General features: G+C 63.5%; 53 protein-coding genes, 1 tRNA gene and 2 pseudogenes. 31 read left to right on the forward strand and 25 right to left on the reverse strand.

What is annotated here, in order from left to right:
- Together J7573_RS21080 and J7573_RS21085 are read left to right on the forward strand one after the other, a co-directional pair.
- Positions 1 to 190: pseudogene (locus J7573_RS21080) on the forward strand (hypothetical protein); the annotation flags it as partial.
- A 31-nt stretch (positions 191 to 221) separates the two neighbouring features.
- A complete protein-coding gene (locus J7573_RS21085) occupies positions 222 to 2576 on the forward strand; it encodes a response regulator (protein WP_294340025.1) in 2355 nt (784 codons plus the stop codon).
- Here the strand turns inward: J7573_RS21085 and J7573_RS21090 are convergent.
- Both J7573_RS21090 and msrB read right to left on the reverse strand, forming a co-directional pair.
- Positions 2566 to 3054: a glutathione peroxidase gene (locus tag J7573_RS21090; RefSeq protein WP_294340027.1), complete on the reverse strand. Its 489-nt coding sequence runs from the start codon at positions 3052 to 3054 to the stop codon at positions 2566 to 2568. The two genes, J7573_RS21085 and J7573_RS21090, sit on opposite strands and share 11 nt — an antisense overlap.
- A 2-nt stretch (positions 3055 to 3056) precedes the next feature.
- Positions 3057 to 3458, reverse strand: a complete 402-nt coding sequence (gene msrB / locus J7573_RS21095; RefSeq protein WP_294340029.1) for a peptide-methionine (R)-S-oxide reductase MsrB — start codon at positions 3456 to 3458, stop codon at positions 3057 to 3059.
- 178 nt (positions 3459 to 3636) lie between these two features.
- On the opposite strand from msrB, the gene J7573_RS21100 reads away from it, so the two are divergent.
- Together J7573_RS21100 and htpX are read left to right on the forward strand one after the other, a co-directional pair.
- On the forward strand, positions 3637 to 4848 hold the full coding sequence (locus J7573_RS21100; protein ID WP_012313392.1) for a pyridoxal phosphate-dependent aminotransferase: 1212 nt from the start codon (positions 3637 to 3639) through the stop codon (positions 4846 to 4848).
- Positions 4849 to 5145: 297 nt separating this feature from the next.
- The gene (gene htpX / locus J7573_RS21105; protein WP_003259721.1) at positions 5146 to 6033 is read left to right on the forward strand and encodes a protease HtpX; all 888 of its coding nucleotides are present in this window, start codon (positions 5146 to 5148) and stop codon (positions 6031 to 6033) included.
- A gap of 50 nt (positions 6034 to 6083) precedes the next feature.
- Here the strand turns inward: htpX and J7573_RS21110 are convergent, their stop codons facing one another.
- Complete coding sequence (locus J7573_RS21110) at positions 6084 to 6731, reverse strand: thiopurine S-methyltransferase (protein WP_294340042.1); 648 nt, start codon at positions 6729 to 6731, stop codon at positions 6084 to 6086.
- Positions 6732 to 6832: 101 nt separating this feature from the next.
- Between J7573_RS21110 and J7573_RS21115 the strand changes: the two genes are divergently transcribed.
- Complete coding sequence (locus J7573_RS21115; RefSeq protein WP_294340044.1) at positions 6833 to 7600, forward strand: class III extradiol ring-cleavage dioxygenase; 768 nt, start codon at positions 6833 to 6835, stop codon at positions 7598 to 7600.
- Positions 7601 to 7841: 241 nt separating this feature from the next.
- Entirely contained in the window at positions 7842 to 9035 is a 1194-nt protein-coding gene (locus tag J7573_RS21120) for a hypothetical protein (protein ID WP_294340046.1), read from the forward strand.
- 621 nt (positions 9036 to 9656) lie between these two features.
- Here J7573_RS21120 and J7573_RS21125 read toward each other — a convergent pair.
- Together J7573_RS21125 and J7573_RS21130 are read right to left on the reverse strand one after the other, a co-directional pair.
- Positions 9657 to 11382: pseudogene (locus tag J7573_RS21125) on the reverse strand (DEAD/DEAH box helicase).
- Positions 11383 to 11780: 398 nt separating this feature from the next.
- Positions 11781 to 12536 carry a spermidine synthase gene (locus J7573_RS21130; protein WP_294340049.1) on the reverse strand — a complete coding sequence of 252 codons (756 nt, stop codon included), beginning with the start codon at positions 12534 to 12536 and terminating at the stop codon, positions 11781 to 11783.
- A 117-nt stretch (positions 12537 to 12653) separates the two neighbouring features.
- Here J7573_RS21130 and J7573_RS21135 point away from each other — a divergent pair, with 117 nt between their 5' ends.
- On the forward strand, positions 12654 to 14000 hold the full coding sequence (locus J7573_RS21135; RefSeq protein ID WP_079227016.1) for a class II 3-deoxy-7-phosphoheptulonate synthase: 1347 nt from the start codon (positions 12654 to 12656) through the stop codon (positions 13998 to 14000).
- On the opposite strand, the gene J7573_RS21140 is transcribed toward J7573_RS21135, so the two are convergent.
- Positions 13981 to 15201 carry a crosslink repair DNA glycosylase YcaQ family protein gene (locus J7573_RS21140; protein ID WP_294340052.1) on the reverse strand — a complete coding sequence of 407 codons (1221 nt, stop codon included), beginning with the start codon at positions 15199 to 15201 and terminating at the stop codon, positions 13981 to 13983. The two genes, J7573_RS21135 and J7573_RS21140, sit on opposite strands and share 20 nt — an antisense overlap.
- Positions 15202 to 15318: 117 nt before the next feature.
- Positions 15319 to 15537: a DUF1127 domain-containing protein gene (locus tag J7573_RS21145; protein WP_027919490.1), complete on the reverse strand. Its 219-nt coding sequence runs from the start codon at positions 15535 to 15537 to the stop codon at positions 15319 to 15321.
- Positions 15538 to 15633: 96 nt separating this feature from the next.
- Here J7573_RS21145 and J7573_RS21150 point away from each other — a divergent pair, with 96 nt between their 5' ends.
- Complete coding sequence (locus tag J7573_RS21150) at positions 15634 to 16485, forward strand: LysR substrate-binding domain-containing protein (protein ID WP_294340054.1); 852 nt, start codon at positions 15634 to 15636, stop codon at positions 16483 to 16485.
- Between the two features lie 3 nt (positions 16486 to 16488).
- On the opposite strand, the gene J7573_RS21155 is transcribed toward J7573_RS21150, so the two are convergent.
- Positions 16489 to 17238: a sulfite exporter TauE/SafE family protein gene (locus J7573_RS21155; RefSeq protein ID WP_294340174.1), complete on the reverse strand. Its 750-nt coding sequence runs from the start codon at positions 17236 to 17238 to the stop codon at positions 16489 to 16491.
- Between the two features lie 113 nt (positions 17239 to 17351).
- On the opposite strand from J7573_RS21155, the gene J7573_RS21160 reads away from it, so the two are divergent.
- The 3 genes from J7573_RS21160 to J7573_RS21170 all read left to right on the forward strand — a co-directional run bounded on the left by J7573_RS21160 (position 17352) and on the right by J7573_RS21170 (position 19389).
- Positions 17352 to 18308: a LysR family transcriptional regulator gene (locus J7573_RS21160; RefSeq protein ID WP_294340056.1), complete on the forward strand. Its 957-nt coding sequence runs from the start codon at positions 17352 to 17354 to the stop codon at positions 18306 to 18308.
- Between the two features lie 55 nt (positions 18309 to 18363).
- Complete coding sequence (locus J7573_RS21165) at positions 18364 to 18819, forward strand: MarR family transcriptional regulator (protein WP_027919493.1); 456 nt, start codon at positions 18364 to 18366, stop codon at positions 18817 to 18819.
- Positions 18820 to 18960: 141 nt separating this feature from the next.
- On the forward strand, positions 18961 to 19389 hold the full coding sequence (locus J7573_RS21170) for an organic hydroperoxide resistance protein (protein WP_027596038.1): 429 nt from the start codon (positions 18961 to 18963) through the stop codon (positions 19387 to 19389).
- Positions 19390 to 19445: 56 nt separating this feature from the next.
- On the opposite strand, the gene efp is transcribed toward J7573_RS21170, so the two are convergent.
- Positions 19446 to 20015 carry an elongation factor P gene (gene efp / locus J7573_RS21175; RefSeq protein ID WP_013971530.1) on the reverse strand — a complete coding sequence of 190 codons (570 nt, stop codon included), beginning with the start codon at positions 20013 to 20015 and terminating at the stop codon, positions 19446 to 19448.
- 48 nt (positions 20016 to 20063) lie between these two features.
- On the reverse strand, positions 20064 to 21197 hold the full coding sequence (gene earP / locus J7573_RS21180) for an elongation factor P maturation arginine rhamnosyltransferase EarP (RefSeq protein ID WP_294340061.1): 1134 nt from the start codon (positions 21195 to 21197) through the stop codon (positions 20064 to 20066).
- 126 nt (positions 21198 to 21323) lie between these two features.
- Here earP and J7573_RS21185 point away from each other — a divergent pair, with 126 nt between their 5' ends.
- Both J7573_RS21185 and J7573_RS21190 read left to right on the forward strand, forming a co-directional pair.
- Entirely contained in the window at positions 21324 to 21722 is a 399-nt protein-coding gene (locus J7573_RS21185; RefSeq protein WP_294340063.1) for a hypothetical protein, read from the forward strand.
- 2 nt (positions 21723 to 21724) lie between these two features.
- Complete coding sequence (locus J7573_RS21190; RefSeq protein ID WP_294340064.1) at positions 21725 to 22195, forward strand: transcription elongation factor GreAB; 471 nt, start codon at positions 21725 to 21727, stop codon at positions 22193 to 22195.
- Between the two features lie 115 nt (positions 22196 to 22310).
- Here the strand turns inward: J7573_RS21190 and J7573_RS21195 are convergent, their stop codons facing one another.
- Positions 22311 to 23249: a LysR family transcriptional regulator gene (locus J7573_RS21195; RefSeq protein WP_294340066.1), complete on the reverse strand. Its 939-nt coding sequence runs from the start codon at positions 23247 to 23249 to the stop codon at positions 22311 to 22313.
- Between the two features lie 118 nt (positions 23250 to 23367).
- Here J7573_RS21195 and J7573_RS21200 point away from each other — a divergent pair, with 118 nt between their 5' ends.
- On the forward strand, positions 23368 to 24117 hold the full coding sequence (locus tag J7573_RS21200; RefSeq protein ID WP_159409360.1) for a 3-oxoacyl-ACP reductase family protein: 750 nt from the start codon (positions 23368 to 23370) through the stop codon (positions 24115 to 24117).
- A gap of 55 nt (positions 24118 to 24172) precedes the next feature.
- Here J7573_RS21200 and J7573_RS21205 read toward each other — a convergent pair whose 3' ends face one another.
- Positions 24173 to 25054, reverse strand: coding sequence for a LysR family transcriptional regulator (locus J7573_RS21205; protein WP_294340068.1), 882 nt, complete (start codon positions 25052 to 25054; stop codon positions 24173 to 24175).
- A gap of 105 nt (positions 25055 to 25159) precedes the next feature.
- Here J7573_RS21205 and J7573_RS21210 point away from each other — a divergent pair, with 105 nt between their 5' ends.
- The 3 genes from J7573_RS21210 to J7573_RS21220 all read left to right on the forward strand — a co-directional run bounded on the left by J7573_RS21210 (position 25160) and on the right by J7573_RS21220 (position 29159).
- Complete coding sequence (locus J7573_RS21210) at positions 25160 to 26341, forward strand: MFS transporter (RefSeq protein WP_294340069.1); 1182 nt, start codon at positions 25160 to 25162, stop codon at positions 26339 to 26341.
- A gap of 119 nt (positions 26342 to 26460) precedes the next feature.
- A complete protein-coding gene (locus J7573_RS21215) occupies positions 26461 to 26841 on the forward strand; it encodes a hypothetical protein (RefSeq protein WP_060483775.1) in 381 nt (126 codons plus the stop codon).
- Between the two features lie 179 nt (positions 26842 to 27020).
- The gene (locus J7573_RS21220) at positions 27021 to 29159 is read left to right on the forward strand and encodes a TonB-dependent siderophore receptor (RefSeq protein ID WP_294340072.1); all 2139 of its coding nucleotides are present in this window, start codon (positions 27021 to 27023) and stop codon (positions 29157 to 29159) included.
- A gap of 197 nt (positions 29160 to 29356) precedes the next feature.
- Here the strand turns inward: J7573_RS21220 and J7573_RS21225 are convergent.
- Positions 29357 to 29446, reverse strand: a tRNA-Ser gene (locus tag J7573_RS21225).
- 290 nt (positions 29447 to 29736) lie between these two features.
- Here J7573_RS21225 and J7573_RS21230 point away from each other — a divergent pair.
- The 3 genes from J7573_RS21230 (at position 29737) to J7573_RS21240 (ending at position 32261) form a co-directional block, all read left to right on the forward strand.
- Positions 29737 to 30426 (forward strand): crotonase/enoyl-CoA hydratase family protein, encoded by a 690-nt coding sequence (locus J7573_RS21230; protein WP_294340074.1) that lies wholly within the window; start codon positions 29737 to 29739, stop codon positions 30424 to 30426.
- Between the two features lie 80 nt (positions 30427 to 30506).
- Positions 30507 to 31226, forward strand: a complete 720-nt coding sequence (locus tag J7573_RS21235) for a lysophospholipid acyltransferase family protein (protein WP_294340075.1) — start codon at positions 30507 to 30509, stop codon at positions 31224 to 31226.
- Between the two features lie 63 nt (positions 31227 to 31289).
- Positions 31290 to 32261: a magnesium and cobalt transport protein CorA gene (locus tag J7573_RS21240; protein WP_294340077.1), complete on the forward strand. Its 972-nt coding sequence runs from the start codon at positions 31290 to 31292 to the stop codon at positions 32259 to 32261.
- 133 nt (positions 32262 to 32394) lie between these two features.
- On the opposite strand, the gene J7573_RS21245 is transcribed toward J7573_RS21240, so the two are convergent.
- Positions 32395 to 33129: an amidotransferase gene (locus tag J7573_RS21245; protein ID WP_110638271.1), complete on the reverse strand. Its 735-nt coding sequence runs from the start codon at positions 33127 to 33129 to the stop codon at positions 32395 to 32397.
- Between the two features lie 479 nt (positions 33130 to 33608).
- Between J7573_RS21245 and J7573_RS21250 the strand changes: the two genes are divergently transcribed.
- A complete protein-coding gene (locus tag J7573_RS21250; protein WP_294340079.1) occupies positions 33609 to 34409 on the forward strand; it encodes a cytochrome c in 801 nt (266 codons plus the stop codon).
- Positions 34410 to 34525: 116 nt separating this feature from the next.
- Here the strand turns inward: J7573_RS21250 and J7573_RS21255 are convergent, their stop codons facing one another.
- From J7573_RS21255 to J7573_RS21270, 4 genes are all read right to left on the reverse strand, one after another.
- Entirely contained in the window at positions 34526 to 34858 is a 333-nt protein-coding gene (locus tag J7573_RS21255) for a ribonuclease E inhibitor RraB (protein WP_167058406.1), read from the reverse strand.
- A gap of 174 nt (positions 34859 to 35032) precedes the next feature.
- Positions 35033 to 35269 (reverse strand): hypothetical protein, encoded by a 237-nt coding sequence (locus J7573_RS21260; RefSeq protein ID WP_294340084.1) that lies wholly within the window; start codon positions 35267 to 35269, stop codon positions 35033 to 35035.
- Positions 35270 to 35396: 127 nt separating this feature from the next.
- Positions 35397 to 37454, reverse strand: coding sequence for an LTA synthase family protein (locus J7573_RS21265; RefSeq protein ID WP_294340086.1), 2058 nt, complete (start codon positions 37452 to 37454; stop codon positions 35397 to 35399).
- Positions 37455 to 37598: 144 nt separating this feature from the next.
- Positions 37599 to 37790, reverse strand: a complete 192-nt coding sequence (locus tag J7573_RS21270) for a PLD nuclease N-terminal domain-containing protein (protein WP_110639697.1) — start codon at positions 37788 to 37790, stop codon at positions 37599 to 37601.
- Between the two features lie 124 nt (positions 37791 to 37914).
- Here J7573_RS21270 and J7573_RS21275 point away from each other — a divergent pair, with 124 nt between their 5' ends.
- Positions 37915 to 38853, forward strand: coding sequence for a ZIP family metal transporter (locus J7573_RS21275; protein WP_294340088.1), 939 nt, complete (start codon positions 37915 to 37917; stop codon positions 38851 to 38853).
- Between the two features lie 62 nt (positions 38854 to 38915).
- On the opposite strand, the gene J7573_RS21280 is transcribed toward J7573_RS21275, so the two are convergent.
- Together J7573_RS21280 and J7573_RS21285 are read right to left on the reverse strand one after the other, a co-directional pair.
- Positions 38916 to 39446, reverse strand: coding sequence for a hypothetical protein (locus J7573_RS21280; protein ID WP_103449657.1), 531 nt, complete (start codon positions 39444 to 39446; stop codon positions 38916 to 38918).
- Positions 39447 to 39505: 59 nt separating this feature from the next.
- Positions 39506 to 40030, reverse strand: a complete 525-nt coding sequence (locus J7573_RS21285) for an ankyrin repeat domain-containing protein (protein WP_294340091.1) — start codon at positions 40028 to 40030, stop codon at positions 39506 to 39508.
- Positions 40031 to 40297: 267 nt separating this feature from the next.
- On the opposite strand from J7573_RS21285, the gene J7573_RS21290 reads away from it, so the two are divergent.
- Positions 40298 to 40570: a DUF3509 domain-containing protein gene (locus tag J7573_RS21290; protein WP_294340093.1), complete on the forward strand. Its 273-nt coding sequence runs from the start codon at positions 40298 to 40300 to the stop codon at positions 40568 to 40570.
- Positions 40571 to 40689: 119 nt separating this feature from the next.
- Here J7573_RS21290 and J7573_RS21295 read toward each other — a convergent pair whose 3' ends face one another.
- From J7573_RS21295 to aroC, 3 genes are all read right to left on the reverse strand, one after another.
- Positions 40690 to 41226 carry an oxidase gene (locus J7573_RS21295; protein WP_294340094.1) on the reverse strand — a complete coding sequence of 179 codons (537 nt, stop codon included), beginning with the start codon at positions 41224 to 41226 and terminating at the stop codon, positions 40690 to 40692.
- Positions 41223 to 42380, reverse strand: a complete 1158-nt coding sequence (locus tag J7573_RS21300) for an MFS transporter (RefSeq protein ID WP_294340095.1) — start codon at positions 42378 to 42380, stop codon at positions 41223 to 41225. Before J7573_RS21300 ends, J7573_RS21295 begins: the two co-directional genes overlap by 4 nt.
- 133 nt (positions 42381 to 42513) lie before the next feature.
- Positions 42514 to 43605, reverse strand: a complete 1092-nt coding sequence (gene aroC, locus J7573_RS21305) for a chorismate synthase (RefSeq protein ID WP_294340097.1) — start codon at positions 43603 to 43605, stop codon at positions 42514 to 42516.
- A 222-nt stretch (positions 43606 to 43827) separates the two neighbouring features.
- Here aroC and J7573_RS21310 point away from each other — a divergent pair, with 222 nt between their 5' ends.
- Positions 43828 to 44790, forward strand: coding sequence for an alpha/beta fold hydrolase (locus J7573_RS21310; protein WP_294340099.1), 963 nt, complete (start codon positions 43828 to 43830; stop codon positions 44788 to 44790).
- A gap of 103 nt (positions 44791 to 44893) precedes the next feature.
- Complete coding sequence (locus J7573_RS21315; RefSeq protein WP_294340100.1) at positions 44894 to 45682, forward strand: hypothetical protein; 789 nt, start codon at positions 44894 to 44896, stop codon at positions 45680 to 45682.
- Between the two features lie 37 nt (positions 45683 to 45719).
- Here J7573_RS21315 and prmB read toward each other — a convergent pair whose 3' ends face one another.
- On the reverse strand, positions 45720 to 46628 hold the full coding sequence (prmB, locus tag J7573_RS21320) for a 50S ribosomal protein L3 N(5)-glutamine methyltransferase (RefSeq protein ID WP_294340101.1): 909 nt from the start codon (positions 46626 to 46628) through the stop codon (positions 45720 to 45722).
- 180 nt (positions 46629 to 46808) lie between these two features.
- Between prmB and J7573_RS21325 the strand changes: the two genes are divergently transcribed.
- From J7573_RS21325 to J7573_RS21345, 5 genes are all read left to right on the forward strand, one after another.
- The gene (locus J7573_RS21325; RefSeq protein ID WP_103449650.1) at positions 46809 to 47399 is read left to right on the forward strand and encodes a cysteine hydrolase family protein; all 591 of its coding nucleotides are present in this window, start codon (positions 46809 to 46811) and stop codon (positions 47397 to 47399) included.
- An 88-nt stretch (positions 47400 to 47487) separates the two neighbouring features.
- On the forward strand, positions 47488 to 47808 hold the full coding sequence (locus J7573_RS21330) for a hypothetical protein (RefSeq protein ID WP_294340102.1): 321 nt from the start codon (positions 47488 to 47490) through the stop codon (positions 47806 to 47808).
- Positions 47809 to 47912: 104 nt separating this feature from the next.
- The gene (locus J7573_RS21335; protein WP_085675472.1) at positions 47913 to 48473 is read left to right on the forward strand and encodes a Smr/MutS family protein; all 561 of its coding nucleotides are present in this window, start codon (positions 47913 to 47915) and stop codon (positions 48471 to 48473) included.
- A 70-nt stretch (positions 48474 to 48543) separates the two neighbouring features.
- Entirely contained in the window at positions 48544 to 49089 is a 546-nt protein-coding gene (gene folE, locus J7573_RS21340; RefSeq protein ID WP_103449647.1) for a GTP cyclohydrolase I FolE, read from the forward strand.
- Positions 49090 to 49147: 58 nt separating this feature from the next.
- A complete protein-coding gene (locus J7573_RS21345; protein WP_060508883.1) occupies positions 49148 to 49513 on the forward strand; it encodes a glutaredoxin in 366 nt (121 codons plus the stop codon).
- A gap of 121 nt (positions 49514 to 49634) precedes the next feature.
- On the opposite strand, the gene J7573_RS21350 is transcribed toward J7573_RS21345, so the two are convergent.
- On the reverse strand, positions 49635 to 50237 hold the full coding sequence (locus J7573_RS21350; RefSeq protein ID WP_294340106.1) for a glutathione S-transferase family protein: 603 nt from the start codon (positions 50235 to 50237) through the stop codon (positions 49635 to 49637).
- Positions 50238 to 50383: 146 nt separating this feature from the next.
- Between J7573_RS21350 and J7573_RS21355 the strand changes: the two genes are divergently transcribed.
- Positions 50384 to 51574, forward strand: a complete 1191-nt coding sequence (locus J7573_RS21355; RefSeq protein ID WP_110639710.1) for a benzoate/H(+) symporter BenE family transporter — start codon at positions 50384 to 50386, stop codon at positions 51572 to 51574.
- Positions 51575 to 51711: the final 137 nt, after the last annotated feature.

Here is a 51711-nt window from a genome sequence, read left to right on the forward strand (position 1 = left end):
CAACCTTGGCTGCTGGCGGGTCTGTCACACATTCAGCCTTGATTGCTCAATTGCCTGTGCCGGCCTCTTCGCGGCTAAAGCCGCTCCCACAGGTTTTGCATCGCCTGCAAACCTGGTGATCCCTGTGGGAGCGGCTTTAGCCGCGAAGAGGCCGGCACAGGCAATTGAGCAATCAAGGCTGAATGTGTGACAGACCCGCCAGCAGCCAAGGTTGATCGGCTATGCTTGCGCAGCGCAAGGGACGTGAAACCGGCTCGGGACTCATGGATATCAAGTTCACCAATCGCCTGTCATACAAGCAAGCCCGGTTGACAGTCCTGGTCGGCTTCATCCTGGGAACATTGCTCAGTCTCATCCAGATCGGCATCGATTATGCCAGCGAAGACGCATCCATCAACCGCGAAGTGCGGGCGTTGCTGCAAATCAGCCACAATCCGGCCTCGCGCATCGCCTACAACATCGATTCGGAGCTGGCACTGGAGCTGACCCGCGGCCTGCTGCAATCGCCAGCGGTCATCCGTGCGCGGCTGATCGACAACAACGAAACGGTGCTGGCCGATGTCGAGCGCCCGCGCCTGCAGGACCGCTACCGGCCGCTGAGCGACTTCCTGTTCGGTGAGAAGCGCCAGTTCAAGGAACGCCTGTACCTGACCCACATGCCCGAGGAATACCTCGGCACGCTGTACCTGGACGTCGACACCTACACCTTCGGCAGCCGCTTCCTCGACCGCGCCGGGGTCACCCTGCTCAACGGCTTCGCCCGCAGCCTGGTGCTCACCGGCATCCTCCTGGCGCTGTTCTACATGATGCTGACCAAGCCGCTGGTGACGGTGATCGGCGCCCTCACCGGTCGCGACCCGCGCCAGCCCGGGCAAACCCGGGTGGACTGCCCACCCGGCCACGAACTCGACGAGATCGGCGTGCTAGTCAAGGTCGCCAACCAGCAGTTCGTCAGCATGGCCACCGAGATCCAGCAACGGCGCACCGCGGAAAACCGCCTGACGCAATACCTCAACGAGCTGGAAGACATCGTCTCGGCCCGCACCGAAGAGCTCAAGGCCAGCAACAGCCGCCTCAGCCAGTCCAACCAGGAGCTGGAAGAGGCCCGCCAGCGTGCCCTCGACATGGCCCAGGCGCGGGCGGCCTTCCTGGCCAACATGAGCCACGAGATCCGCACCCCGCTCAATGGCATGCTCGGCATGATCGCCCTGGCCCTGGACAGCCCGCTGGCCGGTGAACAGCGCCAACAGCTGTCGATCGCCCATGACTCGGGCAAGGTGCTGGTGGAATTGCTCAACGATATCCTCGACCTGTCCAAGTTCGATGCCGGGCAGCTGGAGCTGGAACGCATTCCGTTCGACATGGGTGCGATGGTCGAAGACACCGCCAACTTGCTGTCGCAGAACGCTGCGCAGAGCGTCGAGCTGACCTGCCTGATCGCCGACAACTTCCCCAGTTCAGTACTCGGCGACCCTACGCGGGTGCGCCAGGTGGTCAGCAACCTGCTGTCCAACGCCCTCAAGTTCACCCGCTTCGGCCGCGTCGACGTGCGCCTGACAACAATCGTCGGCGGCGTGCGCCTGGAAGTGCGCGACACCGGCATCGGCATCCCCGAAGCGGCCCAGGCGCGGATCTTCCAGCCGTTCACCCAGGCCGGCGCCGGCATCACCCGCCAATACGGCGGCACCGGGCTGGGCCTGGCCCTGACCCGCAACCTGTGCAAGGCCATGCAGGGCCACCTGCACATCCAGTCCGAGCCTGGCTTTGGCAGCCGCTTCAGCGCCGAGCTGCCGCTGACCACCCACACCGGGGCCATTGCGCCAACCGCCCTGCAGGGCAAGGTGGTCGCCCTCAGCGACGCTGGCAGTGGCCTCAGCGAACTGCTGCAAGGCCTGCTGCCGGGCTGGGGGCTGGATTATCAGCGGCATGACAGCAGCAGCGCACTCGACAACAGCATCGACCTGCTGATCACCGACGACCTGGAGCAGCTGTTCCAGCTGCGCCCGGCACTGAAGGCCCCGATCCTGCTGGTGACCGCCTACGGCAACTTCCTGCCCAGCGAGCAATCGACGCAACTGGCGCCACTGCACCAGCTGGCCCGGCCGCTGGCACGCAACGCGCTGTATCAGACTCTGCGCCGCACCTTGCAGGGGCATGCCCCGGAGCACCCGCTGGCCACCCCGCCGCTCACCGCCGCCGACGGCCGCGCGCGCATCCTGCTGGTGGAAGACAATCCGGTCAACCAGCTGGTGGCCAAGGGCATGCTGGCCAAGCTCGGCTGCCAGGTGCAGGTCGCCACCCAAGGCGTCGAGGCCCTGGAATGGCTGGAGCGGGAAGACTTCGACCTGGTGCTGATGGACTGCAACATGCCGGTGATGGATGGCTACGAGGCCAGCCGACGCATTCGCCAGAGCGGGCGCTGGCCGGAGCTGCCGATCGTCGCCCTGACCGCCAACGCCATGCCTGAAGAGCGCGAGCGCTGCCGCGCAGCGGGCATGAGCGACTACCTGGCCAAGCCGTTCCGCCGCGAAGAGCTACTGGCGCTGATCGACCACTGGGTGCCACTCAGCGGCTGAGCAGGCGCTCGATGTCGGCTTCCAGCGCCTGCGGCTTGGTGCTCGGCGCGTAGCGGGTGACCTTGCCGCTGGCCGGGTCGAGCAGGAACTTGGTGAAGTTCCATTTGATCTTCTGCGTGCCCAGCAGGCCAGGGGCGCGCTGCTTGAGCTCGACGAACAGCGGGTGAGCGCCAGGGCCATTGACCTCGATCTTGCGGAACAGCGGGAAACTCACGCCGAAATTGGCTTCGCAGAACTGCGCGATGTCCCGCGCATCGCCCGGTTCCTGCTTGCCGAACTGGTTACAAGGGAAACCCAGCACCACCAGGCCGCGCTCGCGATAGTCCCGCCACAGCTGCTCCAGCCCCTTGTACTGCGGGGTGAAGCCGCACTGGCTGGCGGTGTTGACCACCAGCAGCGCTTTGCCGGCGAAGTCACCGAGCTTTTTCTGCTCGCCGCCCAGGGTCACGCAGGGGATATCCAGCATCGATCCGGCCATATTCAGGCTCCGTGGCGGGGTTTGAAGTCCAGGCACACCGAGTTGATGCAATAACGCAGGCCAGTTGGTGGCGGGCCGTCGGGGAATACATGGCCCAGGTGCGCATCGCACTGGGCGCAGGTGACCTCGGTGCGGATCATGCCGTGGGAAGTGTCGCGGATCTCGACCATCGCGCTTTCCTCGATCGGCGCGTAGAAGCTCGGCCAGCCGCAGCCGGAGTCGAACTTGGTCTGCGAGTCGAACAGCGCCAGGTCACAGCAGATGCAGTGGTACACGCCCGCACGGCGCTCGCTGTTGTACTTGCCGCTGAACGGCCGTTCGGTGCCCTTGAGGCGGCACACCTGATACTGGGCGGGGTCGAGCATTGCGCGCCATTCTTCAAGTGTCTTGTCGATCTTTTGCATGAGTGGACCTCGGCAGGCTGAATTTCACCTCGCGCCGTCTTTTCCGTAACGCGGGTGGCACGTATATTAGTTGGCTTCGTGTGCAAGGCCTCAAGTCTGGCACCCGCGCCTCGCCCTTTCAAACGTTTCGACCGTTTCGAAGAGGGCCGCGGCGCGTATTCTCAATCGGGACCCCATCATGCAGTTCAGCAAATCGAACAAGCTCGCCAATGTCTGCTACGACATTCGCGGCCCGGTGCTCAAGCACGCCAAACGCCTGGAAGAGGAAGGTCACCGCATCCTCAAGCTGAACATCGGCAACCCGGCGCCGTTTGGCTTCGAGGCGCCGGACGAAATCCTCCAGGATGTGATCCGCAACCTGCCCACCGCCCAGGGCTACAGCGACTCCAAAGGCCTGTTCAGCGCGCGCAAGGCAGTGATGCAGTACTGCCAGCAGAAGGAGATCGAAGGCGTCACCATCGAGGACATCTACCTCGGCAACGGTGTCTCCGAGCTGATCGTGATGTCGATGCAGGCGCTGCTGAACAACGGCGACGAAGTGCTGATCCCGGCCCCCGACTACCCGCTGTGGACCGCCGCGGTGAGCCTGGCCGGTGGCAAGCCGGTGCACTACCTGTGCGACGAGCAGGCCGACTGGTTCCCGGACCTGGAAGACATCAAGGCCAAGATCACCCCGAACACCAAGGCCCTGGTGATCATCAACCCGAACAACCCGACCGGCGCGGTGTACTCCAAGGAACTGCTGCTGGGCATGCTGGAACTGGCCCGTCAGCACAACCTGGTGGTGTTCTCCGACGAGATCTACGACAAGATCCTCTACGACGAAGCCGTGCACATCAGCACCGCCTCGCTGGCCCCGGACCTGCTGTGCCTGACCTTCAACGGCCTGTCCAAGTCGTACCGGGTGGCCGGCTTCCGTTCCGGCTGGCTGATCATCTCCGGGCCCAAGCACCACGCCCAGAGCTACATCGAAGGCATCGACATGCTGGCCAACATGCGCCTGTGCGCCAACGTGCCAGCCCAGCATGCCATCCAGACCGCCCTGGGCGGCTACCAGAGCATCAACGACCTGGTGCTGCCGCCGGGCCGCCTGCTGGAGCAGCGCAACCGCACCTACGAGCTGCTCAACGACATCCCGGGCGTCAGCTGCGTGAAGCCGATGGGCGCGCTGTATGCATTCCCGCGGATCGACCCGAAGGTCTGCCCGATCCTCAACGACGAGAAGTTCGCCCTCGACCTGCTGTTGTCGGAAAAGCTGCTGATCGTTCAGGGCACGGCGTTCAACTGGCCGTGGCCGGACCACTTCCGCGTGGTGACCTTGCCGCGGGTGGACGACCTTGAAGCGGCGATTGGCCGGATTGGTAACTTCCTGCGGACTTATTCGCAGTAAGTGATGGCCTGAGGGGGCTGCCTTGCAGCCCTTTCGCGACACAAGGCCGCTCCTACAGGAAGTACGCGCTCTCCTGTAGGAGCGGCCTTGTGTCGCGAAAGGGGCGCAAAGCGCCCCCGACAATCTCGCAGGATGTTTCTTACATCCTGCAACGCTCTATCTCACAGCCCGCGCAAAATCCTCTGCCATACTCCGCCGTACACAGTTTGAAATAGTCGCCCGATTGAATCGCCGCCGCATGGGCCTTATATACCCCGCAGTAAGCGACAACTCATCCGTCAGGAGAACGTAACAACCATGATGCGCATTCTGTTGTTTGTAGCCACCAACCTTGCGGTGGTGCTGGTTGCAAGCATTACCCTGAGCCTGTTCGGCTTCAACGGGTTCATGGCCGCCAACGGGGTTGACCTCAACCTCAGCAGCCTGCTGGTCTTCTGCGCCGTGTTCGGCTTCGCTGGCTCCCTGGTCTCGCTGTTCATCTCCAAGTGGATGGCGAAGATGACCACCGGCACCCAGATCATCAGCCAGCCGCGCACCCGCCACGAGCAGTGGCTGCTGCAAACGGTCGAAGAGCTGTCCCGCGAAGCGGGCATCAAGATGCCGGAGGTGGGTATTTTCCCGGCCTACGAGGCCAATGCCTTCGCCACTGGCTGGAACCGCAACGACGCACTGGTAGCCGTATCCCAGGGCCTGCTGGAGCGCTTCTCGCCCGATGAAGTGCGCGCCGTGCTGGCCCACGAAATCGGCCACGTGGCCAACGGTGACATGGTCACCCTGGCACTGGTGCAGGGCGTGGTGAACACCTTCGTGATGTTCTTCGCCCGCATCATCGGCAACTTCGTCGACAAGGTGATCTTCAAGAACGAAGAAGGCCAAGGCATCGCCTACTACGTGGCGACCATCGTCGCCGAGCTGATCCTCGGCATCCTCGCCAGCATGATCGTCATGTGGTTCTCGCGCCGCCGCGAGTACCGCGCCGACGAAGCCGGCGCGCAACTGGCCGGTACCGCTGCGATGATCGGCGCCCTGCAGCGCCTGCGCGTGGAGCAAGGCCTGCCGGTGCACATGCCCGACACCATGAAGGCCTTCGGCATCAATGGCGGCCTCAAGCACGGCCTGGCCGGCCTGCTGATGAGCCACCCGCCGCTGGAAGACCGCATCGAGGCCCTGCGCCGCCGCGGTTGATCCAACCGGTAAAGAAAAGGGCGACTTCGGTCGCCCTTTTTCGTCATCGCTCAGAACTGCAAGCGATAGGCCCGCTCGATCAGGCTCTTCACCCCGGCTTGCAGGAACTTCGGGCTCTCCCCGATCACGTCCTGCTCCTCAAGCGTTTCCACCTGCCATCCGGCAAACCCACGCCGCACTTCATCATCTGCCACCGAAAACGGCGGCCCGGCCAGCAGTTCCTGCTGATAGTCCAAGGTCACCAGCAGTCCGGCACCTGCCGGCAACACCTGCGAAAGCAAACCCATGTATTGCCCGCGCATTTCAGGCGGCAGGGCAATCAGTGCGGCGCGATCATAGAGCGCCACACAATCCGCCACATCCTCCGCACGCAATGCGAAGAAGTCGCCACACCAAAGCTCCACATCACCATTGCGCCAGACTTCGAAGGCACCCTGCTGCGTCACTTGCGGCTCCAGCCCATGCTCTCGGAAGAACGCCTCCACCGCCCGCCGCGACAACTCGACCCCCAACACCCGGTACCCCTGCCCCGCCAGCCAGGCCAGGTCCAGGCTCTTGCCACACAGCGGCACCAGCACGCGGCTGCCCGGCGCCAGCTGCAACTGTGGCCAATACTGTTGCAGATAAGGGTTCACCTGCGCTTGATGAAAACCGATCTGGTTGTCGGCCCACCGCTGCTGCCAGAACGCTGGCTCCATGATCACTCCCGATTTTTAGATGGTTTGTCGGCAAAACTTGGTTTGGATTTCGATCGGTAGTTGATCGAAGATGATTGCATCTTAACCTTCAGGACCCCGCCATGCTGCCCAGCCTGTTCATTTCCCACGGTTCTCCCATGCTTGCCCTGCAACCCGGCGCCAGCGGGCCGGCATTGGCCGGGCTGGCCAACGCCCTGCCACGGCCGAAAGTGATCGTGGTGGTGTCGGCGCACTGGGAAAGCCGCGAGCTGCTGGTAACCAGCGGCGCGCAGCCAGAGACCTGGCACGACTTCTACGGTTTCCCGCCGGCACTGTACGCGGTGCAGTACCCCGCGCCGGGCGAGCCAGCACTGGCCAGCCAGGTCAACCAGCTGTTGAACGCCGCAGGCCTGCCAGCACGCCTGGATGCGCAGCGGCCATTCGACCATGGCGCCTGGGTGCCGCTGTCGTTGATGTACCCGGATGCGAGCATTCCGGTGATTCAGGTTTCGTTGCCCAGCCAGATGGGGCCAGGGTTACAGGTCAAGGTTGGCCAGGCGCTGGCTGGGTTGCGTGCTGAAGGCGTTTTGCTGGTGGGCTCCGGCAGCATCACGCACAACCTGGGTGAGCTGGACTGGCATGCCGGGCCGGGTGTGATCGAGCCCTGGGCCCTGGCGTTCCGGGACTGGGTGGTGGAGCGGCTGAAGGCAGATGACCAGGCGGCGCTGCTGGACTACCGGAAACAGGCGCCGTTTGCAGCGCGTAACCATCCCAGTGATGAGCATCTGCTGCCGCTGTTCTTTGCCCTTGGGGCGGGAGACAGGTTCGGGATCGTGCACCAGGGGTTCACCCTGGGGGCGCTGGGGATGGACATCTACCGATTCGACTGAAAGGCCCTATCGCCATGGCTGAGCTCACGCACATCCCGATGCGTGGGCAGATTCGGGTTTTGTTTACGTGCCTGGGGCGGAACCTTCATACGAACGCGGCGACCATGCTCGCCATGACGCTCGATTGGATCGAAAACCTGCCCTGACAGTGCGCTACACCAGGGTTTCCGGGCACGGGCGTTCTATGAGACAATTTCGTGATCTAGAAATTATACGGTTTCTCCCAAGGAGCAAGTGGGGAATGGATAATTCAGGCATTTTCAAACTATATCTTGTAGCATTATTCCCTGGCTTTTTTGCTTACCACCTGCTTCACAGCTTAGGGTATCTGCCTTACCTTGGATGGTTTGGGGCGCTACTTACAGCAGGCTCTATTTCCATGCTGCTGTCCTCCGCCTACCACACCATTCGGCAACCCAACATAAATAAAAACCATTTCCTCATCACTTCAACCGTATATTCATTTTTTGCTTACTGTTTGATTTTGATCGCTTGGAATCACCTGATCACATTTGAAACATACATATCAGCTGACGGGCTAGTATGGAACCTGACAAATATCATATTGATGCTTGGATTCTTCCTGATCGGCAACCGACTGAACCCCAAAATAACAAAACCGACCGGACTTTTAATAGGACTTTCTTACATCCTATTCGCAGCCGGGACCTACTATTTCTACAACACCTTCAATTATACAATTGTCCTTCCCGTGCCTGAAGGCGCTGACCCTGAAAGCGTCGCTTCGTATCAGAGCATGGCCATGTGCGTACTGTATATGACATTGACGCTATCCGTATTCATATCCTCGCGCGCAATCAAGACGGCATCAATGCTTGCATCCACCGTCATCCTTTACTACATCGGATCCAGAACAGAATTTTACCTAATTCTGTCGATAGCACCATTTTATATATACATCAATTATGGTAAGAAATGGCTTATCGGGTCCGCACTTGCCCTCCCGCTACCCATCATAATCGCCGCAAGCACCTTCGAACTTAACGACAGGTTTGCTGACACCATAAACCAATTCAATGAAGACAGCCCAAGATCCCTGCTGCTTTCGAGAGGCCTGCAGGGCATTTACGACTCCCCATTTTTTGGTGACTATCTAGGACAGGCAAGAGACGGAAGCTCAGTAGGAGAGTACATACACAACATCCTTTCCGTGTACCAGCAATTCGGAATAGTCGCACTGGTAATATACGCCCTTCTACTGGTCACCTCGCTCTACATAGGGCTAAAGCTTATTGCGTACGCCAAAACATACAGAAATGTCGAAGCCCTGATATACACATCCATCATCAGTATTATTGGCGTCATGGCTTCCAAGGCGCTTGCATGGCCACTCCCTGCAATGGCATGGGGGATGGCCACGAACATAGTTATCAACTACAGGCTCATGGCTAAAGACAATGTAAGCGCTCCATGAACCCCACATTCGCAGCGCCTACCTGACGCCCGACACTGCGCTCCGAATTGACACGGAGCCTGCTTACCATTGCGTGCCTGGGGCAACCCTCTCATATGAACGTGGCGATCATGCACGCCATACCGCCCGACCGCCTCCACGACCAGGTTCTTGCGAGCCGGCGTCAGCCAGTGACAAATGCCCCGCCATCAGCGACGCTCAGCCCAGGTGAATCAGGGTCTTGAAGCAATTCATCACCCACCGCGCACACCGCTTGAGACCCGTTCCAATGATCGCCCTCGTGTCAATCGCAGCCTTACCGAACAAGGATTTGAGGATCGGCTCCCGGTCGCTTGTGCACTTCAGTCACGCCGCTGCGCGCCCGCAACTGATCGACGGCCAGACCTTGAGCACAGATTTTTGCGCACTGGCGCCCCATTCAATAGAGATACTCTGAGTGAAGGCGCCTGAGCCTGGAGAGCGTCGAGGAAACTTGGGGCGATTCAAGCAATTGCAGCTGAATGGGCAAAAAAAATCCGATACCAGAGAGCTGGTATCGGATTTTCTGGAAAGCCCGCCTAGGTTCAAAGGCTTAAGTAAAACAGCATTACGACCTAGGCTGAGGTTTTTCTCATGCCAGGATCAATCCTCGCGGTAGCGACGCAGCTTCAGCTGCTTGCCAGCGACACGCGTGTCCTTGAGCTTGGTCAGCAGACGCTCCAGGCCATCTTCCGGCAGCTCGATCAGGCTGAAGCTGTCGCGCACCTGGATGCGGCCGATGGCGTCACGGGCCAGGCCACCTTCGTTGAGGATCGCGCCCAGCAGGTTCTTGGCAGCGATGCCATCACGGGCACCCAGGGCGGTACGGCAACGCACACGGCCTTCGGCCAGCGGCATTGGCGCACGACGTTCGCGGTCACCACCACGGTCGCCACGATCGCCACGCTCACTGCGCTCACCACGCTCGGTACGCTCACCACGTGGAGCGAAGCTCGGCACCAGCGGCTGCTCGCGCTCTACCGCGGCCAGATCCAGCGCCTGGCCATTGGTCGCCTTGCGCAGCAGGGCCGAAGCCAGGGCACGTGCGCTGCAGCCGAGGTCGGCGGTCAGGCGGTCAAACAGCTCGCCATGGGTGGCCTCTGCTTCGGCAACCAGCGGCGCCAGGCTATTGGTCAGCTTCTTGATGCGGGCGTCCAGTACAGCCTGGGCGTTCGGCAGTCGGGCTTCGGCAACTTTCTGCCCGGTCACGCGCTCGATCACCTGCAGCATGCGGCGCTCACGCGGGGTGACCAGCAGCAGCGCACGGCCATCACGACCGGCACGGCCGGTACGGCCAATACGGTGCACGTAGGATTCCGGGTCGTACGGCATGTCGACGTTGAACACGTGAGTGATGCGCGGTACGTCCAGACCACGGGCAGCGACGTCGGTGGCGACGACGATGTCCAGGCGGCCATCCTTCAGCGAGTCGATCACGCGCTCACGCTGGTTCTGGGCGATGTCACCGTTCAGTGCAGCAGCCTTGTAGCCCTTGGCTTCCAGCGCGGCGGCCAGGTCCAGGGTGGCTTGCTTGGTACGCACGAAGGCGATCAGCGCGTCGAACTCTTCGACTTCCAGCAGACGCAGAACAGCCGGGATCTTCTGGTCGGCGTGGACCATCAGGTGGGCCTGCTCGATCGCGGTAACGGTCTGGGTCTTGCTCTGGATCTTGACGTGCTTGGGCTCGCGCAGGTGGCGTTCGGCGATCGAGCGGATCGACGACGGCAGGGTTGCGGAGAACAGTACGGTCTGGCGGCTGGCCGGGATGGCATCGAAGATCACTTCGAGGTCGTCCATGAAGCCCAGCTTGAGCATTTCGTCGGCTTCGTCCAGTACCAGGTACTGCACGGTCGACAGGACTTTCTCGTCACGACGCAGGTGGTCGCACAGACGGCCCGGGGTAGCGACGACGATTTGCGCGCCGTTGCGAATGGCACGCAGCTGTGGGCCCATCGGGGCACCACCGTAGACGGCCACTACATTAACGCCTGGCATCTGCTTGGCGTAGGTTTCGAAAGCAGTAGCTACTTGCAGCGCCAACTCACGGGTTGGCGCCAGGATCAGGGCTTGCGGTTCGCGCTTGCTCACATCGATCTTGTTGAGGATCGGCAGGGCGAAGGCAGCGGTCTTGCCGGTGCCAGTCTGCGCCTGGCCGATCATGTCGTGACCGGCGAGGATGATCGGGATCGATTGTTGCTGAATGGCGGACGGCTCTTCGTAGCCGGTAGCCAGAACGGCAGCAACAATGTTCGGATTAAGATCGAGAGCGGCGAAGCCGCCGGTTTCCTGGGTCATGGGTCTGCCTCTAAGTGCATCCGCAAAGACCCATGCTGCAAAGCTGCACATGCCTTGAAAGACCGGAACGGTCACCCAGGCAGCTTTGTCGGCGGGGATTTGCGAAAACGATTGAAAAAGAAAACTTTGGGAAGGTCCGCCTAGCGGACGTGCAGCCGAAGCTGGACTCGGAGGATTTGCACCACCTGATTTTGAGGTCCGCTAAAAGACCGGCGCGTACTATACCCGAAATAATAGTGGGGAGTGAGTAAATTTTTCTGGCCGATTAGCCAGTATCGGGCCATCAGCCTTGGCCTGCTGAATCGATTCCTTCTGATGGTTCCGAGTTGCCCTTTTCGCGGGCTCGCCCGCTCCCACAGGTACCGCGCAGATCCTGAGGGCAGCGGTATTCCTGTGGGAGCGGGCAAGCCCGCGAAGCAGGCGACGCGGTCTTCAGGTAGCCGGCCGAATCTCGCGAATCAGCCCTTCAAGGCTATACCCCAAACGTGGCGCCAGGGCCTCGGCCCGCGCCCGCAGGCCGTCGAGGTCCAGGTGCTGGTCCAGGTCCGCCGGTACCAGCAGGATCACATTGCCCTCCTTCACCGGCAGCTCCCAGTAATGCCGGTGGTACAACCCGCGCAACAGCGCCGCGCCCAGCGGCTTGCCGTCGTCATTGGCCCACTGGTTGATCACCAGCCAGCCACCCGGGTTGAGTTTCTTCTGGCAGTTCTCGAGGAACTTCCACGCCAGGTGCCCGACACCCGGCCCGTAGTCGGTATAAAGGTCGACGAACAGCAGGTCGGCCTGCTCTGCCGTGGGCAGCAACTCCAGGGCGTCGCCAATGCGCACGTACAGCCGCGGGTCATCGTCCAGCCCCATGTATTCCATGGCCAGGCGCGGCACGTCCGCGCGCAGCTCGATGGCCTCGATGTCTTCCAGCGGCAGGAACTTCATGCAGGCCTGGGTCAGGGTGCCGGCGCCCAGGCCGAGAAACAGCGCACTTTCCGGCTGCTCATGGCACAGCGCGCCGACCAGCATGGCGCGGGTGTAGTCGTACTCCAGCCAGCTGGGGTCGGCGGTGAACACGCAGCTCTGCTCGATGGCATCGCCAAACTCGAGGAAGCGGTAATCCTCCACCTCGTACACGCTGATGACGCCAAAGGCATCCTCGACCCGGGCCAACAGCTTTTCTTCCCGCTCCGTCGCCATCTACCTGCCACCCGCCCGCGCAAAAACGCGCATTGTCCGTCAACGCCCCGGATGCAACAAGCTCGGCGCCGCTGTTACCATGGCAGGCAGCCTATAACAGATAAAACCGAGCCCGTGATGAACCGACCGTGGAGCCCCGACAGCTGGCGTGCCCTGCCGATCCAGCAGCAACCGACCTACCCCGACGCCGCGCACCTGCTCAAGGTCGAGCAGACCCTGGCCAGCTACCCGCCGCTGGTGTTCGCCGGCGAGGCCCGCGAGCTGCGCCGGCAGTTCGCCGAGGTCACCGAGGGCCGTGCCTTCCTGCTGCAGGGCGGCGACTGCGCCGAGAGCTTCGCCGAGTTCTCGGCAGCGAAAATCCGCGACACCTTCAAGGTGCTGCTGCAGATGGCCATCGTCATGACCTTCGCTGCCGGCTGCCCGGTGGTAAAGGTCGGGCGCATGGCCGGCCAGTTCGCCAAGCCGCGCTCCTCGGGCGATGAAACCATCGGCAACGTCACCCTCCCGGCCTACCGCGGCGACATCGTCAACGGCATCGGCTTCGACGAAAAGAGCCGCGTGCCGGACCCGGAGCGCCTGCTGCAGGCCTACCACCAGGCCACCGCCAGCCTCAACCTGCTGCGCGCCTTCGCCCAGGGCGGTTTCGCCGACCTGCACCAGGTGCACAAGTGGAACCTCGACTTCATCGCCAACTCGGCGCTGGCCGACAAGTACCACCAGTTGGCCAACCGCATCGACGAAACCCTGGCCTTCATGCGCGCCTGCGGCCTGGACAGCGCGCCACAACTGCGCGAGACCAGTTTCTTCACCGCCCACGAGGCGCTGCTGCTCAACTATGAAGAAGCCTTCGTGCGCCAGGACAGCCTGACCGGCGACTACTACGACTGCTCGGCGCACATGCTGTGGATCGGCGACCGCACCCGCCAGCTCGACGGCGCCCATGTCGAATTCCTGCGCGGCGTGCACAACCCGATCGGGGTCAAGGTCGGCCCGAGCATGAACCCCGAAGAGCTGATCCGCCTGATCGACACGCTCAACCCGGCCAACGACCCCGGCCGCCTCAACCTGATCGTGCGCATGGGCGCCGGCAAGGTCGGCGCGCACCTGCCAGGGCTGATCCGCACCGTCGAGCGCGAGGGGCGCAAGGTGCTGTGGAGCTCCGACCCGATGCACGGCAACACCATCAAGGCCAGCAGCGGCTACAAGACCCGCGACTTCGCGCAGATCCTCGACGAGGTGAAGCAGTTCTTCCAGGTGCACCAGGCCGAGGGCAGCCATGCGGGCGGTATCCATATCGAGATGACCGGGCAGAACGTCACCGAGTGCATCGGCGGCGCCCGGCCGATCACCGAGGATGCCCTGTCCGACCGCTACCACACCCACTGCGACCCGCGGATGAACGCCGACCAGTCGCTGGAACTGGCCTTCCTGATCGCCGAAACCCTCAAGCAGGTGCGGCGCTGAGCAGGGCCTGACGCAACTGGCTGCCTTCTGCCCGAGGGCAGTTCAGTTGCACCCGTTCCAGGCCCAGCCACCGGGCCATGCGCAGCAGATTGCCCGCCAGGGCCTGATAGCCCTCTGCGTCCAACGGTAGCGATTCCGCATGCACGGCATGCACCGCCAGTTGCCCCTGGGCGCGCACGGCGCGCAGGTCCAGGCGCGCGGCGATGCGCTCGCGGTGCAGGAAAGGCAGCACGTAGTAGCCGTATACCCGCTTGTGCGCCGGGGTGTAGATCTCCAGGCGGTAGTGGAAATCGAACAGCCGCTCGGTGCGGTTGCGCTCCCAGACCAGCGAATCGAACGGCGACAACAGCGCGCTGGCGTCGATACGCCGAGGGATGCGTGGGGTGCCGGCACAGTAGGCGAGCGATTTCCAGCCTTGCACCTCGACCGGCTGCAGGCGGCCATCGGCAACCAGCTCGTGCAGCGCCGCCCTGCCCTGGCCGGGCTCGAGGCGGAAGTAGTCGCGCAAGTCGCGCTCGGTGGCCACGCCCAAGGCCATGGCGGCATGCAGCATCAGGCCTTGATGGGCTTCGGCTTCGCTCGGCAACGGCTGCTCCAGCACCGCCTTGGGCAGGACCTTTTCCGGTACGTCATAAAGCCGTTCGAAGCCGCGCCGCCCCGCCACCGTCACTTCACCGGCGGCGAACAGCCATTCCAGCGCGTGCTTTTCTTCGCTCCAGTCCCACCACGGGCCGGCCCGCTCCTGCCGGGTGGACAAGCTGCCAGCGCCCAACGCACCCTGTTCACGCACGGCGGCCAGTACGCGGGCAATCACGTCCTGGCGTTCGCGGCCGAACTGCGCGAGCTGGCGGTAGATACCGCGGCCATCGGCGGCATGGGCCATGCGCCAGCGCAGCAGCGGGTAGAGGTTCAGGGGCAACAGCGAGGCTTCGTGCCCCCAGTATTCGAACAGCTGGCGCTGGCGGCCACGGCCCCAGGCGAGTTGGTCGAGCATTTCCGGCGGGTAGTCGCCGAGGCGGGAGAACAGCGGCAGGTAATGGGAGCGGACCACCGCGTTGACCGAGTCGATCTGCACGACGCCCAGGCGTTGCAGCATGCGTTTCAGTGCGGGCAGGGTCGGGGATGATTCAGGCTGCTTGCCGAATCCCTGGGCTGACAGGGCCAGGCGTCGGGCCTGGTTGATGGACAACTTGAGCGGCAAGCCTGACCTCCTTTTATTGTCTGTTCCGGCCTCTTCGCGGGCACGCCCGCTCCCACAGGGATCGCACATAACCTGTGGGAGCGGGCGTGCCCGCGAAGAGGCCCTTACAGGTTTAGCCTATTTGCGCAACGGATCATCCCAGAAATGCCGCTCGGCCTCTTGCTGGATATCCGCCCGGCTCAAGCCCAGGTCATGCAAGGTCGCATCACTCAGGCTGGCCAGTTCCTGGCGCTGGCGGTACAGCTGCAGCCACCGGGCCGGGCGGTCCAGGGCCACATGCCACAGGTGGTTCAAGGAAAAGGCAGGTTGCTGGATGCTGCTGACATGACCTTTCATCGTGAAGCCCTCCGTGTTGATGGCTCCAGTCTCTGCCCAGGCATAAGATCAATCCAACGAATGTTTCTGATGCCATGCATCTCGGAGATTGATGCAATGTCCCAGTACCAGAGCCTCGATGCCGACGTGCTGCGCACCTTCGTCGCCATCGCCGAGCAAGGCGGCTTCACCCGCGCCGGCGAAGTGGTCAACCGCACCCAGTCGGCGGTGAGCATGCAGATGAAACGCCTGGAAGAAGACATCCTGCAGCGCCAGCTGTTCGAGCGCGACGGCCGTCAGGTCCGGCTCACCGCCGAGGGCCAGGTGCTGCTTGGCTATGCCCGGCGCATCCTCAAGCTGCATGGTGAAGTGTTCAACACCCTGCGCATGCCGCACATGGTCGGGTTGGTGCGCATCGGCACGCCAGATGACTACGCCATGCGCTTTCTGCCGACCATCCTCTCAAGCTTTGCCCAGGCCTACCCGCTGGTGCAGGTGGAGGTGCATTGCGACTCGTCCAAGCAACTGATGCTGCGCCAGGACCTGGACCTGACCATCGTCACCCGCGAGCCGGGCAACGAGGTTGGCCAGCTGCTGCGCCAGGAGCGCCTGGTATGGGCGGCGGCTGAAGGCTTCTGCCCGCAGGAGCAGCGGCCAATGCCGCTGGCGCTGTTCAACACCGACTGCTTCTGCCGCGCCTGGACCTGCAACGCCCTGGAGGCCCAGGGCATCGACTACCGCATCGCCTACACCAGCCCCAGCCTGGCGGCGATCTTTGCCATCGTCACTGCGGGGCTGGCGGTGACGGCGCAATTGCAGAGCCTGGTCGGTGGCAACATCCGCATTCTCGGCGAGAACGAAGGCTTGCCACAGTTGCCGGTGGCCAACGTGATGCTGCTGCGCAACAGCCAGGGCCAGTCGCCGATCACCGACTGCATGGCCGATTACATCGTCGAAGGGTTCATGTGACGCTTACAGCTCGAAACCCAGCATCACCGCGCACACCACCAGGAACACACAAAACATCGCCCGCAATACTTTCTCTGGCAGGGCATGAGCCAGCTTCACCCCCCAGCTGATGCTCAGCAGCCCACCGACCGCCAACGGAATGCCCACGCTCCAGTCAACGCTGTGGTGCACCCCATAGGTCACCAGGGTCACCAAGGTACTCGGCGCCGCCAGCGCCAGCGACAGCCCCTGCGCTACCACCTGAGTGGTGCCGAACACACTGGTCAGGATCGGCGTGGCCACCACAGCCCCACCCACGCCGAACAAGCCACCCATGGTCCCGGCAAAACTGCCCAGCACACCCAGCCACGGCCAGGCATAGCGCAGCTCGGCACTGGGCGGCGAGACCTTGAGGAACATCCGCGCCACGTTCCAGATCGCCAGCGCCATCAGGAAGCCGACGAAGCCCAGGCGCATCGCGTGGGCGTCGATGCCCACCGCCCAGATCGACCCGAGCCAGGCGAACAGGAAGCTGCACAGCGACAGCGGCACGGCATGGCGCAGCTCGATGCGGTTGCGCTGGTGATAGCGCCACAGCGCCAGCAGCACGTTCGGCACCACCATCACCAAGGCGGTGCCCTGAGCCAACTGCTGATCAAGGCCGAACAGCACGCCCAATGCCGGGATGGCGATCAGGCCGCCGCCAATACCGAACAACCCACCCATGGTGCCCAGGCCGGCACCCAGCACGATATACAACAACCACTCGATCATCAGGGCCTCATCTGCCTGCACGTTGAATGCGAGCATGCTAACGACTGTGCTCTAGCGGGGAAACGCACAGCAACGCACAATGGCTGTGCGCTTCTCGCACAAGCAGAGTGACCATGAGCCCTGATACCCTGACTGACCAGCTGAGCCTGTTTCTCGATGTGCTGGAGAGCGGCAGTTTTTCCGCCGCCGCCCGTCGCCATCCGCTGACCCCGTCCGCCGTAGCCCGGCGCATCGACAATCTGGAAAGCGCCGTGGGCAGCCGCCTGTTCACCCGCAGCACCCATGCCGTACGCGCCACCCCGGCGGGCAACGCCTTCGCCGAGCGCGCCCGGCGCATCATCGAGGAACTGCGCCTGGCCCGCGCCGAGGCGGTATCGCTGAGCAATGCCCCGGAGGGCCTGATCCGCATCGACGCCCCGGCCGCCTTCGGCCGCCGTCACCTGGCGCCGGCAATCGCCGACTTCCTGGTGGCCTACCCAGGCCTGGATGTGCAATTGCGCTTGATCGACAGCTTCGTCGACCTGCAGGGCAGCCATCTGGGCGAGGTCGACCTGGTACTGCGCGCCGGCCCCCTGGCCGACACCCGCCTGGTCGCCACCAAGCTGGCGCACATGGTGCGCATCGCCTGCGCCAGCCCTGCCTACCTGGCCAGCCGCGGCATGCCCAGCTGCCCCAGCGAACTGCCCAACCACGACGGCCTCGACTGGGACGGCCTGGCACCGCCGTTCGCCTGGCGCTTCGCGGTCGACGGGCAAATGCGCCTGTACCGCCCGGCGCGCATGCGCATGGCTGCCAACAACGCCGAGACCCTTTTGTTCGGCGCCCTCGCCGGCCTTGGCATCGCCCACCTGCCGACCTGGCTGATCAGCGATTACCTGCTGCGCGGCGAACTGCTGCCGCTGTTCTGCGACAACGGCCTGCCCGAAGCCGAAACCAGTGGCATTTATGCACTGCGCCTTGAACATGAAACGAACTCTCGCAGCCGTTTGCTGCTCGAATTCCTCAAGAGCCGCTTCAGCCCGGTTCCCCCCTGGGACCTGGCGCTGCGCAGTGAACTGCGCTGGCAGTAAGCGCCCCAACCTTCAGCGTGCTAGATTTCTCCATTGATGACATCCAAGGACCTGCATGAACGCCAACACCCAAGCCTCCTGTGACGAGCTGCTGCTGGACAACCAGGTCTGCTTTGCCCTGCATTCCACCTCGTTGCTGATGACCAAGGTCTACAAGCCCCTGCTGCAAGCGCTGGGCCTGACCTACCCGCAGTACCTGGCCATGCTCGTGCTGTGGGAGCAGGACGGCCTGACCGTAGGCGAAATCAGCCAGCACCTGCTGACCGACCCTGGCTCGCTCACGCCCCTGCTCAAGCGCCTGGAAAGCGAAGGCCTGCTGCAGCGCAACCGCAGCCGCGAGGATGAGCGGGTGGTGCTGGTGCAACTGACCGACAAGGGCCGCGCCTTGCAGCAGCAGGCCCGGGAAGTGCCGCAGTGCATCCTCAAGGCCAGCGGCCGCAGCCTCGAACGCCTGCAACAGCTGCAGGCCGACCTGCTGGAGCTGCGCGACAGTCTGCAAAAAAACCTCTGACGGCTACGCTGTGTGATGCCCGTTCGGATGAGCGGTGAAGATTTATCTTGCGCGCTAACTAATTGCGCGCTAACTTAAATCCCGTACCCACCCGACGCCACCTGATCACCAGGGGCGCACAGCACACTAGCGAGGCTCAAGATGCAAAAGGTCACTCCGCTGTACATCGCAGAAGCCACCTCCACCGGCGGTCGCGACGGCAAATCCCGCTCCAGCGACGGCAAGCTGGAAGTCAAGCTGAGCACCCCCAAGGAACTCGGCGGCGCCGGTGGTGACGGCACCAACCCTGAGCAGATGTTCGCCGCCGGCTACTCGGCCTGCTTCATCGGCGCCCTGAAGTTCGTGGCCGGCCAGGAGAAGAAAGCCCTGCCTGCGGATGCCTCGATCACCGCCAACGTCGGTATCGGCCAGATCCCCGGTGGTTTCGGCCTGGACATCGACCTGCACATCAACTTGCCAGGCCTGGCCCAGGCCGATGCCGAAGGGCTGGTGGAAAAGGCCCACAAGGTCTGCCCTTACTCCAACGCCACCCGCGGCAATGTGGATGTGCGTTTGCATGTGACCGTGTAAATCACAGGCATAAAAAAACCCGGCCAAGGCCGGGTTTTTGCGTTTCGCAAGAAGGATTACTTCTTGGAGCGGCCTTTGAAGCTGTTGTCGCGAGTGTCGATGTCGATCCACTCGTCGATCTGGATGAAGTCGGCAACCGAGATCTCGGTACCGTTCTTCAGCTTGGCAGGCTTCATGACCTTGCCCGAGGTGTCGCCGCGAGCAGCGTTCTCGGTGTAGACAACCTGACGGCTGATGGTGGTCGGCAGTTCAACCGATACCAGACGGCCTTCGAAGAACACGGCTTCGCAGACGTCTTCCATGCCTTCTTCGATGTACGGCAGAACGGCTTCGATGTCCTCGGCGTTCAGCTCGTACATGGTGTAGTCGGTGGTGTCCATGAAGGTGTATTCGTCACCGTTGATGAACGACAGGGTCGCTTCTTTGCGATCCAGGATCACGTCGTCCAGCTTGTCGTCTGCACCGTAGACGGTTTCGGTCTTGTAGCCGGTCAGCAGGTTTTTCAGCTTGGTCTTCATGATCGCGCTGTTGCGACCCGACTTGGTGAACTCGGCTTTCTGAACCAGCCACGGGTCGTTGTCGATCCGCAGTACGGTACCGGGTTTCAGTTCTTTACCAGTTTTCATTACGAAGTATCCGAATCTGGATGGATTTATAAAAATCGAGGCCGCATATCATAGCCAATTTCGGTAAAACTGTACCAGCGCCTTGGCAAGGTCCGGCCGAGCGGCCTGACTCACTGCCCAATCAGCGGCGTGCTGCTGCAGTTCCGCCCAGTGTTTGCGGGCGCCTTGCCAGGCCGCGTGCATGTCGCGGTCCATGTTCCAGGCACGCCACAAGGCCATCAGCGCCTCGTCGGCAGCGTCCGACAAGCCCTGTCGGTAATGCGCGAGGAAGGCTTCGAGCTTTTCCCAGTGGGCATTTTCGTCCTGTACATAGATGTGCCACAGCATCGGCCGGCCGGCCCACTGGGCGCGCACGAACGAATCTTCCCCCCGCACCGCGTTGAAATCGCAACTCCACAGCAGGCGGTCATAATCGTCCTGGCTGACGAACGGCAGGATCTGCACCGTCAACGTGCCGCGCTGGTGCACATCGCCGGGCTGCAACTGTTGCTCACCCAGCCAGGCGCCCAGGTCGCCGAGAATACGCCCTTGCGGGACCAGCAGGTGAACCGGCTCGGCATCTTCGGCCAGCGCATCGAGCCAACCGCCCAGTTGGCCGTTTTCGTAGGCGAACAGCGACATCAACAGTGCGCCAGGCTGCACTTGCACGCCCAGGCCCTGGAGGAATTTCGCACGCGCTTCGGCCGACTGTTCGAAGGCCTGCCGGTGCGGCAGCAGGCTGGCCTCGCGCAACAGCCCGCCGGTCTTGTCGGTAAAGCCCGGGAAGAAGAACACCTTGCGCAGGCCATTGGGTTGTGGCGATGGCAAGCCGTGGCAGCCTTCGACCCAGTCCTCGGCGCTGAGGTATTCGAGGTTCAGCCACAGCACCGGCGCCGTGCGTGCGCGCATCGCTTCGACATAAGCTGCCGGCAACTGGCAGGCAAACGCTCCGATCACCACGTCGGCAGGCTCTGCGGGCTGCCACTCGGCAGGCCACAGGCGCACGTCGACGCCTTGCTGCCACTGCTGCGCGGCACTGGCATCGGCACCGGGGCACAGCGGCACGAAGGCATTCAGGTCGTCCACCCACAGGCGCACCGCCAAGTCGTGCTCGGCCACCAGCTGCCGGGCCAGACGCCAGGTCACACCGATATCGCCATAGTTGTCGACGACGCTGCAAAAAATGTCCCAGGTGGTTTTCATGTGCCTCGCCCTGCGCAAAAACTGCGAATTCTGCGGATAAATTGTCGCCGACAAAAGCACCACACGGAAAAAAGCGCCGGCGCCATGCGACAATGGCACCCTCGCCCGCCCTGCCAGGAGGCCGTCATGCCCCGCCACCGTGAACTGAAGATCACCCTCAAACCACTGCAACTGATTTTCTGCGTGGCCTTTGGCCTGTGGCTCGGCGCCGTGGCGATCGCCCTGAGCCTGTGGCTGGCCCTGCAACTCTGGCCCGAACAGGTGCAGCCCGTGGCCCAGGCCGTGGCACCGGCCTACAGCAAACCGGCACCGGCGACTGCGCCCGCTCAGCCGGTGGACGCGCAAAGCGAGATGTTCGAGCGCTACAAGGACATCCTGCACAAGCAGGAAGTGCAGCAGGCCGCCGAGGCCGCCCAAGGCAATCCGCGCAACCTCAACAGCCCCAAGTGCCAGTTCTGGCTTTCGCAGAACCGCACCGCGCCTACCGACAAGAGCCAGGCCAACGTACTGGAGTTCTGCTACTGACCATGGACAAGGCCACCCTGCTCGCGCGCATCGTCGCGGCCCTGGAAACCGACATGGAGGTGTTGCGCCGTGCGGCCCAGACCGCCTACGAGGCAGCTACTGCCGAAGAGAACATCGCCGAGAACAAGTACGACACCCTGGGGCTGGAAGCGTCGTACCTGGCCACCGGGCAGGCGCGACGCACGGCTGAAATCCGCCAGGCGCTGCTGACTTACCAGCAGTTGCTGTTGCGCGAGTATGACCCGGCTCGCGGGGTGCTGGTGAGCAATCTGGTGACTTTGGAGGATGAGGATGGCGGGCAGCGCTTGCTGCTCCTTGGGCCTGAGGCTGCGGGGTTGAAAATAGGCGAGGGAGATGAGCTGGTGACCGTGATCACCCCGCGTTCGCCATTGGGGCAGCAGCTGGTGGGCAAGAAGATTGATGACGAGGTGAAGCTTGGGACCCAGCTTTTCTACATCGTCGATGTTGCCTGACCTGGCCTCTTCGCGGGCACGCCCGCTCCCACAGGATAAGCACAAGATCTGAAAGCTGTGCAGTACCTGTGGGAGCGGGCGTGCCCGCGAAGAGGCCAGCACAAGCAATCCATTTCTAAGCCCCTGAGAGCGCATCAAACCGCCCCGCCAACCCCCGTTCGGCAAACTGCTCCACCACAAAGTCGATGAACGCCCGGGTCTTGCCCGGCAACAGCTTGTGCTCGGCGTAATACAAGCTGATATGCCCATCATCCACATACCAGTCCGGCAACACCCGCTGCAGCTGCCCGGCCTCCAGGTAAGGCACGGCAAACGGCAGGCTGACCAAGGCAATCCCCAACCCCTGCTGCGCCACCGCACACGCCGCATCCGAATCGCTCATGGTCATCGCCTGACGCAACTGCAAAGGCTGCTGCTCCTGCCAACGACTGGTCAAGGGCCAGGAACGTACCCGCCCGGTCTGTGGGGAACGGATCAAAATCCCGTCGTGGCGTTGCAGCACCTCAGGGCTGTTGATAGCGGCATGCCGGTTCAAGTACGCAGGTGCCGCCACCAGCACCCGATGCGCGGGGGTCAGCTTGCGCGCCACGACGCCCAGCGGCAGCTCGAAACCACCGCCAATGGCCGCATCGAAGCCCTGGCCGATCAGGTCGACCTGGCGATTGTCGAAATGCCAGTCCGGGGTGATTGCCGGGTAGCGGCGCAAAAATTCACCCAGCAGCGGCAGCACGTAGAGGCGGCCGAACACGGTGCCCATGCTCACCCGCAGCAGCCCGGCCGGCTGGCCCTCGGCGCTGGCCAGGTTGGCCACGGCGTACTGGATGGTGCGGAAGCTGTCGCTCACCTCGCCCAGAAATCGCTGCCCGGCTTCGGTCAAAGTCAGCTTTCGCGTACTACGCTGGAACAGCCGCACCCCGAGGCGCGCCTCCAGTTGGGCAACGTGCTTGCCCACTGCCGCCGGGGTGATGCTCAGGCGCCGGGCCGCCTCGGCGAAACTGCCCACCTCGGCGCTTCGGATGAAGCACTCAAGGGCGTTGAATGATTCCATGGCCATCGATTACCAACCATAGGTTTACTCTGCTGATAGTGATTGCCATCTTATCAGCAGGTAATCATCGGTCGATACTGCGTCCATCCAAGGCATCCGGCCTTGCTTCCAGCAGGAGATCAGCATGTCCAAGCAACTTACCCTCGAAGGCAAAGTCGCCTTCGTCCAAGGCGGCTCGCGCGGTATCGGCGCGGCCATCGTGCGGCGCCTGGCCCGTGAAGGTGCACAGGTAGCCTTCACCTACGTCAGCTCTGCCGGCCCGGCCGAAGCGCTGGCCGAAGAGGTCAAGGCCGCTGGCGGCCAAGCCCTGGCCCTGCGCGCCGACAGCGCCGACGCCGCCGCGCTGCAACTGGCAATAGACGACACCGTGAAGGCGTTCGGCCGCCTCGATATCCTGGTCAACAATGCCGGCGTGCTGGCGGTTGCGCCGCTGGCCGAGTTCGACCTGGCGGACTTCGACCGCACCCTCGCGGTCAACGTGCGCAGCGTGTTCGTCGCCAGCCAGGCCGCTGCCCGCTACATGGGCCAGGGTGGGCGCATCATCAACATCGGCAGCACCAATGCCGAACGCATGCCGTTTGCCGGGGGCGCCCCGTATGCCATGAGCAAGTCAGCGCTGGTCGGCCTGACCAAGGGCATGGCCCGTGACCTGGGGCCGCAGGGGATTACCGTGAACAATGTGCAGCCAGGGCCGGTGGATACCGACATGAACCCGGCCAGTGGCGAGTTTGCCGAAAGCCTGATTCCGCTGATGGCCATCGGGCGGTATGGGCAGGCGGACGAGATTGCCAGCTTCGTGGCCTATCTTGCGGGGCCTGAGGCGGGTTACATCACCGGGGCCAGCTTGTTGGCCGACGGTGGGTTTGCCGCCTGATTTCAGCCTGCACCGGCCTCTTCGCGGCGTTTCGGCGCGAAAAGGCCGATGCAGGTCAACCACTGACTGTCAGGCTCTGCTCCATGACCTCGAGAAACGCCCGCGCCGCCGGTGTCGGGCTCTGCGCCCAAACGGCATACAGGTGACGCACTGGTGCATCCACCAGCCGCGCCACAGCCACTCCCTGAAACCCCTGGGCCACCCGCTCCGGCACCAAGCCGACCGCCATGCCCCGCTGCACGAACTTTTCCACCAGGCGAATATGCCCGATCTCGAATTGCACTCGCCTTACCAGCCCCGCCGCCTGAAACGCCTCGTCCGTCTGGCGCCGCGCGCCGGTACCCTCAGGAAAATCCACCAGCACCTGATCCGCCAGGTCTGCCAGAGCCAGCTGCGCCCTGCCCGCCTGCACATGCCCCGGCGGCAACACGGCCACCAGCTCTTCCCGTGCCAGCAAGCGATGCTGCACCCCTTGCAGCACCTCGCCCTGCCACAAACCGATGAAACCGACATCCAGCCGCCGCTCGCAGACATCGGCAATCAACAGTTCGCTTTTTGCGGTGAGCCAACGCACGTCCACATCCGGGAAACGGCCATGAAACACTGCCAGCACATCGACCAGGTCCAGCGCTGTCAGCGAACTGATTTCGCCAATCGACAAGCGCCCACGGACCTGGCCGCACGCCGCCGCCACGTCATCGGCAATGCGCCTGGCGGCCTCCACGGCAGGCCGGGCACTGAGCACGAACGCCTCACCGGCAGGCGTCAGCCGTACCCGCCGCGAACTACGCTCGAACAGGCTGACCCCCAGCTGCGCCTCCAACCTTGCCACCTGGTGGCTGAGGGCCGACTGCACCACATGGCAACGCTCGGCGGCACGGGTGAAACTGCAGGTGTCGGCCACGGCCAAGGCATATTCGAGCTGCTTGAGGTTCATCGATCTATCTGCCTTCAAGATGGATAAGCTGAAAACTATACATTGGCGTCATTCAAGACACTTCCAGATACTTATTGCCACTTACTGCCCGCGACGAGATTGCCCATGAAATCCCCCACCCTGAGCCGCGCCCTGATCCTGCTGATGGCCACCGCCACCGGCCTGGCCGTGGCCAGCAACTACTACGCCCAACCGCTGCTGCACAGCATCGCCCAACAGTTCGGCCTGAGTACCGCCAGCGCCGGCAGCATCGTCATCGCCGCGCAACTGAGCTATGGCGCCGGCCTGCTGCTGCTGGCGCCGCTGGGCGACCTGTTCGAGCAGCGCCGGCTGATCGTGGTGATGACGGCCATCTCCACCCTGGGCCTGGTCATCAGCGCCTGCGCCCCGAGCCTGCCCTGGTTGCTGCTCGGCACCGCGCTCACCGGCCTGTTTTCGGTGGTGGCGCAGATCCTCGTGCCGATGGCCGCCACCCTGAGCGAGCCGCATCAGCGCGGTCGCGCGGTGGGCACCTTGATGAGCGGGCTGCTGCTGGGCATCCTGCTGGCGCGTACCGCAGCCGGTTTCATGGCCGAGCTGGGCGGCTGGCGCAGCATCTATGTGCTGGCCGCCGTGCTGATGGCGCTCGCGGCACTGGCGCTGTACCGCAACCTGCCCGAACACCACAGCCATGCCGGCCTGAAATACCCGGCACTGATCGGCTCGGTGTTCCGACTGTTCATCGAAGAACCGGTGCTGCGCCTGCGCTCACTGCTTGGCCTGCTGGCGTTCAGCCTGTTCGCATTGTTCTGGACACCACTGGCATTCCTGCTGGCACGCGAGCCCTACCACTACTCCGACGCCGTCATCGGGCTGTTCGGCCTGGCCGGTGCGGCCGGTGCACTGGCGGCCAACTGGGCCGGGCGCCTGGCCGACCGCGGCAAAGGCTCGCTGGGCACCACGGTTGGCCTGGTGGCCCTGCTATTGTCGTGGATCCCGCTGGGCTTCGCCGAAAGCTCGCTGCTGGCCTTGCTGGCAGGCGTCCTGGTACTCGATTTGGCCGTGCAACTGGTGCACGTGAGCAACCAGAATGCGGTGATCGCCTTGCGACCTGAAGCACGTACGCGACTGAATGCCGGCTACATCACCTGTTACTTCATCGGCGGTGCGCTAGGCTCGTTGCTGGGCACGCAGCTGTTCCAGCGGCAAGGGTGGATGGGCATCGTGGTGGCAGGCCTGGTGATCGGCACGCTGGCCCTGGTGGTATGGGGCCTGGCGCAGCGCAAGGCCGCTGCGCAGCTAGCCTGAAGCCATAATTGAGGGCGACAAACTGGCACATGACCCTCCGTCGCCTGGGCGTTGACTTGCCTGCCCCGGCGGCGCTCAGTAGGCGTTGGTCAAGGACCTTTCACTGACAGGATGAATCAATGACAAGACTCACGGTGCAATCCGGCGACTTCTTGCAAGGTGAAGGCGAGTTTCGCAATGGATCGCTCACACTCAAGACCCCGCGCAGCCCTTCACCCGGCGAACGCATTTCACTGGCCCGTATCGCTGACCTGCGCCTGGCCAGCCTGGAGTCCAGCCGCAGCCTGGGTACCGCCCTCGGCTGGGGTGTGGCCGGGGCACTGGTGGCCGGCCCGGTGGGCCTGCTGGCCGGGCTCTGGCTGGGCGGCAAAGAGGAAGAAGCCACCTTCCTGGCCACCTTCAAGGATGGCCGCAAGCTGATGGCCATCACCGACGGCAAGACCTGGTCGAAGATCGACGACACCTGGCGCCAGCATCGCCGCCCGGCACCTGCCGATTGAGCCCCAGCGGGGCCTGGGGCTGCTAAGATAGCGGCCCTTTTTTCGCCTGTTCCGGCCTCTTCGCGGGCAAGCCCGCTCCCACAGGTACTGCACTGACCTCAAAAGCAGTGCAGTACCTGTGGGAGCAGGCGCGCCCGCGAAGAAGCCTGCGCGGTCTTCGCCCCAAGGACGCCCCCTGCATGCCCCTGCTTCGCCCTCACCTGCCCCTGAGCCTGCTCAGCCTGGGCCTGGCCCTGCACAGCCCCCACGGCCAGGCCGAAGACAGCCTGGAACTGGCCCCGGTGCAGGTGTCCGACACATTCGGCGATGAAGGCTACCAGGTGCGCGAGGCCTCGATCGGCGGTTTCCAGCCTGCCCCCTTGCTCGACACCCCGGCCTCGGTCAGCGTGTTCAGCCAGCAACTGCTGGAAGACCGCCAGGTCCGCCTGCTCAGCGAAGTGCTGCAAAACGACGCCTCGGTGGGCGAGAGCTATGCCCCGATCGGTTACTACGAAAACTTCAACGTACGCGGCTTCGAGCTCAACGCCGCCAGCAGTTACCGCATAAACGGCCAGACCATCGCCGGCGAGCAGAACGTGGCGCTGGAGAACAAACAACAGGTCGAGCTGCTCAAGGGCTTGTCCGGCCTGCAGAGCGGCGTGTCGGAGCCGGGCGGGCTGATCAACTACGTGACCAAGCGCGCCGCCGACGTGCGCAGCGTGACGGTTTCGACCAATGACCAAGGCGAGCGCTACCTGGCCACCGACCTCGGCGGCTGGTTCGGCAGCGAGCGGCAATTCGGCCTGCGCGTCAACCTGGCCCACGAGGACATCCGCTCCTACGTCGACCATGCCGACGGCAAGCGCGACTTTGCCTCGCTGGCTTTCGACTGGCAGATCAACCCCGATGCCACCTTGCAGCTCGACGCCGAGTACCAGCACCGCGAACAGCGCTCGGTACCGGGCTATCAACTGCTGGGCGGCAGCGAACTGCCCCACGGCATCGACCCGAGCGACCGCCTGGCCTACCAGCACTGGGCGAAGCCTGTGCAGAACGATTCGCTGAACCTGGGCGGGCGCTTCGAATACCGCTTCAATGAGGCCTGGACCGGTACCCTGAGCGCATCGCGCAGCCAGGTGGTGATCGACGACTACAGCGCATTCGCCTGGGGCAGCGAAGGTGGCTGGCAGTCGCATTTCAGCCCCGAGGGCGACTACGACATCTATGACTTCCGCAGCCCCGACGATACCCGCCGCACCGATGAAGCCCAGGCCATGCTCAATGGCCATTTCGACGCGCTGGGTGTGCAGCACGACCTGATCCTGGGCAGCAGCGCCCAACGCCGCACGCTCGACCAGCGTTCCTATTACAACGAGCTGGTCGGCAGCGGCAACATCTATACCGGCGCGCCGGCCGTGGCGCCGTCGGACAAGCCGGTCGGTGCCAGCGAAAAGCGCCTGGACAGCCGCCAGTACGGCCTGTTCGTCAGCGACCGCATCAGCTTCAACGAGCAATGGCAGACCGTACTTGGCGCCCGCGAAGTGCGCCTGGACGAAAAAACCTGGGACGAGAACGGCGTGGCCGGGCGGCATACCCGGCAATACCAGCTGCTGCCCAATGCCGCACTGATCTACAAACCACGCCCCGACACCACGGTGTATGCCAGCTACGCCAAGGGGTTGTCGGCGGGCGGCACAGCACCCTGGTATGCCAGCAACGCGGCCGAGATTCTCGCCCCTACCCTCTCCCACCAATTGGAGCTAGGCATCAAACGTGACTGGCAAGGCATGAGCTTCAGCGCCGCGCTGTTCCAGATCCGCCAGGCCTACCAGTACGCACGCCCTGAAGGGGACGGCAGCTTCACCTATGTGCAGCAGGGCCAGCAGAAGAACATCGGCCTGGAACTGGGCGCCAGCGGCTGGGCAACCTCCAATCTGCAGCTTCAGGCCAGCGCCGCAGCGATTCGCGCCCGGGTGCAGGACAGCGGCACCGATGCCTACGAGGGCCATCAGGCGATCAACGTGCCGCGGCTGCGTGCCGCCCTGCAGGCCGAGTACAACCTGCCAATACCCGGACTGGCATTGCTCGGCGGGGCACGTTACAGCGCCAGCAAGTATGCGAGCCAGGCTGGCAACGTCGAGGTGGGTGGGTACACCGTGTTCGATATCGGTAGCCGCTACCGCACGCAGATCGGTGGGTATGACACCGTGCTGCGGCTGACGGTGGATAACGTCTTCGACAAGCGCTACTGGCGTGATGTGGGGGACTACCTGGGCGACAACTACCTGTTCCAGGGGGCGCCGCGCACGGCGCGGTTGTCGGCTTCGGTGAGCTTTTGAGTCTCCGGAGGGAATGACGGCCTTGTAGGAGCGGCCTTGTGTCGCGAAAGGGCTGCGAAGCGGCCCCAGCAATTTGTGCGTCTGCACTGAAACCCTGGGGCTGCTTCGCAGCCCTTTCGCGACACAAGGCCGCTCCCACAAGCCCCCAGAATGCAAAAAGCCCCCGAACTTTTCAGCTCGGGGGCTTTCGCAGAATGTGGCGGTGAAGAAGGGATTTGAACCCTTGATACGATTTCTCGTATACACACTTTCCAGGCGTGCTCCTTCGACCACTCGGACACTTCACCGTTTTCTCTTCAAGGCTTTCACCCCGTCGAGGCGCGCTAATTTAGTAGAAGAGCTTTTCTTTGGCAAGCATTTTTTTCAAATTTTTCATGCATTTAAGCCAACCCACTGAAAAACCGAGGTTGCCAGGGCAAAGCAGCCAATCTCGCCAGCGCTTTTACCCACTGCAAACGCGCTGCCCTCACCACGCAAGGCATCGCGCCCCGACGCTGACTGGCCGGTCAGCCTTGCTGCTTTACCTGGCCCGCCGCGCTGGGTAACGTCGTCGCCACGTCACCCTAAGGATTGCGCCATGAGCGAGCTGATTACCTACCATGCCGAAGACGGCATCGCCACCCTGACCCTGAACAACGGCAAGGTCAACGCCATCTCGCCGGACGTCATTGCGGCCTTCAATGCCGCCCTCGACCGCGCCACGCAGGCGCGTGCCGTGGTGATCATCACCGGCCAGCCGGGCATCCTCTCCGGGGGTTATGACCTCAAGGTGATGACCTCCGGCCCTAAAGAAGCCGTCGCCCTGGTCACCGCTGGCTCCACCTTGGCTCGCCGCCTGCTGTCGCACCCGTACCCGGTGATCGTCGCCTGCCCCGGCCATGCCGTGGCCAAGGGGGCCTTCCTGCTGCTGTCGGCGGATTACCGCATCGGCGTCGAAGGCCCGTACAAGATCGGCCTGAATGAAGTGCAGATCGGCATGACCATGCACCACGCCGGCATCGAGCTGGCCCGCGACCGCCTGCGCCGCTCGGCCTTCCACCGCTCGGTGATCAATGCCGAGATGTTCGAGCCCAAGGATGCACTGGATGCCGGCTTCCTCGACAAGGTGGTGCCGGCCGAGCAGTTGCTTGAAGTCGCCCAGGGCGTTGCCCGCGAGCTGAAGAAGCTGAACATGCTGGCGCACAAGAACACCAAGCTGAAAGTGCGCAAGGGGCTGCTGGATACCCTGGACGAGGCGATTCTGCTCGATCAGGGCCACATGGGCTGATCGTACCGGCTCACACCAGGTTTGCCCCGACCAGTGCACAGCCGTACACTGCGCCGCGACTGTCTGGTGTGAGTCGTACCATGCTTTACTCGCTTCGCATGTTCCTGCTGGCGCTGCACTTCCTGCTGGCGAGCGCCGTCGGCCTGCTGATAGGCCTGCTGCGCCCCTTCAACCGCGACAACAGCCGCGTCTTTGCCCGCCTCTATAGCCTGCCGGCCACCTGGCTGATGCGCATCAAGGTCAAGGCCGAAGTCGGCCCGCTATGGGACCAGCCACCCGGCTGCGTGATCGTCGCCAATCACCAATCCAACTTCGACCTGTTCATCCTCGGCCGTGTGGTGCCGCAACGCACCGTCGCCATCGGCAAGAAAAGCCTCGGCTGGATCCCGCTGTTCGGCCAGCTGTTCTGGCTCGGCGGCAATGTGCTGATCGACCGCAATAACGCCTACCTGGCGCGCAAGGCCATGCAGACCACCACGCGCATCCTGCTGGACGACACCTCGATCTGGATCTTCCCGGAAGGCACGCGCAACCCCGAAGAACAGCTGTTGGCGTTCAAGAAGGGTGCGTTCCACATGGCGGTGGAGGCCGGCGTGCCGATCGTACCGGTGTGCGTCAGCCGCTATGCCCGGCGCCTGGGCCTGAACAGCTGGCGGCGGCGGACCGTGATCGTGCGCTCGCTGCCACCGATCGCCACCAGCGGGCTCAGCCAGCAGGACCTGCCAACGCTGATCGAACAGTGTCGCACCCAGATGCAGCAATGCATCGACCACATGGAAGATGAACTCGCCAACCACTAGGTTGCTCTACGGCCAACTACAGCCCAAGCTGTAACCCGTGTGCAACCGAATAAGTGGATAACCATGGGTCGAGTCGTGGCATCGGCGGTGTATGCCGCCGGCAGAAAGGTCACCAACATCAATATCGACGAAGGCAGCGAGTGGGCGCGCAAGCCGGGGCACTTCGTGTGGATCGGCCTGGAAGAGCCCAACGCCGAGGAGCTGGCCAACCTGCAGTGCCAGTTCAACCTGCACGAACTGGCCATCGAGGATGCGCTGGAAAAGCACAGCCGGCCCAAGCTGGAGACCTTCGGTGACGCGCTGTTCATCGTCACCTACTCGCCGGTACGCCATGAAGGCAAGCTGGAGTTCATCGAAACCCACATCTTCGCCGGCAACGGCTACATCATCACCTGCCGCAACGGCCACTCGAAATCCTACGCCCTGGTGCGCCAGCGCTGCGAGGCGCGCCCGCTGCTGCTCGAACATGGCGAAGACTTCGTGCTGTATGCCCTGCTCGACTTCGTCACCGAGAACTACCAGCCGGTCAGCGAGGCCATTCATGGCGAGATCGAGGAGCTGGAACAGAGCGTGCTGAGCACCACACTGCAGGAAGAGGATATCCAGCGCCTTCACAGCCTGCGCCGCGATATCCTGCGCCTGCGCCGCTACGTGGCGCCGATGGTGGAAGTCAGCGAAGAACTGCAGCGCCTGAGCTTCCCGTTCATCGACAAGAACATGCGCCCGTACTTCCGTGATGTGCAGATCCACGTGACGCGGCAGATGGAGGACCTGGCCGGGATTCGCGACATCGCCAGCCAGACCATCGAAATCGGCATGCTGCTGGAATCGTCACGGCAGAGCATCGTGCAGCGCAAGTTTGCCGCCTGGGCGGCGATCCTGGCCTTCCCCACGGCGATTGCCGGGATCTACGGGATGAACTTCCAGAACATGCCAGAGCTGAACTGGCACTACGGCTACTTCGGGGTATTGGGCGTGATCACGCTGGGGTGCACGGGGTTGTTTGCCAGCTTCAAGAAGTCTGGCTGGCTTTAGATTTCTGGGGGCGCTTTGCGCCCCTTTCCGACCGGTCCGGCGCCCCGGCAAGGCCGCTCCTACAGGACATCGCGTACCCCTGTAGGAGCGGCCTTGTGTCGCGAATGGGCTGCAAAGCAGCCCCAGCAATTGATCAGGCGGCGCTGTCGCTGGCCTTGGCCGGCTGCTGGATGAAGCGCATCATCCATTCTCCCACCAGGTCGCCCTGGTGCTCGGTAGCCAGGCTGGCAATAGCCTTGTGGTACACCTCGTCTCCCAGGTACTCCTGACGCGCATCGAGCAGCGCCCGGGAGTAGTCATGTACGAACTCCGGGTGGCCCTGGAAGCACAGCACCTGGTCACGGATGTGGTACGCCGCATTCGGGCAGAAGTCGCTGGAGGCGATCACCGTGGCGCCTTCTGGCAGCTCGGTGACCTGGTCCTGGTGGCTGATCAGCAAGGTCAGCTCGGAAACTTCCGGGTCCATCCACGGCGCATGCGCCGCCAGCGAGTAGCGGTGAACGCCCACGCCCCAGCCCTTGTCGGCGCGCTCGGCCTTGCCGCCCAGGGTCAGTGCCAGCAGTTGATGACCGAAGCACACGCCCAGCAGCTTCTCGCCACGCTCGTAGAGTTTGAGCAGGTAGGCCTTGAGCGTCTGAATCCACGGATCGCTACCGAACGAATCGGCCTTGCTGCCCGTCACCAGGTAGGCATCGAAACGATCGCCATCGGGCGGGTAGTCGCCGTTCATCACGTTGTACACACGAAACTCGGCTGCGATCGGCTGACGCGAGAAGAGCTGCTCGAACATCCTTCCGTAGCCCTGGTACTGCGCGGTCAACTCCGGTCGCAGGACATCGGTTTCAAGGATGCAGATGCGTAACGACATAGGGATAGTCCTGAACGACATGGGTGGGAATCTGTTGTAAAGACTGACGCGAAAGCCACGTACAAGCAAGTAGGCTGCACTGACGAACGGTCACATTTTGTCGGAGAACCGCAGGTGCATACGCGGCTGTCTAGGCAGAGGTTGCCAGCGCGATAGCTATTGGCCTCATAGCTAATCGATATCGAACATAACCCAGTTAGAACAAAGGGTTCTCGACGACGGATAACACTCGCCCTGTGGGTGGTTTATATCCACATACATGAGGCAAGCAGACCCGACAAGGAAGCCACCGGGTGTATTCAGGAATAACAACAAAAAGGCGGTCCGCCATGTTCAGACAATCGAAACTTCGCCAAGCCGGGCTCATTCTCTTCGCTACGACTTTGCTGCTGATTCTTCCCAACCTCACGCGGTTGTTCGGCTGAAAGCGCCAATGCGGCGCTTGGGTTAACCTGCGACTTTCCGGTCGGAGATTGCCCATGCGCCCTTGCATTGCCCTGTTAGCCCTGTTGTTGAGCCTGCCGCTGTCGGCGGCGCAGTTGCACCTGGAGCTGGGTGACAGTGCCCGCCAGTGGTCCAGCGACGAACTGCTGAAGCACCCCCAGGCACGCGACATCGACATCGATCAGGACGTCTCCTACAAGCGGCCCATGCACTATCGCGCCGTGCCCCTGGCAACGCTGCTGCAAGGGGTAAAGGCCGATGACCATCTGCAAGCGGTAGCACTGGACGGCTTTGCCGCAGAAATGCCAGCCGGGCCCTTGCTGCAGGAAGGCCCGTCACGTGCCTGGCTGGCCGTCGAGGACCCGGCCAGGCCTTGGCCAGCGCTGGGCGATGGCAAGCCGAGCGCCGGGCCCTTCTACCTGGTGTGGAGCAACCCGCAGGCGAGTGGCATCCGCCCCGAGCAATGGCCCTTCCAGGTCGCCACGATTCGCCGACTGGCGCCGGTCGAACAGCGTTTTCCAGCGCTTTTGCCCGACCCCAAGCTGCCGGCCAATGACCCGGTGCGTCAGGGCTTTGCCCTGTTCCAGCAGAACTGCCTGGCCTGCCATCGGCTCAATGGTGCGGGGGATGCGCAGTTCGGGCCGGACCTGAACGTGCCGCACAACCCGACCGAGTACTTCCGGCCTGAGTACCTGCGCCTGTACATTCGTGACCCGCAGGGCTTGCGGCAATGGCCGCAGGCGCGGATGCCGAGCTTTGCCGAGAGTGTGTTGAGTGAGCAGGAGCTGGATGCGCTATTGGCTTATCTGGGGCATATGGCTGGGCGCAGGCCTTGAGATCGGGGAGTCTTCTTCGCGGGCACGCCCGCTCCCACAGGGGCTATCACAAGGCCCGAGGGCAGTGATATCCCTGTGGCAGCGGGCGTGCCCGCGAAGTAGGCAACACATTCCTTTCAGGCAATCGGCCTTTCCTGCTTGACGCCCCACCCTTCGACTTCGCCGCCATAGGGTGAAACGACCTGCTCGAAGGCTTCCTCAAAATCACCAATCCCGCCGTAAGTGGCGTACATGACCTTGCTCAGTTCCAGGTGCCACGCGCCATCGTCCCGTTCATGCACCTGAGCATTCAACGATTCACCACGAAACTGCCCGGCTGCCCGTCGCGCGCCGGCTTCATCTGGAAATACCGCGTAGAACTCGATGGGGTGGATGCGGGTGAAGTCGAAACCGCCAGCTTTCATCTGGCGCAGGACATTGCTGCTGATGTCGTCGTTCAGGCTGCTCATGAATCGTCCTCCCGAATAAAGCGATGGATAGACTTTCCGTGCACTACGCACCTGCCGGCATTACCGACAGATCGAGCTGATGCAAGACGCGAGTTGAATGGGTGCAGGCCCGCAGAAAAGGCCGGCACCTCCCACCAGCGTAGTGCCTGCGCAGGCACCACGCCAACCCGTGATTCAGAGCGCTTCGTGGATGCTGGTGATGATCACGCCGTTCTGCTCCTTGAGCCAGCGTGCCGTAGGGGATGGGGCGCGGTCCTGGAAGTCGTTGAGGTCCAGCTCATCCATGACCGGAAACAGATGCGAACGGATGGCGCGGGCCGCTTCCTCTTCGCTGGGGCACTGGTCGCCGTGCAACAGCAAGGTGGTTGGCTCGCCTTTCTGGTCGGCAAAGATGACTTCCCACTCTTTCATTGAATAGCCCTCTCAATCAAAGAACACCCGGTGTGTGACGCCTGTAGATGCAGACCTTGGGCCTGGGGATTCGTTCCTGCAACAAAAAGGGCCGCATTGCGGCCCTTTTCTGATTACTGCTTGATGCTTACTTCTTTGGCGTACCGTGGACAACACCGGCGGTGTTGTCCAGCAAGCTCTTGGTCGCCGTCTGGATGAAGGCCTCGAGCTGCTGCAGCATCTGCGGCTGCTCAGGGCTTTCGATCAGCTCGGCCTTGAACTCGCTGCCCAGCTGGTAGCGGTACATGCGCGGGCTCATGTCCTTGGACTCGATCAGCAGGTGATCGCCCTTGACCAGGCCGACGATCTGCTCGCTGCCCGACGGCTTGATCATGCCGATGCCCTGGTCGCCCTCAGGCAGGTTGAGCAGGTCGCGGCCCCAGCACTGGTGACGGGTTTCGCCACCCAGGCGGCCCATGATGGTCGGCACGATGTCGACCTGGGTACCCACGGTGTGGTTGACCGCACCGAACTTCTCCTGGATGCCCGGCGCGATCAGCAGCAGCGGCACGTTGAAGCGGCCCAGGTCCAGCTCGGTGACCTGCTGCTGGTTGCCGAAGCCGTGGTCGCCGACGATCACGAACAGGGTGTCCTTGAAGTACGGCTCTTTACGCGCCTTCTCGAAGAACTGGCCCAGCGCCCAGTCGGAGTAGCGCATGGCAGTCAGGTGCTCGTCCAGGCGGCCTTGCCCGGTGACCTTCTCGACCGGCAGGTTGCTTGGCAGCGCGTACGGCGTGTGATTGGACAAGGTCTGCAGCAGCGCGTAGATCGGCTTCTTCTGGTCGTGCTTGGCCAGTTCCTCGTTGCCGCGGTCGAACATGTCCTGGTCGGACACGCCCCAGGTCGGGTCGGAGAACACTGGGTTGACGAAGTCGTTACGGCCGATGAACGTGGTCATGCCCTGGTTGCCGAAGAACCCGGACTGGTTGTCCCAGGCGAAGTCGCCGTTGTAGACGTAGACGTCGTCGTAGTCACGGGCGCTGAGCAGTGCCGGCAGGCCCGACAGCTTATGGCCACCCTCAGGGGTCTGCATCAGGTATTCGAAGCCTGGCAGGTTGGGGAAGCAGGCCATGGTGGCGAACATGCCCTGGTGGGTATGGGTGCCGTTGGAGAAGAAGCGGTCGAACAGCAGGCCTTCTTTGGCCAGCTTGTCGAAGTACGGGGTGATGTTGTTCGGGCTGCCCAGGGCGCCTACCGAGTGGCCGGCGAAGCTTTCCATGAGGATCACCACGACGTTCTTGATCGGCAGGGTACGGTCGGCTGGCGGCATGAAATCGCGGCGTACGGCGGCCTGGTCGGCGTCGACCAGGGTGTCGTTGGCGGTCAGCAGCTGCTTGCGCACGGTCTCGGTGGCCAGTTCCTGTTTCAGCACCGGCTTCCAGATATTGGCGCGGTCTTCGCCGAAGCGGCTCTTGGCAGCGTCGATCAGGGTCAGGGTGCCGTTCAGGCCCAGCTGGTTGACGAAGTTGGAGTCGGTGGTGAAGGCATCACCCCAACGCATCGGCGGGCCCTGGCGCAGGGTGCCACGGGCGGCGACCACTGCCACAAGCAGGATCACCATGAACACTGCCACGCGGGCGTACCAAGGCGCTACACGCTGTTCGCCGGTACCCCGGGTCAGGCGGTCGATGCCCTTGAACAGCAGGCTCAGCAGCCAGGTGCCAAAGGCCCAGGCCAACAGGTAGCGAACCACCGGGAAGCCGTACCAGAGCATGCTCAGCACGGTCTTCGGGTCTTCCTTGATGTACTGGAAGACCAGGCCGTTGAGGCGCTGGTGGAACTCACGGTAGAAGTCCATTTCCATCAGGCCGAGGAACATCACCACGCTCGAGGCGAGGGTCAGCCAGAAGCGGAACAGCCCGCGCCGGGCCATGAGCCAAGGGCTCAGCATCGCCAGCAGCAGCGGAATGCTCAGGTACACCACCACCCGCAGGTCGAAGCGCAATCCGTTGAAGAAGCCTTCGGCGACAGTCGAGTAAGGGGTGTCACCGATCATGTCGCTGTTGTAGACCAGCAGCGCCAGGCGCACCAGGCTGAGCATCAACATGATCACCAGGCCGCTGAGCAGCGTATAGGCCAGGTGCGATTTCAAGGTCGGCGTGAACGCTCGCGCGCCCTGTTGCCTCAAGGCATCCGTGTTAGCCATGAATGGGAAGGTCCTAGGATTGCGGTTTGCGGAGATGGCGTTGGGGCTGGCCCAACGCAAGCATTATGCGGGAGCGGATTCTGTTTAATCCAATGTGAAAATTTTGTCACGTTACTATTGCTGATTTTGTCTGGGGCGCGGCTTTCATATGCGGACATTACCCCGCGGCCCGGCAATCGCCCAGATCACCAGGCCGATCACCGGCAGCAGGGCAATCAGCAGAATCCACAACACCTTGATCCCCACTTCGCTGCTGCTCTTGATCACATTGAGAATGGCCCAGATGTCCAGGGCGAGGATGATCAGGCCGACCAGGCCATTGAAAGTAGAGCCCATTGCCACGTTCTCCTTGAAAGGCTGATGCTGAGCATAGTCCTCTATCGAGGCCATAGAAGGGAATCCTTGGCCGGCCGTGCAGGTCACTGCCTAGACTGCAAGCATTCATGGATCCGAGGTTCCTATGCCCCCAGCCCACACTCAAAGTGCCACCCCGCCCTCCTTGCTGAGCGCCTGGCGCCAACAGGTGCACAGCACCCCATGGCTCAGCGCGAGCCTGGGCGTGAGCCTGCTGGCGGTCATCGTGCTGCTGGCGGCCAGCTTCTGGAACGCCATCAACGGCGACCACGCCGGCAACCTGCACCTGGCCGCGCTCGGCGGGCTTTCCGGTTTTGCTGCCACCGCCCTGGGTGCGGTGCTGGCCGTGGTGCTGCGCGATGTCAGCGTGCGCAGCCAGGATGTGATGCTCGGCTTTGCCGCCGGCATGATGCTCGCTGCCAGTTCGTTCTCGCTGATCCTGCCGGGCCTGGATGCCGCCCGGGCGATCACCGGCAACGGCCCGGCGGCGGCGTTCACCGTGGTGCTGGGCATGGGCCTGGGCGTGCTGCTGATGCTCGGCCTCGACCGCTTTACCCCGCACGAGCATGAAAGCACCGGGCCCTGCGGTCCGGAGGCCGAGCGGCTGAGCCGGGTGTGGCTGTTCGTGCTGGCGATCACCCTGCACAACCTGCCCGAAGGCATGGCGATCGGGGTGAGCTTCGCCAATGGCGACATGAACATCGGCCTGCCGCTGACCAGTGCCATCGCCATTCAGGACATTCCCGAAGGCCTGGCCGTGGCCCTGGCCTTGCGGGCGACCGGGCTGTCGAACCTGAAGGCTGCGCTGGTGGCGATCGGTTCGGGGCTGATGGAACCGCTGGGCGCGGTGATCGGCCTGGGCATTTCCACCGGGTTTGCCCTGGCCTACCCGATCAGCATGGGGCTGGCGGCGGGGGCGATGATCTTCGTGGTGTCCCACGAAGTGATTCCCGAGACCCACCGTAACGGGCACCAGACGTCGGCGACCCTGGGGTTGATGGGTGGGTTTGCGGTGATGATGTTTCTCGATACCGCGCTGGGGTGAGTTTATTGGTTGCCTGTGCTGGCCTCTTCGCGGGCACGCCCGCGAAGAGGCCATAGGAGAAATCAGACGTGAACCGCGACCTTCAAGGCCTCCAGCGCCGGCTCCACCTTGATCCCCACCTCTGCCCCGAGCTCCAGCACCCGCGCCAGGTCCTGCTGGCCAACCATCACCATCTGCAGTTCGTCATCGAGCAACTGGCTGAAGTTGAGCAGCACGTAACCGCCCGCCTCCTTGTTCAACGCGCCCATCTGCACCTGGATGCGGTTGAGTGCGGTCAGCGGCTCGGTGCGCGCCAGTTGCTTGGCCTTGAGGGTGAACGGCACGCTCTGGTCGAACGAATCGCTGATGTGCTGGAACAGTTCCTGATAGCTGTCGGCCTGGAACACCACGGTGTCTGGCAGGCTGCCGAGCACGACCCATTCGCCCAGCGGGATCGGGAAGCTGTCGTCGTAGTTGATGTCCGGGTTGGCGGCGAGGAAGGCAGCGGGGTCGGCGTAGGCCTGGGCGGCCTCGTCGGCGATGCGCTCGATTTCCTCATCGCGCATGCAGCCGGCGCCGATGAGGCTGATGAATTCGAGCAACTGGTTTTTCATGAAGGGGGCCTGCGACGGGTGAAAAGTCGCCAAGGATAGCCGCAAATGCCCCCGGGCAGTTAGCCGGCCAGCGCTTGCAGGCGTGCAGCGGCGTCCACCGCGCCCATGGTCTGCGCCGCCATCAGCGCCGTGGCGCCACGGGCGTCCTGGCGCGCCGGGTCGGCACCCTGGGCCAGCAGGTAGTCGAGAATCTCGCTACGGTTGAACATCGCCGCCAGCATCAGCGCGGTACGCCCGTCCTGCGCGGCAGCATCCACCGGCACGCCGCTCTCCAGCAGCAGGCGGATCATTGCCAGGTCCCCCTTGAACGCCGCACCGGCGATGGGCAACTGGCCGTTGTCGTTGGCGATCAGCGGGTCGGCCCCGTGGGCCAGCAGCACCCGCACCGCTTCATGTTGGCCGTGGTAGCTGGCCAGCATCAGCAAGGTATCGCCCTTGTGATTGCGCAGGTTGGCCGGCAGGCCGCTGGCCAGCAGTCGGCCGAGCATCTCGGCGTCGCCCTGGCGGGCTCGCTCGAAGACCTGCTCGGCAAAAGCGGCGGTTTCGTCATCGGTCATGGCGGTAGTGGTGGGTTGAGCAGACATCGGGAACCTCCTGGCATCAATCATTGCCCAAGTTTTTGTCAGGCATGCCATTGCGGTCAAAGGTTCAGATTCTATGGGGCCGATAGGCAAGCCCTGAACCGTGCAAAATGCACTGTGCAAAATGCACGACCATGCAGCCTGCACGATGCCGCTTCCGAGAAACCTCCATAACGCCCTGTATTTACGGGACTTTCCCCGCCGCCACGTTCTGGCACGGTCACTGCAAAGATCAACTCACGTCTGCCCACACAACAGTCAGGAGTTGATATGGACCTCATCCAGGAAAAATTCGTCTCGGTGTTCTCGGCCTACCAGGTCGCCACCCAGCCCCGCCCTGACGGTGGCGTGCTGCTGACCCTGCGCGCCGCCGATGGCAAAGTCACCCGTCGCGTGCTGACCTACGGCCAGCTGCACAGTGCCGAGCAGTTGTCCTGGGCGATCAGTGCCATTCGCCGTGACCTGGCCGAGCAGGTCAGTGAGCTGCCGGTGATTTCCATGTTGCAAAGTCAGCAACGGTTTGCGCTGCCAACCTACCGTTGAGCGTTTGTCTGCACCGGCCCTTTCGCGGCTGAAGCCGCTCCCACAGGTACTGCATTGCCCTTAGGGATGGCGGGGTTCCTGTGGGAACGGCCTCAGCCGCGAAGAGGCCGGGACAGGCATTACAGCTCGTCGATCCCGAGAAACGCCCGAGCAGTCGTATCACCGGTAAACCGTGGCTCCACTCCCTGCTCACTGGCAAACAGGCGCAACGCCAGGCAGAAAGGATTGTCCCCCAGCTCCACCCAGCGCCGCGTCCCTGCCGGCACCACCAGCTGGTCACCCTTTTCGCACAGCACTGCATACACGTACTCGTCCAGGCGCAGGCCGACTTGTGCGCGGCCGGTCACCACAGCGAACACTTCGTCGCTGTCGTGCACGTGCTCATCACGCACATCGACCTGCGTCGGGTCGAGGCCATCCCGGTTGAGCAACGTGAACGCCGTGCTGCCCTGAGCCGTCATCAGCTGATCGAGGTGCCCACGGCAGGCGTCGAGTACGTCAGCCTGGCTGCTGCCCGGGCGCACGCGCAGCTCCAGCGGGCTGTGGCTGAAGCGCACGCCCTGCTCGGCCAGGGTCGCGGCGATGTCGTCGTGATGGGTCAGCACCTTGTTCGGCAAGTCCGGGCTGGACGGGTGGAAAACACAGAGGATGCTCATCGGCTGCTGGTCCTGGTCGATTTCGAACGAGTGGCAATGATAACGGCTGCCGCCAACGCTGCGGCGCTGGCCATACCAAAGGTGAAGGTCGGCCCCAGCAGTTTCCAGCTGTAGCCCGAATACAAGGCGCCCAACGCACCGCCGGTCCCCGACAGCGCCGCATACAGCGCCTGGCCCTGGCCTTGCTGGCGGGCACCGAAACTGGCCTGGACGAAGGCGATGGACGCGGCGTGGAAGCAACCGAAGGTGGCCGCGTGCAGCAACTGGGCGAAGATCAGCACGGCCGGCTCACCCGCCAGGTTACCCAGCAGCAGCCAGCGCAGTGCCGCCAGCAGGAAGCTGACCAGCAGCACCCGCTGCACGCTGAAGCGGGCAAACAGGCGGCTCATGACCATGAACATCAGTACCTCGGCCACCACCCCCAGCGCCCACAGCAAGCCGATGGCGCCGCGGCTGTAGCCCAGGTGTTCGAGGTGCAGGGTGAGGAAGGTGTAGTACGGGCCGTGGCTGAGCTGCATCAGTGCCACGCAGATATAGAAAGCGATCACCCCTGGTGCCGTCAGCTGGCGCAGGAAACCGCCCGCTTCACGGCGCTCGCCCTGCTCCACCGGCTGGGCGTTGGGCACCCACAGGCTGGCGGCGACGATGCCGGCCATGATGGTCACCAGGGCCACCGGGTAGATGTCCAGGCTCAGCCATTCGAACAGCCGCCCCAGACCGACCACGGTGAGGATGAAGCCGATCGAGCCCCACAGGCGCACCTGGCTGTAGCGCGAGGTCTGCCCATGCAGGTGGGCCAGGGTGATGACTTCGAACTGCGGCAGCACCGCGTGCCAGAAGAACGCATGCAGCGCCATGACCAGCGCCAGCCAGGCGTAGCTCTTGCCGAAGAAGATCAGCGAGAAGGTGGCCAGGGTCGACAAGGCGCCCAGGCGTACGATCAACAGGCGTTGGCCACTGCGGTCACCGAGCCAGCCCCACAGATTGGGGGCGATGCAGCGCATCAGCATGGGGATGGCCACCAGTTCGCCGATGCGGGCCGGGGAGAAGCCCAGGTGGTCGAAGTACAGGGCCAGGAACGGCGCGGTGGAGCCCAGCAGGGCGAAATAGAACAGGTAGAAGCTGGACAGGCGCCAGTAGGGAATTTGGGGCATCGGGTGGGCCTTGTGTGAGCCTGTACCGGCCTCTTCGCGGGCTCGCCCGCTCCCACAGGGACCGCACAATATCGAAGGTTGTGGTGATCCTGTGGGAGCGGGCGCGCCCGCGAAGAGGCTAGGCCTGGCTAGATCAGAGCTGGCCCAGCACCGGAGTGTTGACCTTCACATCGGCATTCTGCGCGCGGTGGCGCAGCAGGTGGTCCATCAGCACGATGGCCATCATCGCTTCGGCGATCGGCGTGGCGCGGATGCCGACGCACGGGTCGTGGCGGCCCTTGGTGATCACTTCGACCGGGTTGCCATCGACGTCGATCGAGCGGCCTGGGGTGGTGATGCTGGAGGTTGGCTTCAGCGCCAGGTGGGCGACGATCGGCTGGCCCGAGCTGATGCCGCCGAGGATGCCACCGGCATTGTTGCTGAGGAAGCCTTCCGGGGTCAGTTCGTCACGGTGCTCGGTGCCACGCTGGGCAACGCTGGCGAAACCGGCGCCGATTTCCACGCCCTTGACCGCGTTGATGCTCATCAGCGCGTGGGCCAGCTCGGCGTCGAGGCGGTCGAAGATCGGCTCGCCCAGGCCTGGCATCACGCCTTCGGCGACCACGGTGATCTTCGCCCCGACCGAATCCTGGTCACGACGCAGCTGGTCCATGTAGGCCTCGAGTTCCGGCACCTTGCTCGGGTCGGGGCTGAAGAAGGCGTTTTCCTCCACCGAGTCCCAGCTCTTGAACGGGATCTCGATCGGGCCCAGCTGGCTCATGTAGCCACGCACCTGGATGCCCTGGGTGGCCAGGTACTTCTTGGCGATGGCACCGGCAGCCACGCGCATGGCGGTTTCCCGCGCCGAGCTGCGGCCACCGCCACGGTAGTCGCGGATGCCGTACTTGTGGTGGTAGGTGTAGTCGGCGTGGGCAGGGCGGAACAGGTCCTTGATCGCCGAGTAGTCCTTGGACTTCTGGTCGGTGTTGCGGATCAGCAGGCCGATCGAGCAGCCAGTGGTGCGGCCCTCGAACACGCCGGAGAGGATCTCCACTTCGTCGGCTTCCTGGCGCTGGGTGGTGTGCCGGCTGGTGCCGGGCTTGCGCCGGTCAAGGTCGTGCTGCAGGTCGGCGAGGGAGATTTCCAGGCCAGGTGGGCAACCATCGACAATGGCGACCAACGCCGGGCCATGGCTTTCGCCAGCGGTGGTGACAGTGAACAGCTTGCCGTAGGTATTGCCGGACATGGACGCTCCGCGAAATCTGCCTGAGATGAACGAAAGCGGGCAGTATACAGATGGATTGCTTGCCTGTGCGGGCCTCTTCGCGGGTAAACCCGCTCCCACAGGGACTGCACGAAGCCTGTGGGAGCGGGTTTACCCGCGAAGAGGCCAGACCTGCCACATACAGCTGGCGAACCTTCCCGCAAACATTGGGTCAAAGCCTCATCTCCCCACTGTAGTACCCGCATGATGTCGCGCCTCGTCGCCTTCTTCCTCCTGCTGTGCAGCAGCCTGGCCCAGGCCGCCGCTCCCACCGTGCTGCAACGCCCCATCGACCTGGACACGGGCCAGGGTGTGCTGCACGGCAGCCTGCTGCTGCCGCAACAGGCCACGCCACCGCCTGTGGTGCTGATCATCGCCGGCTCCGGCCCCACCGACCGCGACGGCAACAACCCGGCCTCGGGGCGCATCGACAACCTCAAGCGCCTGGCCCTGGTGCTGGCCAACGAGCACATCGCCAGCGTGCGCTATGACAAGCGAGGGGTGGCGGCCAGCCAGCCCGCCACGCCCGATGAGCGCGACCTCAGCGTGCAACGCTACGTCGACGACGTGGTGGCCTGGAGCCTCAAGCTCAAGGCCGACCCACGCTTCGGCCCGCTGATCCTGGTCGGTCACAGCGAAGGGGCGCTGATCGCCAGCCTGGCCGCCGAGCGTGCCGGCGCCAGCGCGGTGATCACCCTGGCCGGCATGGGCCGGCCACTGGCGGACGTGCTGCGCGAGCAACTGGCCCAGCGCATGTCACCGGCGCAACTGGCCGGTGGCAGCGCCCTGCTCGACCGACTGCAGGCCGGGCAGACCAGCCTGGACGTGCCGGCACCACTGCGCCAGGTGTTCCGTCCCAGCGTGCAGCCGTACCTGATCACCCTGCTCCAGCAGGACCCGGCGAAGGCCTTCGCCCGCTTGCCGATGCCTGCGCTGATCGTGCAGGGGCGCAACGACGTGCAGGTCGACGTGGCCGACGCCGAACGCCTCAAGGCAGCCAAGCCAGATGCCCAGCTGGTACTGATCGATGGCATGAACCACATGCTGCGCATCAGCCCCAAGGACATGCACCTGCAGCGTGACAGCTACCTCAACCCGGAATTGCCACTGGCACGGGAGCTCGGCGAGCGGGTGGTCAGTTTCATTCACCAGTTGCCTTCGGCCTGACCCTCAAAGATCGGCAAAACCTGCCGATAACGCGGTATTGGCGGTGATCCGGGCGGTAAAGCAACCCAGGTCACTGCCCGCCCGTACCTGAGGAAATGCCTTGATGACCGATGCCCCCGCCGCCGTAGAGCCAGCCGAAGAGCCGCAGGCCCCGGAACCTGCCGCCCTGCCCTGGGCCGACCTTGCCGTCGAGCACTTCCAGTTACTGCGCCTGGCGCCCCTGCCCACCGACCGCAACAGCGGTGCACGGCCATTGCGTTTCGTCGAGTTCGCCTACGCCGAGCGCCATGACAAGGCCCACAGCTTGCTGCGGATGGAAATCCGCCTGCCTGGGCAGAAAGTGCGCAAGGAGCAGAACCAGCTGGATGTGCGGGTGGATCACAGCGAGCGCCTGGTGACCCTCGGCAGCGACAGCGGCCTGCAACTGGAGCCGCTGAACCGTGGCCTCGGCCGCTTCATGCTCGGCCAGGCCGTGCAGTGGCTGCAGCGCCGCTGGTCGAACTACCGGGTCGAAGGCATGGCGCTGCCGAACAAGGATGCGCTGAATGAAGATACCCGCCTGCGCCGCGACCGCTTCATCACCGCCAGCGGCATGGAAGTGGAATACGCCGACCCGCAGCACCTCAAGGGCCGCACCCTCGACACCACGGTGAGCCAGCTCAAGGGCGGCTGGAATACCGAGAAGGTGCAGCAGTTGGGAATTCTCGATACGGCGGGGATGCTGCAACAGGCCGAGCATCAGTTGCTGGAGAAAGAGGGGCAACTGCGAGAACGGGATGAACGGGTGGCCAAGTACCGGCGCGAGGACAGCGGGTTGCGCTTTACCATCACCTGCCTGGTGGCGTTTGCCGTGTTCCAGGCGGGTTTGCTGATCTGGATCGCTACCCGGTAAACAACTGGGGCTGCAAAGCAGCCCCAGCAATCCAGCGTCAGACGCGAGCCTTGAACAGCTCCTGGTGCTGACGGCACTGCTCGGCGGTGAGCATGAACACGCCATGCCCGCCACGCTCGAACTCCAGCCAGGCGAAGTCCACTTCCGGGTACAGCGCCTCGACATGCACCTGGCTGTTGCCAACCTCGACGATCAGCAAACCCTTCTCGGTCAGGTGGTCGCCTGCCTCGGCCAGCATCCGCCGCACCAGGTCCAGGCCATCATTGCCGCAGGCCAGGCCCATTTCCGGCTCGTGGTGATACTCGGCCGGCATGTCGCCGAAGTCCTCGGCATCGACATACGGCGGGTTGGACAGGATCAGGTCGAAACGCTGCCCCGGCAGGCCGGCGAAACCGTCACCCTGCACGGTGAACACGCGCTCGTCGAGACCATGGCGCTCGATGTTCTGGTTGGCCACTTCCAGCGCGTCGAACGACAGGTCGGCCAGCACCACTTCGGCCTCGGGGAACACCTCGGCAGCCACGATACCGATACAGCCGGAGCCAGTGCACAGGTCGAGGATGCGTGCCGGCTCCTGCGCCAACCACGGTTCGAAGCGCTTTTCGATCAGCTCGCCGATCGGCGAACGAGGCACCAGCACGCGCTCGTCGACGATGAACGACATACCGCAGAACCAGGCTTCGCCCAGCAGGTAGGCGGTCGGCACGCGCTCTTCGATGCGGCGCTTGAGCAGGTGCTGCAAGCGTACCCGCTCGTCGTCCTCGAGCTGGCAGTCCAGGTAGCTGTCGGCGATTTCCCATGGCAGGTGCACGGCGCCCAGCACCAGCAGGCGGGCTTCGTCCCAGGCATTGTCGGCGCCGTGGCCGAAGAACAGCTCGTGCTCATGGAAGCGGCTGACCGCCCAGCGGATATGGTCGCGCAACGTGCGCAGACGAGATGTGATCACGGGGTACTCCTAATTCAGACCGTACAAAAGTCTAACAGCCCCACCCGCACATTTGTTCCCCGCGATGCCCCAATGGCAGGCCACAGGCCAGTAACCACGCCGCTTGCGATGTCAACCATTCCCATTGGCGCCAAGGCAAGGGAGAATAGGTATACAAAAGCCCTACCCAAGGAGCCCTTGATGTCCGTTCCAACCACGATGTTCCGCCTCACTGGCCGCGACTACCCGCCGGCCAAGCTGAGCCAAGCCAGCCTGATCATCATCGATGCGCAGAAGGAATACCTGAGCGGTCCTCTGCAACTGTCGGGCATGGACGAGGCCGTGGCCAACATCGCCCGGTTGCTCGACGCCGCCCGCAAGGCCGGCCGTCCGATCATCCATGTTCGCCACCTCGGTACCGTTGGCGGGCGCTTCGACCCGCAGGGCCCGGCCGGCCAGTTCATCCCGGGCCTGGAGCCGCGCGAAGGTGAAATCATCATCGAAAAGCGCATGCCCAACGCCTTCAAGAACACCAAGCTGCACGACACCCTGCAGGCGCTGGGGCACCTGGACCTGATCGTCTGCGGTTTCATGAGCCACTCCAGCGTCAGCACCACGGTGCGCCGCGCCAAGGACTATGGTTATCGTTGCACCCTGGTGGAAGACGCCTCGGCAACCCGCGACCTGGCGCTCAAGGATCAGGTGATCCCCGCCGCCCAGATCCACGCGTGTGAAATGGCCGTGATGGCCGACAACTTCGCCTGTGTCGCCCCTACCGCCAGCCTGATCTGAGCTGACGTTGCGATGACCGCCCGGCAGCCGGGCGGAACCCGAGGGCCGGGCCCAGGTCGAATTCCGGATGTCCACAGAGGAAACTGGAATGAAGCTCAAAGGCAGTTTCGACGCCAAGCGTCTGCGCCCGCGGGAACCGCGTAACTGGGGTGCGCGTATTGCCGCCGGCCTGTCGGCCCTGATCGCCACGCTCGGCGTGCTGCTGGCCATGGCCGGCATCGCCGGGCTGCTCGGCAACTACACCGCCCTGGCCGAACTCAATGCCAACCGCCCGCTGGCCAGCATCGTGGCCGTGGTCGGGCTGTTGCTGCTGTACCTTGGCGTGCGCTTCTGGCGCCGCAGCCGCATCCGCCTGCGCCGTGGGCGCGAGCTGAACCTGTCGCCGCACCTGATGAAAAAGCACGATTAGTGGTTTGTGCTGAGGGCCTCTTCGCGGGCTCGCCCGCTCCCACAAGGCCGGTACTGACGACACGGGGTTGATCGCGTAAACTACGCCGCCCACGTGGAGGCACCATGCAAGACGACGATTTTTCCCTGTTCAGCGCTGAAGTGCGCGGCGTCAAGCCGATCAAGCACGACCGCGCTGACGTGGGCAAGCCGAAAACCGACCGCAAGCAGCTGGCCGGCCTGCGCCAGGCGGCGACTATCCGCAGCGACCAGGCCCTGGTGATCGACGGCCTGTCCGACCAGTTCGTCATCGACGTCGGCGCTGAAGACGAGCTGATGTGGCGCCGCGACGGCGTGCAGGAAAGCCAGATCCGCAAGCTCAAGCTCGGCCAGATCGCCTTCGAGGGCAGCCTCGACCTGCATGGCATGAGCGTGGAGAAAGCCCGTGAAACCCTGTGGGCCTTCATCGCCGAAGCCACCCAGCTGGAAGTCCGCTGCGTACGCGTGACCCACGGCAAAGCCGCACGCCTGGACGGCAAACGCCCGATGATCAAGAGCCACGTCAACACCTGGCTGCGCCAGCACCCGCAAGTGCTCGGTTTCACCTCGTGCCAGGCCCGCCATGGCGGTACTGGCGCGGTGTATGTGATGCTCAAGCGAACCATGATGGAAGGCCGCGACGAGTAACGCCGTGCTTGCAGCGCCGCGCGCGGCGCCGTACCCTTCCTTTTTGCGATTTTTACCCACAGGTAGATACATGTCCCTGGAACAGAACTACACCGAGATCCTCAGCCAACTTGGCGAGGACGTCTCCCGTGAGGGCCTGCTCGACACGCCCAAGCGGGCTGCAAAGGCCATGAAGTACCTTTGCCGCGGTTACGAGCAGACGCTGGAAGAAGTCACCAACGGCGCGCTCTTCACCTCCGACAACAGCGAGATGGTGCTGGTCCGGGACATCGAGCTGTATTCGATGTGCGAACACCACATGCTGCCTTTCATCGGCAAGGCCCACGTGGCCTACCTGCCCAAGGGCAAGGTCCTGGGCCTGTCGAAGGTTGCGCGCATCGTCGACATGTTCGCCCGCCGCCTGCAGATCCAGGAAAACCTCAGCCGCCAGATCGCCGAGGCCGTGCAGCAGGTAACGGGCGCCGCTGGCGTGGCAGTGGTCATCGAAGCCAAGCACATGTGCATGATGATGCGTGGCGTGGAGAAGCAGAATTCGACCATGCTCACCTCGGTGATGCTGGGCGAGTTCCGTGAAAACGCCTCGACTCGCAGCGAGTTCCTCAGCCTGATCAAGTGATCGGCGCATGACCCGAGCCGGCCCCCAGGGGTCGGCTTTTGCATTTCAGGAGTAGCCCATGATCGTCAAAGCCCTGCGGGTCGGCCTCGGCCAGCTTATCGTGTTCGGCGACTGGATCAGCCGCCCGGCCAAGCAGAAGCGTGATGCAGCGGCCCAGGCGCGTGTCGAGCAGGAGGCCAAGGGCCTCGCGCTGTACCAGTTCCATGCCTGCCCGTTCTGCGTGAAGACCCGCCGCACCCTGCACCGCCTGAATGTGCCGGTGGCGTTGCGTGATGCCAAAAACGACGACGTGCATCGCCAGGCGCTGCTCGAAGGCGGTGGCCGGGTGAAAGTGCCGTGCCTGCGCATCGAGGAAGCGGGCAAGGTGACCTGGATGTATGAGTCCAAGGCCATTATTGCCTATCTGGACAAGCGCTTCGCGTAAGCCTGATACATAAGCATCGCCTGATTCGCGGGCACGCCCGCTCCCACAGGGACTGCACAGAATTCAAGAACTGTGCAGCCCTTGTGGGAGCGGGCGTGCCCGCGAAAGGTGCCTATCAGGTTTAATCCACCATCGGCACATGCCGCGGATGGCTGGCCACCCGTTCAAGCCAGGCGCGCACCGCCGGGTAATCAGCCAGGTCGAACCCGCCCTGATGCGCCACATGGGTGTAGGCATACAACGCCACATCGGCGATCGAGTACTGGTCCCCGACCAGATACGGCGTCATCTGCAACTGCCGCTCCATTACCTTCAACGCCTTGTAACCGCCCTTGTGCAGCTTGCGGTATTCCTCCACGCGCTCGTCCGGCAGCCCCAGGTAGAACTGGATGAACCGCGCCACGGCAATGTACGGCTCATGGCTGTACTGCTCGAAGAACTGCCACTGCAACACCTGGGTCCGCAGGCGCGGCTCGCTGGGCAGAAACTCGCTGCCGTCGGCCAGGTAGTTGAGGATCGCGTTCGATTCCCACAGGCAGGTACCGTCCTCAAGCTTGAGCACCGGCACCTTGCCGTTGGGGTTCATGGCCAGAAACTCTGGGGTTTCGGTCTCGCCCTTGAGGATATCCACCGCGTGCCATTCATACGGGCGGTCGAGCAGGCTGAGCATCAGCTTGACCTTGTAGCAGTTGCCGGACTGGTAGTCGCCATACACCTTGAACATCGCCCATTCCCTCCCATGCAGTTGCGCAATCGTGCCCAATAGTTGGCGACTGTACGGCTAAAAGCAATGCCTGCTGTATGGCAAGGATCAATCCAGCCCGCGTTAGTCTGAAAAAACTGCTTACACATGGACAAGGACCCAACCCAATGACCGATGCCACCTCCGCACGCCTGCGGCCCCTGGCAGACACCTCCCCGTCGGCGGTCGTCGCCGGCTTCATCGCCATGCTCACCGGCTACACCAGTTCGCTGGTGCTGATGTTCCAGGCCGGCCAGGCAGCCGGCCTGACCAACGCGCAGATTTCTTCATGGATCTGGGCGCTGTCGATCGGCATGGCAGCATGCAGCATCGGGCTGTCGCTGCGCTATCGCACCCCCATTACCGTGGCCTGGTCGACCCCCGGCGCGGCGCTGCTGATTACCAGCCTGGGCGGGGTCAGCTACGGTGAAGCCATTGGTGCCTACATCACCTGTGCGCTGCTGGTGCTGATCTGCGGCCTGACCGGCAGCTTCGAGCGCCTGGTCAAGCGCATCCCGGCTTCACTGGCCTCGGCCTTGCTGGCCGGGATTCTGTTCAAGATCGGCAGCGAGATCTTCGTTGCCGCCCAGCACCGCACCCTGCTGGTCCTGGGCATGTTCTTCAGCTACCTGCTGGTCAAGCGCCTGTCGCCGCGCTACTGCGTACTGGCCGCCTTGCTGGTGGGCACGGCGTTGTCCGGCGCCCTCGGCCTGCTCGATTTCAGCGGCTTCAAGCTGGAGGTGGCCACCCCGGTGTGGACCACGCCGAGCTTCTCGCTGGCCGCGACCATCAGCATCGGCATCCCGCTGTTCGTGGTGGCGATGACCTCGCAGAACATGCCCGGCGTGGCGGTGCTGCGCGCGGACGGCTACCAGGTACCTGCCTCGCCGCTGATTTCAACGACGGGTCTGGCGTCGCTGCTGCTGGCACCGTTCGGCTCGCACGGGGTCAACCTGGCGGCGATCAGTGCGGCGATCTGCACCGGGCCCCACGCCCATGAAGACCCGAGCAAGCGCTATACCGCTGCGGTGTGGTGCGGGATTTTCTATGGCATTGCCGGCACGTTCGGCGCCACCTTGGCGGCCTTGTTCGCGGCGCTGCCGAAGGAGCTGGTGCTGTCGATTGCGGCGTTGGCGCTGTTCGGTTCGATCATGAACGGGCTGACCGTGGCCATGAGCGAGGCAAGGGAGCGCGAGGCGGCACTGATTACCTTCATGGTGACGGCTTCGGGGTTGACCCTGTTCTCGATCGGCTCGGCGTTCTGGGGGATCGTGGCGGGGGTGTTGACCTTGCTGATCCTCAATCCGCGCAAGGCCTGAGGTTGCTCTGCTGCCTGTACCGGCCTCTTCGCGGGCACGCCCGCTCCCACAGGGATATCACAAGGCCTGAGAGCGGTGATATCCCTGTAGGAGCGGGCGTGCCCGCGAAGAGGCCGGTACAGGCAGCAGAGCAACCT

Source organism: Pseudomonas sp. (genome assembly GCF_017744435.1).
Taxonomy (GTDB): Bacteria; Pseudomonadota; Gammaproteobacteria; order Pseudomonadales; family Pseudomonadaceae; genus Aquipseudomonas.

What these genes read in the sequence shown, in the direction of transcription:
- J7573_RS21085 (WP_294340025.1), top strand. Translation starts at nt 222, where the DNA reads ATGCTTGCGCAGCGCAAGGGACGTGAAACCGGCTCGGGACTCATGGAT.
- J7573_RS21090 (WP_294340027.1), bottom strand. Translation starts at nt 3,054, where the DNA reads ATGGCCGGATCGATGCTGGATATCCCCTGCGTGACCCTGGGCGGCGAG.
- msrB (WP_294340029.1), bottom strand. Translation starts at nt 3,458, where the DNA reads ATGCAAAAGATCGACAAGACACTTGAAGAATGGCGCGCAATGCTCGAC.
- J7573_RS21100 (WP_012313392.1), top strand. Translation starts at nt 3,637, where the DNA reads ATGCAGTTCAGCAAATCGAACAAGCTCGCCAATGTCTGCTACGACATT.
- htpX (WP_003259721.1), top strand. Translation starts at nt 5,146, where the DNA reads ATGATGCGCATTCTGTTGTTTGTAGCCACCAACCTTGCGGTGGTGCTG.
- J7573_RS21110 (WP_294340042.1), bottom strand. Translation starts at nt 6,731, where the DNA reads ATGGAGCCAGCGTTCTGGCAGCAGCGGTGGGCCGACAACCAGATCGGT.
- J7573_RS21115 (WP_294340044.1), top strand. Translation starts at nt 6,833, where the DNA reads ATGCTGCCCAGCCTGTTCATTTCCCACGGTTCTCCCATGCTTGCCCTG.
- J7573_RS21120 (WP_294340046.1), top strand. Translation starts at nt 7,842, where the DNA reads ATGGATAATTCAGGCATTTTCAAACTATATCTTGTAGCATTATTCCCT.
- J7573_RS21130 (WP_294340049.1), bottom strand. Translation starts at nt 12,536, where the DNA reads ATGGCGACGGAGCGGGAAGAAAAGCTGTTGGCCCGGGTCGAGGATGCC.
- J7573_RS21135 (WP_079227016.1), top strand. Translation starts at nt 12,654, where the DNA reads ATGAACCGACCGTGGAGCCCCGACAGCTGGCGTGCCCTGCCGATCCAG.
- J7573_RS21145 (WP_027919490.1), bottom strand. Translation starts at nt 15,537, where the DNA reads ATGAAAGGTCATGTCAGCAGCATCCAGCAACCTGCCTTTTCCTTGAAC.
- J7573_RS21150 (WP_294340054.1), top strand. Translation starts at nt 15,634, where the DNA reads ATGTCCCAGTACCAGAGCCTCGATGCCGACGTGCTGCGCACCTTCGTC.
- J7573_RS21155 (WP_294340174.1), bottom strand. Translation starts at nt 17,238, where the DNA reads ATGATCGAGTGGTTGTTGTATATCGTGCTGGGTGCCGGCCTGGGCACC.
- J7573_RS21160 (WP_294340056.1), top strand. Translation starts at nt 17,352, where the DNA reads ATGAGCCCTGATACCCTGACTGACCAGCTGAGCCTGTTTCTCGATGTG.
- J7573_RS21165 (WP_027919493.1), top strand. Translation starts at nt 18,364, where the DNA reads ATGAACGCCAACACCCAAGCCTCCTGTGACGAGCTGCTGCTGGACAAC.
- J7573_RS21170 (WP_027596038.1), top strand. Translation starts at nt 18,961, where the DNA reads ATGCAAAAGGTCACTCCGCTGTACATCGCAGAAGCCACCTCCACCGGC.
- efp (WP_013971530.1), bottom strand. Translation starts at nt 20,015, where the DNA reads ATGAAAACTGGTAAAGAACTGAAACCCGGTACCGTACTGCGGATCGAC.
- earP (WP_294340061.1), bottom strand. Translation starts at nt 21,197, where the DNA reads ATGAAAACCACCTGGGACATTTTTTGCAGCGTCGTCGACAACTATGGC.
- J7573_RS21185 (WP_294340063.1), top strand. Translation starts at nt 21,324, where the DNA reads ATGCCCCGCCACCGTGAACTGAAGATCACCCTCAAACCACTGCAACTG.
- J7573_RS21190 (WP_294340064.1), top strand. Translation starts at nt 21,725, where the DNA reads ATGGACAAGGCCACCCTGCTCGCGCGCATCGTCGCGGCCCTGGAAACC.
- J7573_RS21195 (WP_294340066.1), bottom strand. Translation starts at nt 23,249, where the DNA reads ATGGCCATGGAATCATTCAACGCCCTTGAGTGCTTCATCCGAAGCGCC.
- J7573_RS21200 (WP_159409360.1), top strand. Translation starts at nt 23,368, where the DNA reads ATGTCCAAGCAACTTACCCTCGAAGGCAAAGTCGCCTTCGTCCAAGGC.
- J7573_RS21205 (WP_294340068.1), bottom strand. Translation starts at nt 25,054, where the DNA reads ATGAACCTCAAGCAGCTCGAATATGCCTTGGCCGTGGCCGACACCTGC.
- J7573_RS21210 (WP_294340069.1), top strand. Translation starts at nt 25,160, where the DNA reads ATGAAATCCCCCACCCTGAGCCGCGCCCTGATCCTGCTGATGGCCACC.
- J7573_RS21215 (WP_060483775.1), top strand. Translation starts at nt 26,461, where the DNA reads ATGACAAGACTCACGGTGCAATCCGGCGACTTCTTGCAAGGTGAAGGC.
- J7573_RS21220 (WP_294340072.1), top strand. Translation starts at nt 27,021, where the DNA reads ATGCCCCTGCTTCGCCCTCACCTGCCCCTGAGCCTGCTCAGCCTGGGC.
- J7573_RS21230 (WP_294340074.1), top strand. Translation starts at nt 29,737, where the DNA reads ATGAGCGAGCTGATTACCTACCATGCCGAAGACGGCATCGCCACCCTG.
- J7573_RS21235 (WP_294340075.1), top strand. Translation starts at nt 30,507, where the DNA reads ATGCTTTACTCGCTTCGCATGTTCCTGCTGGCGCTGCACTTCCTGCTG.
- J7573_RS21240 (WP_294340077.1), top strand. Translation starts at nt 31,290, where the DNA reads ATGGGTCGAGTCGTGGCATCGGCGGTGTATGCCGCCGGCAGAAAGGTC.
- J7573_RS21245 (WP_110638271.1), bottom strand. Translation starts at nt 33,129, where the DNA reads ATGTCGTTACGCATCTGCATCCTTGAAACCGATGTCCTGCGACCGGAG.
- J7573_RS21250 (WP_294340079.1), top strand. Translation starts at nt 33,609, where the DNA reads ATGCGCCCTTGCATTGCCCTGTTAGCCCTGTTGTTGAGCCTGCCGCTG.
- J7573_RS21255 (WP_167058406.1), bottom strand. Translation starts at nt 34,858, where the DNA reads ATGAGCAGCCTGAACGACGACATCAGCAGCAATGTCCTGCGCCAGATG.
- J7573_RS21260 (WP_294340084.1), bottom strand. Translation starts at nt 35,269, where the DNA reads ATGAAAGAGTGGGAAGTCATCTTTGCCGACCAGAAAGGCGAGCCAACC.
- J7573_RS21265 (WP_294340086.1), bottom strand. Translation starts at nt 37,454, where the DNA reads ATGGCTAACACGGATGCCTTGAGGCAACAGGGCGCGCGAGCGTTCACG.
- J7573_RS21270 (WP_110639697.1), bottom strand. Translation starts at nt 37,790, where the DNA reads ATGGGCTCTACTTTCAATGGCCTGGTCGGCCTGATCATCCTCGCCCTG.
- J7573_RS21275 (WP_294340088.1), top strand. Translation starts at nt 37,915, where the DNA reads ATGCCCCCAGCCCACACTCAAAGTGCCACCCCGCCCTCCTTGCTGAGC.
- J7573_RS21280 (WP_103449657.1), bottom strand. Translation starts at nt 39,446, where the DNA reads ATGAAAAACCAGTTGCTCGAATTCATCAGCCTCATCGGCGCCGGCTGC.
- J7573_RS21285 (WP_294340091.1), bottom strand. Translation starts at nt 40,030, where the DNA reads ATGTCTGCTCAACCCACCACTACCGCCATGACCGATGACGAAACCGCC.
- J7573_RS21290 (WP_294340093.1), top strand. Translation starts at nt 40,298, where the DNA reads ATGGACCTCATCCAGGAAAAATTCGTCTCGGTGTTCTCGGCCTACCAG.
- J7573_RS21295 (WP_294340094.1), bottom strand. Translation starts at nt 41,226, where the DNA reads ATGAGCATCCTCTGTGTTTTCCACCCGTCCAGCCCGGACTTGCCGAAC.
- J7573_RS21300 (WP_294340095.1), bottom strand. Translation starts at nt 42,380, where the DNA reads ATGCCCCAAATTCCCTACTGGCGCCTGTCCAGCTTCTACCTGTTCTAT.
- aroC (WP_294340097.1), bottom strand. Translation starts at nt 43,605, where the DNA reads ATGTCCGGCAATACCTACGGCAAGCTGTTCACTGTCACCACCGCTGGC.
- J7573_RS21310 (WP_294340099.1), top strand. Translation starts at nt 43,828, where the DNA reads ATGATGTCGCGCCTCGTCGCCTTCTTCCTCCTGCTGTGCAGCAGCCTG.
- J7573_RS21315 (WP_294340100.1), top strand. Translation starts at nt 44,894, where the DNA reads ATGACCGATGCCCCCGCCGCCGTAGAGCCAGCCGAAGAGCCGCAGGCC.
- J7573_RS21325 (WP_103449650.1), top strand. Translation starts at nt 46,809, where the DNA reads ATGTCCGTTCCAACCACGATGTTCCGCCTCACTGGCCGCGACTACCCG.
- J7573_RS21330 (WP_294340102.1), top strand. Translation starts at nt 47,488, where the DNA reads ATGAAGCTCAAAGGCAGTTTCGACGCCAAGCGTCTGCGCCCGCGGGAA.
- J7573_RS21335 (WP_085675472.1), top strand. Translation starts at nt 47,913, where the DNA reads ATGCAAGACGACGATTTTTCCCTGTTCAGCGCTGAAGTGCGCGGCGTC.
- folE (WP_103449647.1), top strand. Translation starts at nt 48,544, where the DNA reads ATGTCCCTGGAACAGAACTACACCGAGATCCTCAGCCAACTTGGCGAG.
- J7573_RS21345 (WP_060508883.1), top strand. Translation starts at nt 49,148, where the DNA reads ATGATCGTCAAAGCCCTGCGGGTCGGCCTCGGCCAGCTTATCGTGTTC.
- J7573_RS21350 (WP_294340106.1), bottom strand. Translation starts at nt 50,237, where the DNA reads ATGTTCAAGGTGTATGGCGACTACCAGTCCGGCAACTGCTACAAGGTC.
- J7573_RS21355 (WP_110639710.1), top strand. Translation starts at nt 50,384, where the DNA reads ATGACCGATGCCACCTCCGCACGCCTGCGGCCCCTGGCAGACACCTCC.